Genomic DNA, 55,673 nt, shown 5'->3' with positions numbered 1-55,673 from the left:
GGGACGTCGAGGACGACGGCTTCCTGGACGAGCTGGCGAAGGTCGCGGGCGGTGCCGAGGCCCGCGACGCCATCGAGGCCTATCTCGACCGGTACGGAATGCGCTGCGTCGGCGAGATCGACATCACCCGGCCCCGGTGGCGCGAGCGCCCCGCCACGCTGGTGCCCGTGATCCTCGACAACGTCAGGAACTTCGAACCGGGCGCCGCCCGGCGGCGCTTCGAGCAGGGGCGGCGGAAGGCGGCGGAGAAGGAACGGGAGGTGCTGGCACGCCTGCGGCAACTGCCGGACGGTGACCGCAGGGCGGACGCGACGAAGCGGATGATCGACCAGGTCAGGGCCTTCGCCGGGTACCGGGAGTATCCAAAGTACGGCATCGTCAGCCGCTCCTTCGTCTACAAACGCGCCCTGCTGGAGGAGGCCGACCGGCTCGTGCGGGCCGGGGTCCTCCGCGAGCGGGAGGACGTCTTCCATCTGACGTTCGAGGAGTTCCACGAGGTGGCCCGCACGCACCGGGTGGACGAACGGCTCGTGCGGCGGCGCAAGGAGGCGTTCCGGTCCTACGGGGCGCTCACCCCGCCCCGGGTGCTGACCTCGGACGGTGAGGCCGTCAGCGGGGCCTACCGTCGCGACGACGTTCCGGCCGGCGCCCTGGTCGGCCTGCCCGTCTCCGCGGGAACGGTCGAGGGAAGGGCCCGCGTGATCCTCGACATGGCGGACGCCGATCTGGAGGCGGGCGACATCCTGGTCACTCCGTTCACGGACCCGAGCTGGTCGCCGCTGTTCGTCGCCGTCGCGGGCCTGGTGACGGAGGTGGGCGGCCTGATGACCCATGGCGCGGTGATCGCGAGGGAGTACGGTCTGCCGGCCGTCGTGGGTGTGGACCGGGCGACCCGGCGGATCCGGGACGGGCAGCGGATCAGGGTGCACGGCACCGACGGCTACGTCGAGATCCTGTCCTGACCGACATCCTGTCCTGACCGACGCGGTCAGGGCACGGCCGGGTCGCCGCGGTCGTCGAGAAGCGGGCTGTGGCGTTCGGTGAGGGGGCCGACGCCCAGGTCCTCGCGCATGAGCCTGCGCATCCTGGCGGCCGCCACGCCACGGGCCTCCCAGCGCGCGCGGTCCTCCGGGCTGCTGACCACGGTGCCGTCGGCGTATCCCTCACAGATGCGGCGCAGGCAGTGGAACACGCCGTCGCAGGCCTTCACGACGGGTTGGGGCGCGATGAGCCACATGCGTTCCGAGGCGACACCGATGCCGGAATCCCGGAAGGCCTCACGCAGCGCGAGCCCCCGCTCCTCGTCGGAGGGGTGCCCGCGCTCGGCCAGGGCCCGCAGGGTCTCACCGAGGACCTTTACGGTGGTCGTGTACTGCGTGTAGACGTCGAGCCTCAGCCGGCGCCCGTCCTTGGCGTCCTCACGCTTCCACCGGTTCCGGTCGGCGACGACGGTGGAGCCGACGCCGATGGCGGCCCCGGCCAGCGTGGAGAGCAGTGGCAACCAATCCATGGGGGCCAGCTTGGGCCATCCCGTACCGGCGGCACCAGATCCTGGCGGTGGCAGGGGTGTTCGGCCTGGCGGAAGATCACCGGCCGCCGTCCGTTCCTCCAACTGGGCCGGTACGGTGCGCACATGTCCGCCTTTCTTCAGCAACTCCCGGCACTCGCAGGCGTCGTGATCGGCGCCCTGGGTTCGTATCTGGCCCTCGTCCGCAGCGATCGCCAGCGCTTCGAACGGGATCGCGCGGACCGCTGGGACGAGCGGCGCCTCGCCGTGTACTCCGAGTACGCCCGGTCGCTGAAGAAGTCGGTGACGCTCACCTACCGTGTCGCGGCCCACCTGGGCAACGACCCGCACCCGCACCCCTTGGCCCTGGACGAGGCCGAGCCGCTGCTGGCCCGGGCCACCGACGACCGCGATCCCGCGGGCGAGGCCCTGATCATGCTGGGCAGCCGCGAAGTGGTGGACCGGGCCCGGACATGGGTGACCGTGGTGATGGAGATGGAACGCTTCCAGCGCGCGGGCACCCGTGATCCCCAAGCCTGGCAGGCGCTTCTGGAACGCCAGCGCAGAGGCCGCGAGGGCTACTACTCCGCCGTGCGCGAGGATCTCCAGCTGCCGCCCGGCCACCCGGGCCGATGGCTGACGACACCGGAGACGTGACGCGCAGGACAGCCGTCGCCCGGACCTCGACGGCCCGGACGGCCTCTACTCTCCCTGCTGCTGCCCCACTTGCTCGATCACGCGGCGCAGCACATCCCGGGCGGCGGCGATCTCGGCGGGCTCGATCCCGGCCGCGAGCAGCCGGTGGGCCACCGCGGCGCGGTCCGTGATCCCTTCCAGCACACGAGCCCCCTGGGGAGTGAGACCGAGGAGCGGCGAACTCCGGTGATCGGGGTTGGGCCGGAAGTCGGCCAGTCCGTCGCGGGCCAGGTCGTTGGCGATGCGCTGGACCCCCTGCCGGGTGACGCCGAGGCGACGGGCGGCCCGGGCCACGGACAGCGGCTCGTCGGAAACGACGCTGAGGACCTGCCAGCGCGCCTGTGTCTGCCCCTCGGCCGCCGCGATCGTCTCCCCCGACCTGCGCAGCACACCGGCCGCCTCGTAGACGTCGGCGACCAGCAGGGCCATCTCGTCCGGCACTCGGGGCACGCCGGCCACCTCTCCGCTTTGACAGCATGTTGTCAGTCTGTAGATTTGTTGTCATCGTACTACGCGGTGTCCGCTCCGCGGCGCCTCCGCACCATGACCCTGGAGAGAGCCCCCATGACCCACGCGATCGACAATCTGCGGGCCGCACTGGCCCGCGCCGAGGCCGTCCGCCCCCAGGCCGGCGGTTTCCCCTACCTCGCCGAGGCACTGCGCCAGGCCGGCGTCACCCACTGCCTGATGGCCGTGCCGTCCAACGCGATGCTCTACCTCACCGCCGCCGGGCCGGTGGCCGTCCAGGGCGAGACGCTGATCAGCGGCATGACCGAGGTCCCGCGCTTCGACCCCGAGGCGCTGGTCGCGGCGCTGCGCGCGGACCAGGCGGGCCGGACGACGTTCCCCGAGTTCGTCCAGGGCTGCTGGGCGGCGGGAGTCGTCCGGTACGACGTCGACCTGACGGCCCGCACCTGCACCTATTTCGGCGCCGACGGCGACTCCTACGTCGAGTCGTACGAGGCGGTCCAGCTGTAGCGTCTGGTGAAACCACCCCGGTGTCCGCTCAAGAAGGAGAACCTTGGCCCCCACCGACGCCACCTACGCGATCACCGGAGCCACCGGCCGTCTGGGCGGGCGGGTCGCCCGCAGGCTGGCCGCGGCCGGCCTCGCCCAGACCCTCCTGGCCCGCACCCCGTCCCGTGCGCCCCGGCTGCCCGGCGCGATCGCCGTCCCCGGCGCCTACGACGACCGGGAAGCCCTCGTCCGCGCCCTGCGCGCCACCGACCGCGTGCTGATGGTCTCGGCCTCGGAGTCCCCCGACCGGCTCCGTGACCACCGCACCTTCGTCGACGCCGCCGCCCAGGCGGGTGTCGCGCACCTGGTCTACATCTCCTTCTACGGGGCCGCACCCGACGCGACCTTCACCCTGGCCCGGGACCACTGGCACACCGAGCAGCACATCCGCGCGAGCGGAATCCCCTGCACCTTCCTGCGCGACAACCTGTACGCCGACTTCATGCCCGCCCTCGTCGGCGCCGACGGTGTCATCCGCGGCCCGGCCGGTAGCGGCAGCGCGGCCGTCGTCGCCCAGGACGACATCGCCGACGCCACGGTGGCGGTGCTGCGCGATCCGGCTCCGCACACCGGCCGTACGTACGAGCTCACGGGACCGGAATCGCTCACGCTGACCGAAGTGGCCCGTACCCTCACCGCCGTCGGCGGCCGGCCGGTCTCCTACGTCCCGGAGACGACCGAGGAGGCCTATGCCTCGCGCGCGGAATACGGGGCGCCCGACTGGCAGCTCGACGCCTGGGTGTCCACCTACGCGGCGATCGCCGACGGATCGCTCGCCGCCGTGACCACCGCCGTCGAGGACCTCACGGGGCACCGGGCGACCTCGCTCGACCAGCTCCTGCGCGCCTCGGCCGACGGGCCCCCCGCGCCCTGACGTGCCGCGGAGGCGTGACTCAGCGCGGGATCACCCAGTCCGGGACCCAGGTCCCGGCCGTGTCGGGGCCGGCCGCCGCGGTGGCGAGGTGGGCGCGCAGGGTGGCCAGCGCCGGGTGGGGGTTGTCGCGGTGCCACAGCAGCGCATGCGGGTAGACGGGTGTCGGGCCGGTCACCGGGATCAGGCGCAGACCGAGGCCGGCCGGTCCGACGCCGGGGGCGCCGCCGTCCCTCGGCAGCCGGGGAAGGGTCCGCTCCCCCATGAAGGTGGCCAGCGCCGGTGTGTCGGCGACGGTGTCCAGCAGCGCGTCGGAGCCGAAGTTGGGGCCGGTCGCCTCGATGGTGAGACCGAACGCGGCGACGAGGTCGTCGTAGTAGGCGGCCCACTCGGTGCCGGGGACGATGCCCGGCATCCAGATCCGGTGGCCGACGAGCTCGGCGACCGTCACGGAGCGGGCTCCCGCCAGCGCGTGGGCCGGACCGGTGAGCAGGTGGAGCGGCTCGTCGAGCACCCGTACGGACTCGATGTCCTCGGGAAGCGGTCTGCCCGGTGCGGCGACCGCGCGGAAGGACGCGTCGATCTCGCCGGAGCGGACGGCGGCGACGGCCTTCTCGATGGCGAACAGCATCACCACGTCGAGGTCCACCTCGGGGTGCGTGCGGTGGAAGCCGCGCATGAGACCCGAGGCCGCGCCGCGCGAGGCGATGATGTCGACGCGCAGCGGCCGGCGGCCGGTGCGGACGGACGCGACGGCCCGCTCGGACACCCGCAGCAGCTCACGCGCGTGGGGCAGGAACGCCTGACCGTCGATGGTGAGCTCGGCGCCTCGCGGGGTGCGAGTGAACAGCCTTACCCCCAGGGCGCGTTCCAGCGCGGCGATGCGCTTGGAGACGGCCTGCTGGGTGACCGACAGCTCGGCGGCGGCCTCCTGGAACCGCCCGGTGTCGGCGACGGCGACGAAGGTCCTGACGGTGTCGAGGTCCACCCGCCCACCCTAGCTCCACAACCGATGGTTGTGCCCTGTGGTCCCGCGGTTGTTTGATCCCCGGTCACCGTGCTCGCTTTGATGTCCTCGGACACGGATCGGCGGTACGGGTGAGGGGTGCGCTACGGGTGAGGGGCGACGCGTGTCGGGCATGAGGAGCGGGCACCGGCTGGGGCGGCGGTTCGGGTGGCTCTGGGGCGCCTACGGTGCCAGCGCGCTCGGCACATGGCTCGCGTTCGGCTCGTTCGAGCTGATCGCGATTCGCGTCCTGCACGCCGGACCGGCCGAGGTCGCCGCGCTCGCCTCGGTGGCGGCCGCGGTGGGCGCGGCGGTGGCGGTGCCGCTCGGACCGTGGGTGGAGTTCCGCCGCAAGCGGCCGGTGCTGATCGCGATGGACCTGGTGCGGTTCGCGGCACTGTCCACGGTCCCCGTCGCCTTCGCGCTCGGCGTCCTCACCTTCGTCCAGCTCCTGCTGGTGTCCGTCGTCGTCGCGGCGGCCGACATCACCTTCCGTGCCGCTTCCGGCGCGTATCTGAAGACGCTGGTGCCGGCCGGGGACCTGCTCGTCGCCGGGGCCCGGTTCGAGTCGACGGCCTGGACGACCACGATCATCGGGCCGCCGCTGGGCGGCGCGGCGATCGGGCTCCTGGGTCCGGTGGTGACGGTGGTGGCCGACGGGGTCAGCTATCTGCTCTCCGCCCTGGGCGTCCGCGCGTCGGGCGGGCGCGAGCCGCGGCCCGAACGCCGGCCGGCCGGGCGCATGCGGGCCCCCGAACTGCTCGACGGCTGGCGGTACATCCTCGCCGACCCCACCCTGCGTCCGCTGTTCCTCAACACCGCCGTGTTCAACGCCCTGGTGATGGCCACCCAGCCGTTGCTGGCCGTCCTCATGCTCGGCGGGCTCGGTTTCTCACCGTGGCAGTACGGTCTCGCGTTCGCCGCGCCCTCGATCGGCGGTCTGCTCGGCTCCCGGCTGGCCCGGCCCCTGGTCACCCGGTTCGGACAGCACCGGGTCATGGTCGCCTCCGGGGCCCTGCGCGCACTGTGGCCGATCGGCCTGGCCTTCATCGGACCGGGCACCGGAGGGCTGCTGCTGGTCATGGGGGTCGAGCTCGGGCTCATCTTCTGCTGCGGGGTGTTCAACCCCGTCTCCTCCACCTGCCGTCTCGAACGCACCCGGAACGACCGGGTCACGCGCACGCTGACCGCCTGGGCGGTGACGACCAAGGCCTCGACCGCGCTGCTGACCGCGCTGTGGGGCGTGCTCGGCGCCCTGCTCGGACCGCGCACCGCGATCGCCCTGGCCGGTGTGATCCTGCTGGCGACACCGCTGCTCCTCCCCCGACGGGCCGCGGTGTCCGTCTCGGGGGCGGAGGCGGAGGCGGCGGCGGAGCGCGTCTGAGGACCTCCGGTCCACCTGAAGCGGGTCCCCTTGAAGGGGTGTTGCGTCAGCTTGCGGGGGGCGAAGGCGTCGCCCACAGGTCTGGGCAGAGCACCGCGACGATCCGTTCGAAGCGCGCGGCCATGTCGTCGGCCGTCTGCTCGGGGTGGTGCCGCCACCAGGCCACGGCGGCGCTCACGGTCCCGTACCAGAGATGGGTGACGAGGTCGGCGTCGAGAGGCTCGACGGCCGTGGAGGCGTTCAGGAACTCGGCCACGCCCACCGCGCCCATCCGGTTGAGTTCCCTCCGGTACCCGGCCGCGGCCGCGGGCAGCGGGCCCTCGGCGGGAAGCGTCCCGTCGTAGACGAGTTCCCAGTCGTGCCGGCGGGATTCGAGAGCGCGGAAGACCGCCTCCAGGGTGCGCACGGCGCGCGAGAGGTCCGAGGGGCCCTGCTGGGCGGACGCGACGGCCTCGACCAGGCGGGTGCCGGCCTGGTCGAGGCAGGTCAGATAGAGGCTGTCCTTGGACCCGAAGTACTCGTAGATCATGGGTTTGGTGATGCCGGCCCGTGCCGCCACCTGCGCGGTCGACCCGCGCGCGTAGCCCTTCGCGCCGAACTCCTCGGCGGCCGCCTCCAGGATCAGCCGCTCCCGGTCCCTGCGGGGCATCCCCTTGGTGCCCACGCCCTGCGTGGCCCTCGCCTGCTTGCTCATGTCCCCACCCTATGCCAAAGTGACCGACCGGTAAGTTACCCGATGTTCAGTTCAGTGGTTCAAGTCGGATGACCTGGGGAGAGCGATGAGCGACAGGACCCGTTCGTGGTGGGGCTGGGGCAACGTCGAGGACGCCGTGACCGGCGCGGAGCGCGCCGAACTCACCCGCCGCACCGCCGAGTTGCTTCCGGACGCCGACCTGACCGTCCACGAGGCCCCACCGGTGGAGTCGTTCGACGTGGCACCGAGCCGGGTCACGGCTCCCCCCGCGCTGGCCGCGCTGGCCTCGTACGACACCCGCGACCGGCTGGCGCACAGCCACGGCCAGGCGTTCCGCGACGTCGTCCGCGCGCTGCTCGGGCAGCTGCCCCATGTGCCGGACCTGGTCATGCGTCCCACGTCGGAGGCCGAGGTCGTACGGACGCTGGAGTGGTGCGACGGAGCCGGGATCGCCGTCGTCCCGTTCGGCGGCGGCACCTCGGTGGTGGGAGGCGTCGAAGCCCGTACGGGCGCGGAGTACGCCGGGGTGGTCAGCCTGGATCTCGGCCGCCTGGACCGGGTCCTGGAGGTGGACGGGACCAGTCGGGCGGCGCTCGTGCAGGCCGGCGTCCTCGGCCCCGATCTGGAGGAGCAGCTCAGGCCCCACGGGTACACGCTCCGGTTCTTCCCCCAGTCCTTCGAGTTCTCCACGCTCGGCGGCTGGCTGGCGACCCGGGCGGGCGGTCATTTCGCGACCCGTCTCACGCACATCGACGACCTCACCGAGTCGCTGCGGGTGGTCACCCCCGCCGGCGTGGTCGAGAGCCGCCGGCTGCCGGGCTCGGGTGCCGGACCCTCGCCCGACCGGATGTTCCTCGGTTCCGAGGGGTCGCTCGGTGTCATCACCCAGGCCTGGGTACGCCTCCAGGACCGTCCGCGCCGGCGGTCCGGAGCCTCGGTCGCGTTCAAGGACTACGAAGCGGGCGTCCGGGCCGTACGAGCCCTCGCGCAGTCCGGGCTCGATCCCGCCAACTGCCGCCTGCTGGACCCGGTGGAGGCCTTCATCAACGCGGGCAGCCCGACCGCGGTCCTGGTGCTCGGCTTCGAGTCCGCCGACCACCCGGTGACCGCCTGGATGGAACGCGCCCTGGAACTCTGCCGGGATCACGGGGGCACGCTGCCCGAGCCGCCGCGCCACACCGACACCGCGGACACGACCGCGCGGACCTCGGCCGCCGACACCTGGCGCTCCTCCTTCCTGCGGATGCCCTACCAACGGGACGCCCTCGCGGCTCAGGGCATGATCGTCGAGACGTTCGAGACGGCCTGCACCTGGGACCGGTTCGACGCGCTGCGCGCGGCCGTGGACAGCGCGGCCCGGGACGCGATGCGCCAGGTCGGCGCCACGGGCGTCGTGACCTGCCGGTTCACCCACGTCTATCCCGACGGACCCGCCCCGTACTTCGGGGTCTACGCCTCGGGCACGTGGGGCAGGACCGTGGAGCAGTGGGACGAGATCAAGCGGGCGGTGTCCGAGGCGCTGCTCGCGCACGGCGCCACCATCACCCACCATCACGCGGTGGGCCGGGACCACCGGCCGTGGTACGACCGGCAGCGCCCGGACCTGTTCGCCGCCGCCCTGCGGGCGGGCAAGGCCGTGCTGGACCCGTCCGGGATCCTCAATCCCGGCGTCGTGATCGACCCCCTTCGCTGAATCGGCTCCTTCGCCGCGGGCACGGGGCCGAGCCGCCCCGCGCCCGCGGCCCCGGCTACCAGCCGACGGCGACCAGCAGCCACTGCGGGCTGCCGTGGGAGATGAACGAGGACTGGCCCGCCACGTCGTCGTAGGGGAAGCCGTAGGCGAGGTTGTTGATGGCGTTGTCGTGCCAGAACTTGGCGTAGTAGTTGGCGGGTGCCGCCTTGTAGAACTGGGCGGGATCGCCCTGTTGGGAGGCGGGCAGGGTCGCCACGTGACGGTTGAGGGCGGCGCACATGTTCGGGTTGCCGGCGAGCGCCGCCGCGCAGCCGAAGATGTCGGAGGTGGCGGCGTTCACGCCCACGGACTGGGCATAGGCAGTGAAGTAGTTGGCGTTGGCTCCGCCGGCCCGGAAGCTCGGGTCGCTGCCGGGCGCGATGATCCGGTACGGGGACTGGGTCTGCGCCAGCACCTTGAACTGGTCGGGCACGGCGGCCGTGAACCGCTGGAAGGTGGTCGCGCGGTCCTCGGCGAAGGTCTGCCGGTTCTCACCGACCTCGGTGTCGTAACCGTCCTTGGAGTGCAGGCGCATGGCCAGTTTGAGGCCGAAGGCGTCGACCCTGGTGGTGTTGCCGTTGAAGACGTTGTTGCCGACGGTGAACTCGATGAAGTCGTAGTACGGGCCGTTGGGCGATCCGAGGTAGAAGTACATGCGGCCCGCGGAGTTGGCCGGCATGTCGAGGTAGGGCTGCTCGGCGATGGAGTGGACCTGGCCGTTGAAACTCCAGTACACCTGGCTGTCCGGGTACTTGCCGTTGGTGCGGTTGAGGATCTTCACCTCGACGGCGTTGTTGGCGGCGGGTATGTCACTGGTGCTGCCCCAGAAGCTGTCCGGCGGGGTGGTGCTTCCGGGCCCGTACACCTGGAACTCCCACAGGGAGTAGCCGTACGGGGTGGCACGCGTCGTTCCGAGGACGCGTACGTACCGGCCGCTGCCGGTGATGTTGACGTTCTGGGTGCCGCCGGTGCCGGTCGTCGTGGAGTACACGGTGGCCCAGGTGTTCGCGTCCGCGGAGGTCTGGATCTGGAAGGCGGTGGCGTAGGCGGCCTCCCAGTTCAGGGTGACGCGGGTGAGTTGCTGGACCGACCCGAGATCGACGCGCAGCCACTGCGGGTCGGAGAAGGCCGAGGACCAGCGGGTGCCGGTGTTCCCGTCGACCGCGGCCCCGGCCGGGAACGAGCCGTTCTCCACCGAGGAGGCCGCGGCGGGCCGCCCCTGGGACAGCAACTGGTCGGCGGCGTGCGCGGACGAGGGGCTCAGGAAGGCGACGCAGGCGGCGATCAGGACGACGACGAGACCGAGTGCCGTACGGGATCGGGCGGTTCCGCGCGAGGGGTGCCGGAGAGGTGCGCTGGCGCTGGCTAAGGACTGCATGCGGGATCTCCTCATGCCGGGTCGGCGTGCGTGGGGGCGGAGCAACAGCAGACGGAGAGCGCTCTCTCCGGGTTGTATCCCCGCACCCTCCAGACGTCAACAACTGAAGCCGAAATCAAAACAGTTGGCGTCTCGACCCCGGCGGATGCACACACGTCACCGGTTGGACCGCGTCCGGCGCCCGGGGACATTCGACCCCCGACACCTCGAAAGCCTCCGGGCGAGCGCCGCGTTCAAGAGTTGACTCATCACTCGGGGGTTCCCGGCCGAGCAGGGCCTTGTGTCCGGGCCGGCGGCCGCCGTTCGGATCACCCGAGGCGGCCGTTCAGGTGACTGCCGGACGCCTCATGAGCGGGGCGGCCGTCGCAGGGGTACGACGTCTCAGCAGTGATCGAACCCGGAACACCGTGAGGAGCTCGGCGATGTACGCAGCAGTCCGGCGGTACGAAGGCGTGACGGATGCGGCCGAGGCGGCACGTCTCGTGAACGAGGGGTTCGTGGCACTCATGCGCCAGGTCCCCGGCTTCGTCGCCTACTACTGGATCGATGCCGGAGACGGAGTGATGGTCTCGACCAGCGTCTTCCAGGACCGGGCCGGTGCCGAGGAATCGATCGCGCGGGCCGCGGACTTCGTGCGGGACAACCTCGCGTCCCTGCTCCCCAACCCTCCCCGGGTCATGGCCGGCGAGGTGGTGGCTTCCGCATGACAGCGCTCGGCCCGGCCGCCCGTGCCGACGCCATGTGACCCGTGGGTGATGCCGGCGCCCCACTCGTTCGCGTAGCGCGACGACGCCTCACCCGAGTGCCCCAGTTGCAGCGAGCGGTGCGGCAGGGATGCAGGTGCAGATCGCGTTCGAGATCCCATTGCACACGGTCCGGTGCGCGCTTGAGGTCACGCTGCCAGGCATTGCGGGCGGGTGGAGCCCACACACGTAGTGCGACAGGCAGGCATGACGCAGCGCCCGGTCGAAGCCGTCGCGGTTGATCTCGACGGCGAGGACGGTCTCCTGACCTTCCTTCGTGCCCCAGCTTCAGCGGTACATCATCCACAGGAAGCTGGGTTTGATCCATGTCACGAGGGGATCATTCCTGGGCTCAGCCTCAGCGTGGTCAGGACCGGTGACGGCCCGCGTACCAGGGCTCCGGCGTAACCCGGAGGCGCGACGGACGGAGGCTACGGAACACTGTGCCGGGTGATCGTGATGCAGCCCGTCTTGGAGATGACCACCACTGACGGCTTCGGCCTCTGGCCTGTCGCCGAGTTTGAGCCGTTCGCCTTCCTGCCGCTCAGCGGCGAGCTGTCACCTGCTGAGGTCGGGACAGCGGTGATGCGCATTGCAGAGTGCAACAACGTCGGCCCTGACGATGGTCGTCCGCCTCGGCCGGTCGCCGCTCTCGAATCATTTCTTCACGGACTGCTGACCTTCGACACTTTGTTTGCGGCCGGCGGGCTACGGGTCACCGACAACACCACGGGTGTCGCCTTCCTTCCTGGTTGCTGTGACGGGCTGGAGGACTGGCGCGACTGGCAGCGATTCGACGACGGCGGCCTGCTCGGGTTCGGCCATGCCCCCGTTTCACCGATTGCGGAGCGCTTCGGCAACACCATCCGGCTCACCGTCAATGCTGAGCGGAGTGACAGCCCGGTGATCGAACTGCCCACCAACGAACTCCGTCGCCTGCTTGCTGGTGCCGAACGCGACCTGGCCGACTTCCTCGCGCTGGCAGCCGATTGGGCCTCTGGGCAGTTGCCGGACCACTGCTCTGCTGTCACAGCCGCACTCGCCCGCGTTCTGGACTTTCCTACGCCGGTCGTACGGCCAGACCGCCAGCACGGGGCCCGGGATCGTCATCGTGCATGGCACTGTGGCCATGACCTGCCTATCTGACATTCGACATGTACGCCGACACTTGATCGGCGGAGGGGCGTGCGCGAACCCGTCGAGCGACGGACAGAGGTCCGTGAACGCTGCTTGATGATCCATGTCAAGGTGCGTTCACAGACCATTACGAAGGGCGGTCCAACCACCTTGTTCCCACGTGGAGCGGCTGGTTCCCACATCCCGAGTGCGATCGAACGGCAGTAGCGTCCTTTCGTGGAGCGGATCAGGGGAGGGACGGGGAAGACGTGGTGGCTCATGCGCGGAGACATTCGGGTCGGTGAGCTTCGCGAGTACGGGGTCGACCAGCCGGCTTTCTTGTGCCACTTCGTGCCCGGACCGGGTTGGGAGGGTGCCAGGGCACTGTTCGAGGCATGGGCAGCCGTGCAAGGGCCTGACCTCGACGGCAGCAGGAACGCTGAGGCCATCCGCCCGTTGATGGCTCTGGGACTGACCTTGCATCCTTCGGACGGGGGCACGCCTCTGATCTGCTTCAGGGACTGCATCCTGCGCATCTACGGGGACAGAGCGCGCCTCCGCCGCTGACCTGCACTGCTCAATCTGTCCAGCCGGGCGGTATTAGGTGGCGGTGCCGTGAGCACGGACATCCACGGCAGCATCGAGTTTCCCCATCCGGGCACTGGTACCGACTACGACGACGGCGAGCCGTGGGTGGCTGCCATAGATCTTCGGCCGCTGTATGACAAGACCGACTGTCACGGACGCGATGTTGCTGGCACGGGCGACTGTCTTCTGCCCGCGTCTGACCTGCTCCGTCAGATCGAGCAACGGGCCGAAAAAATCGATGGTCATGTGAGCTGACCTGGCCCACGCTGTAGGCCATGGAAGAACCGCTCCGCAGGATTCGTGCGCTCCACACGGCGTCCACGATCACTGTCTATCAGGCGTACCGCCCGGAGATCGGCGGACCCGCCGCCCGCGACGGTCGTTTTCCCGCCGCGTGGAAGCCTGACCGAATGACGTGGATTAAGCCCAGTTTCCTGTGGATGATGTACCGCTGCGGCTGGGGAACGAAGGAGGGTCAGGAGACCGTCCTCGCCGTCGAGATCACCCGCGACGGCTTCGACTGGGCTCTGAGCAACGCGTGTCTGTCGCACTACGTGCGCGGACTGCATCCCGACCGCAGCGCCTGGCAGCGCGACCTCAAGCGCGCACCGGCCCGCGTCCAGTGGGATCCCGAACGCGATCTGCACCTGCATGCCCTGCCCCACCGCTCGCTCCAACTGGGGCTCTCCGGTGAGGCATCGTCGCGTTACGCGAACGAGTGGACCGTGTCCATCAACGATGTGACCCCGCTCGCTCATGAGATCCACACACTCGTCAAGGACGGCCAACTGGACGCAGCTGCCCGACTGCTCCCCCAGGAGCAGGGATACCCCGCCGGCGAAGAGCTACTGGCCCATCTGTGTCCCTGACCGGCAGTCCGGGCACAACCGCATCACCCACGGTCACACGGCGACATAGGTCTGTGGACGCTGCGTGATGACCCATGTCAAGCCGCGTTCACAGACCTTTGGCTGGTCCAACCGCCGCATGCCCGCGCGCAGGGGCTGACTCTTACAGCCTGAGCATGACCGGCGTCCTGGCCGACGCGGAGCACGGTGGCCTACTGAGGCTCACAGCCTCGTGTTGCCCTCCGTCAAGCCTTGCTCATGCCGTAATAAATTTACTGGTCAGAGAGCTGGCTGACGCCATTCCGTAGACATGGACAGCGTCCGTGAGGTGCGTGGCGGAGTGAGGCCCAGCGGTACCGGGACCCCAACCTCAGGGTTCTCTCAACTTTGCACACAGCATACTCAGTGATCCGTAGGCTCCGTGATCGACGGCCTGACCAGCCGCTTATATTCACGGGAAGCAGGGGGAATAAGTGCGGCTACTCGCAGGCTCGATAGTTTTCGCAAGTGCCATGGTCTTGGGGGTATCAACCCCGGCGCTGGCTGCTGGCCCAACCGCGTCTCCCGCGACGACCACAGCGACACCTCAAGACGGCAATGACGACAGTGACGGTCTGCTCAACTCTGCGCCGCCGGCGACTCCAACTGAGTCCCTGAGTGACGCCCCGACCGATCCGGCACGGGATAATGAGCCCGACATCCCTGGCGGCGACGCATGCGCACCTGGGCAGAAGTGCCCCGCCGCTGGCGACTGCAACGAGATCCGGTGGTTCAAGCCCGCTTCTCTCGATGGCAAGTACCACCAAGCCGTAGGCCCAAGCCAATCAGACTATAACGGCAGCCACGAAAAAGAAGACATGGACTTCACGTCCGAGGTGTCTGGGACCGTCGGCGCCAGCTTCACAGGCCAAATCACGACCAAGGTCAGCGCTGTACTGGCCGAAGTCAGTACCCAATACAGCATCACGTTGCAGACTTCGATGACTGCCAAACTCGGCAACGTGGTTCACGTCAAGAACGTTCCTCCGCATAAGACTGTCTATGCTCAGTACGGCGTGTGGCGCCGCAAGTTCACCGGTACCGCCTACTACCAGCATCACACCTGCTACCTGACGAAAAACCACGTGACAGGTTATGGACCCATGCATGTCGGGTGGTACACATGGGACGAATAGGGATAGTCGTTCCGGTGGCTCTGCTCGCGTTGACCGGGTGCACCAGTGCGACGCCATCCGGGGATCGAGCCTCCGCGAGTGGGACGCCGGTCAAAACCGCTTCGCCCAGAATTTCTTCCACTGCTCCTTCTGCCACCGCAGACCCTCGCGCTGCGCCCCAACTTCCAGACGCACAGAAAAAGTTCATCGAAACGGGTGGAAAGGCCGGACCTTACTCGTTTCCGGAGATTTCTCAAATCAATCGGGGCACCCTGGAAGTCGCGGCGATCTGTTCGGGTTCAGGGACGATCGACGTCAATGTCGGCTCTCTCGTGAGCTATACCGTCGTCTGCGCAAACGGTGACCCTGGGCAGTACAACGAAGTAGGTCTCAGCCGCAGCCGCAAGAACGTCGCTGTGTCGGTTACCAGCAAGACAAAGGGATCCTGGGGCCTATCGGTGGGATGGACCAAAATCATAGATCCTCCCAGATAGCTTCGATCATTCGTAGCGGCCCGTCGGCATTTCCGGCGGGCCGTTTCGACTTGTTGGGCCGGTTGCGAGCGGGAAGAGAGCCCGGCTGTGGCGTCGGGTGGGCGCCGGGCTCCCGGCTTCAGCTAGAAAGGGAGCTCGGCCCTGGTAGCGCCGCGTTTGACGGCCATACCTGTTCGCGGAAGTCCCTTGTCGAGGCCTCACGAAGTTGGACACGTCCGGCTACGAGCCCGCGACGACCACGCGTCCCGAGGCCGACGTAATCGCGGACGAGAAGGATCGCGCGACGCTGGAGGAGCTGAAACACCTCTGGCTCACGGACGACGACTTCACGACCGCCGACTTCCACGCCATTCGCGCCGTCGTACTCAAGCGAGTGAAGGAACGCCAGCGGCCCGTCTAAAGTAGGGGTGCTACCACCCTGGCTCAAAACGGAAGATCTGGATTGGATGCGCCTCGCCTGATGGTCATGACGCGGTCATGGAAGTCGCGCGTTGATGCCTCGCGGGGATACCGGGCTCGAAGCTCTTTATCCAACTCATCAGCGACTAAAGGCAAGGACGGGAGCGACTTGCGGTCGGCGGTACCCGCCGATGGCCGAACGGATCGCCCTGATCGAGAAGCTGCCCACCGATGGCCGGCCCGGCGAGGCGGCCGACGAGCCGGCCGCGCTCACTCTGCTGCGCGACCTGGACCAGGTGTTCGTCGCATTGGAGGCGCGCACGCTGACGCGGGAGGCGGCGCCGCTGCGGCGCATGACTTGGGACGACCTCGTGATGGCCCGCGCCGTCGCGGACGCCGAGGACTGGTCCCGGCCGCTGCGAGTCGCCGTGGCCAGGGCAACTCGCTCGTCGGCACAGGACACGGGCGAGACGGCGAAGACCGTGGACCGAACCGCCACGACCGAAGCGGTGGCCGACAGCGCGTTGCCCGGCCTGGAGGAGATACTCGACGCGTTCGACCGCGGTCTGCTGTGGATGGCGGTCGCCGACCGCATGCCCAAACCGCATCAGGCGGCGCGACTGTCCGGGACGTCCGCCCGCAACTTCATTCGACCCACGGTCTTCGACGCTCTCGCGGGCATGATCCACCTGCGCCTCGTCGAGTCCGGACACGCGGAACCGGACATCGCCTGGTCGGGACAGCCCGGACTCGCTCTGCCCGAGTCCTGGGAGAAGGGCATGGACGACGCCATCGACGCCGCCGTCGCCGACACCCCCGACACGGCCCCGCTGCGCGCCCTTCTCGCCGGCTCCCACCGCGTTTTTGTCTAGTCGCCGTCCGGCTCGGCGACGGGCCCCGATCGCCGGCCATCGATGTCGGCGCGGCAGCCGGCGATGTGTCAGGACGTGATGTCCACCAGGACTTTGCCGACCGCTCCGCCTTCCACTGCCCGGTGTGCGTCGGCCGTGCGGTGGAGCGGGAGGCGGAGCAGTGGCAGGCCGTGTTCTTCGCCGACCGGCAGGGCGCCGTCGCGGACCGCTGCGGAGACGTCCTCGACGGCCGCGGCGCGTGCCTCCGGGCCGGCCGTGTAGAGCACCAGGAACTGAAGACGTGTGTTGAGCGCCATGTTCTGCATCACGTTCAGTTCGACCGGCTTGCCGCCGTCGTTGGCGTAGGTGGCGATCGTGCCGCGCGTCCGCAGCACGGCCAGGTCCAGGGCGAGGTTCGCGCCGAGCGCCACCTCGGCGACGATGTCGACGCCGTCCGGGGCGATCTTGCGGATCTCGGTGGCCGGGTCGCCTTCGCGATAGTTGATCACGTGGTGGGCACCGGCGGCGGTGGCCAGCCGGGCCTTCTCCGGTCCGCTGACCGTGCTGATCACGGTCGCGCCGGCCCAGCGGGCGAGCTGGATCACCGCGTGCCCGACCGCCCCGGCCCCGCCCGCGGCGAGCACGACCTGGCCGTCCAGCGCCCCGGGACGGAGACGGCGGGGTCCGTCCTCCGCGACGGTGAGCGCGCGATGAGCGGTCAGCGCGGGAACGCCGAGTGAGGCACCGAGGTCGAAGCCGGCATCGTCGGGCAGTGGCACGGCCAACTCGGCGGGTACGACGGTGTACTCGGCGGCGGTGCCGGTGGGCCGCCCGGCGGCGGCCAGGTACAGCCAGACCCGCTGGCCGACCCGGCTCTGCTCGACTCCCTCACCCACGGCGTCGACCACGCCGGCACCGTCGAGGTGCGGGGTGATTTCGGCGAACAGCTTGGCATGGGCGGCGCCTGAACGGGCGTGCCAGTCGGCCGGGTTGACCCCGGACACGGCGACCCGGACACGGACCTCGCCGGGGCCGGGCACAGGCAGGTCACGATCGACCAGCTGAAGAACCTCGGGGCCGCCGTTGTCGCGGTGGACGATGGCTTTCATCATGATCTGTCCTTAGAACCATGGAGGAAAGGGGCGGTGCGCAGCGGCCGGGCACCTGGGCCGCAGTCGCGAGCCGGGGCCGGTCGGTTCCGGTCAGTCGATTCCGGTCAGTCGATGGGGACTTCGTTGGAACGGGACTCGATGGCATCGAGGGTGGCGAGGGTCGCGGCGTCGAGGGTGATCTCGCCGGCCGCGATGTTGGCCTCCAGATGGGCGGTGTCGGCGGTGCCGGGGATGAGCAGCACGTGCGGGGCGTGGTGCAGCAGCCAGGCGAGGCCGACCTGGGCGGGCGTGACGCCCAGGGACTCGGCCACGGCGTGTACCGCCGGCTCGTCGGTTGCTTTGGGCATGCCCGGGAAGGCACCGCCCAGCGGGAAGAACGGCACCCAGGCGATGCCTTCGGCCGCGCAGAGCCGCAGCAGGTCCTCGTCGTCGCGGGAGACGAGGCTGTAGGCGTTCTGCACGCAGGCGATGTCCGCCGGAAGAGCGCGGCGCAGGCCGTCGAGGGTGACGCTGCTCAGGCCGATCGCGCCGATCTTCCCCTCGTCGCGCAGGGCGGTCATCACCGCGAGCTGGTCGTCGAGGTCGACGACTTGGTCGCCGTCGGGGCGCAGGCCGGGGCCGGAGTCGAGGCGGCGCAGGTTGACCACCGAGAGCTGGTCGGTGCCGAGGCTTCGCAGGTTGTCCTCGACGCTGGCGCGCAGCTGTTCGGGCCGCTGTGCCAGACGCAGCGGCAGCGGCCCGCCCGGGTCGGGATCGGCACCGACTTTCGTGACGACCAGGACGCCGTCCTCGGGGCGCAGCGCCTCGCGGATCACGTCGTTGGCGAATCCGTAGCCGTAGAACTCGGCGGTGTCCACGTGGTCGACGCCCAGCTCGACCGCGCGGCGCAGCAGCGCGACGGCGTCGCCGCGGCGGTCGTGCAGGCGCTCGAGCTGCAAGGCGCCGTAGCCGATCCGGGAGACGGTGCGGTTGGCCAACGAAGCGTTCGAGGTGGTCATGACGCTGTCTCCTCGGTCGGTGTTCGCAAGGCGGTGTGCAGCAGTTCGGCCAGGTAGAGCGCCATCACCCGGTCGGTGATCGGGACGACCTGCTCCTGGGCCTCGGCCGGGTCGAGGTGCTCGACCTTGACCAGGTGGGCCGCGACGCAGTCGTGCACCATGGCGCGCAGCCGGTCGATCGTGTCGACGACGATGCCGTGGACGGCCGGGTTGGTGGTCGCCTCGCCCCAGGTCTGCACGCCGACGCGGGCCTCGGCGGGGTCGATCGCGGCGATCAGGCGGGCGAGCAGTTCGTCGGGCCCGGGCGGGGTGTCGCTCGCGGCGTAGTCGCCGAGGGCTTCGGCGCGCTTGGTGAGCACCGTGTGGGCGGAGGCCTGGACCAGGTCGGCCTTGCTGCGGTAGTGGGCGTAGATCGAGCCGTTCGAGAGGCCGGACTCGGCCGTGATGTCGGCGATCGAGGTCCGCTCCAGGCCGTTGCGGCTGAAGCAGCGTACGGCGGCCTCGGTGATCTGGGCGCGCCGGAGTTCCTTGCGTGCGTCGGTGAGCCGCGGCACCGCACCTCCCACAAAAGGAATCACCGCTCTGCTTGTAACACTCACCATACAGAGTTGCTGCTCTGTTTGACTGGCAGCACGGGTTGACCGGGCGGCAACTGGCCGGATCGAGCACGAGGAATCCGCTTGGGCCCGCCCGCGGACGATGCGTAACCTGTCGGACCATGTGCTACCACGCGTCCAACGGCGCCTTTCGGCACTACGTGTGCGTCGCGTGCCGGCTCTCCTTCAAAGGCAGCTCGTGGCCGGTCCGCAAGCGCATCTGTCCTGGCTGTCGTGGACAACTCGCCTTCGCCGGCTACGACTTCGCCGCGCCCCGGCGACGCGACACGAAGGCATGGTCCGTCGTCGCGACCGTGCTCGCGGAGGGGCTGACCTACGATCACCGCCCTGGCTGCGGCTGCTCGCGGCTCCCCTCCTTCCGGCCCCGGACACGAGCGCAGGTGCGTGTCCGGCGCCGCGCGGCCGAGCGGCTGGGACTGCCTCTGTCGGTGACCCTCGCCCGCCGCGACGCCTTCTCCTCGGAGAGCCGCGACGAGCAACCGCCCTCTCCGCCGGCCGCAGAGCGCGACGCTATCTGAGGGGCGACGCGACATGACGTCCCACGACCGCATCGAAGACGTCCGTAGCGTCGTGGCTGCGCACATGCGCGGCTGTCGCATCGACTCCGTGGTGCCGCTTGGCGAGGGCCTGGACAACCTGGCCTACGAGGTCAACGGTGAGCTGATCGTGCGGTTCAGCAAGGAGCCCGACCCGGCACGGCGAGCCGCCCTGGTGGGACACGAGGCCCGCGTGCTCGCCGCCGTCGCCGGCATCTCGCCGCTGCCCGTCCCCGAACCGACGTTCACGGTCGCGGAGTTGGGATGTCTGGCCTACTACAAGCTCCCTGGCACGCCGCTGCTGGACATGCCGCAACACCAGCGATCGGTCCACGGCCCCTCGATCGCCGCCACGCTCGGCGAGCTGCTCACCGCGCTGCACGCTTTTCCGGTCGACAGGCTGGCCGGTCTGGTGGACGCGGACCACCAGCCCCTGGCCGAGTGGAGCCAAGAGGCCAGGGAGATCTACGCGGCGGTGGCCGGGCAGGTACCGGCGGCCCATCGCCCAGCCATCGAGGCGTTCTTGGATGCAGCACCACCGCACGATGGATATGCCCCGGCCTTCTCCCACAACGATCTGGGGATCGAACACGTTCTCATCGACCCGGTCACATGGACGGTGACGGGCATCATCGACTGGAGCGACGCGGCCGTGGTCGATCCGGCCTACGACTTCGGACTGCTCCACCGTGATCTCGGCCCCGCCGCCGCGCGCGCCGCCATCAGCGGCTATCGAACCGCCGTCAACGACCTCGCCGCTCTCGGCGAGCGTGCCGTGTTCTATGCCAGGTGCAGCGTCTTCGAGGACCTCGCACATGGCATCGAGACGGAACAAGGCACGTACGTCGACAAGAGCCTTGCCTCGATGGAGTGGCTGTTTCCGTCATAGCCATCCCGTCCCGACACCCGTGCCGGACGGGTGGGCGGGGGCGGCGCATCCCCCTTGCGAGCTACAGGTGTTGTCCATGTGCGGGTGACTCGCGGACATCGGCGCGTCCCTAGCGTGGTCGTCAGGTCGCCACCGACGCGACCACGACCGACAAGGGGAGGCCACTATGGGCACGAAGCCCACCACACCGCACGACACAGGCTCCGGCCTGGACGACGAGAACGACGGCCGGGGCGGCCGTTTCGGCCGGATCGTTCGATCTCCCCTCGGCTGGATGCTGACGGGCATGGTCGGTGTCGGTCTCGTCTCGGGCCTGACCGCGACGGGCCCCGGTCCGGTGCCTGCGCTGGGAGCGGCCGCCGCGGTGGCCGTGTACTGGGCGGTCATGCGCTTCGTCGCACGACGCTCCACGCCGGAGATCGCCCGCCGCGGGGCCGGCCGGGAGGCCCTGCTCGGCGGCGGGATCGGCCTGGGCTTCATCGTCGTGTCCACACTCCTGATCACGGCTCTCGGGGGCTACTCGTTCTCCTGGGCGGGCAACGGCTTCGTGTCGGTCGTGTGGTCCGCGGTCATGGTGCAGATCGGCGCCTCGGTCACCGAGGAACTGATGTTCCGCGGCCTCGCCCTCCAGGCTCTGGAGCAGTTGTGGGGCAGCCGGGCCGCCATCGCGATCACCGGGCTGTTCTTCGGCGTCGCGCACCTGGTGGCTCCGGGGGCCAACGGTTGGAGCGCGGTGGCGATCGCCGTCGAGGCAGGCGTCATGCTTGGTGCCGCGTTCCTGTGGCGGCGTAGCATCTGGTTCGTCGCGGGCCTGCACTTCGCCTGGAACACCGCTGAGCAACTGCTCGGCATCCCGGTCTCCGGACACACGCCCGAGGGTCTCTACACCGTCGACGTCCATGGTTCCGCCCTGTTGAACGGCGGCGGCTTCGGCTTGGAGACGTCGATCGTGCCCGTCGCCCTCAGCGTACTGATCACCGTCCGGCTGATCGCCCTCGCCCGCCGGAAGGGCGGCCTGCTGCCGCGACGCAAGGCCCGTCAGTGAGCAAGTCCGGTCGGAGAAAGAGAACATGATGTTCCGTCAGGAGTCCTGGAGTCCCACGCCGCTGCGGGCGCCCCTGCACTGGTGGAGCGAGCGGGACGCCTCCGTCAAGGACGGCGTCCTCGCTCTGACGCTCACTCTGCTGGCGTTCGTGCCGACCCTGTCGAACATCGGAGGGCAGATCGGCGATCTGCCCGAGCGGCCGGCGAACGCCCTGGGCATCGTGCTGGTCCTGGCCCAGACCCTGCCGCTCGCGGCCCGCCGCCGGTGGCCCGCGGTCTGTCTGGCCGTCGTCGCGGGCGCGTTCGCCGTGCACCAGGCGATGGGCTTCGCGACGACGTTCGGGAGCATGGGGCTGTATCTCGCCCTGTACTCCGCCGGGGCCCATCTGGCCGGTCTCCGCCGCGCGGTGACCGTCGCGGCCAGTGCGGCCTACGCGGTCCTGGCCGTCGTCCTGCACCACCTCGGCTCACCGCAGGAGATCCCGGACTTCCTGGCGTTCTATCTCACTCTGGCCGCGATCTGGCTGGTGGGAGGCGCCGTACGCACGCGGCGACGGGAAGAGGCGGAGCGGCGGCGGCTGGCCGCCGAGGTGGCCACGGCCGCCGAGCGGGCACGGATCGCCCGCGAACTGCACGACGTGGTCACCCACCATGTGACGGCCATGGTGGTCCAGTCCGACGCGGCGCAGTTCCTGCTCACGTCCGCGCCCGAACGGGCCGCCGAGGGACTGACGGCCGTCAGCGACACCGGTCGCCGGGCGCTCACGGAACTGCGGTACCTGCTCGGCGTGTTGGAGGCGACCGGCGAGTCCGCGGTCGCCGATCCGGCGCGCGCGGACCGGGCCCCGACCCTGGGACGGGTGGTGGACCTGGTCGAACAGGCCCGCAGATCGGGTCAGTTGGTCGAGCTCAGCGAGGAGGGCGAGCGGCGGGCGCGGTCCGTGGACGTGGAACTGGCCGCGTACCGCGTGGTGCAGGAGGCGCTCACCAACGCGATGAAGCACGCGTCCGGGCAGACCACACGCGTCCTGGTCCGGCATCGCGAGGAACACGTAGAGATCAAGGTGACGACCGACGCACCCGCCGCCTCCCCCGCGGCCGTACCGGCCGCACGGAAGCCCGGCCCGGGAGGCGGACGAGGTCTGGCCGGATTACGTGCACGGGTGCGGATGCTGGATGGTGAACTGGAGGCCGGAGCCCGGCCCGAGGGCGGGTTCGAGATCCGCGCGACGATTCCTTCCCGGCCCGTTCAGGAGTGACCCCGTGAGCCATGCGCCGCAGCCCATCCGTGTACTCGTCTGCGACGACCAGGCACTGGTGCGGACCGGCTACGTCACCATCTTCTCCGCGCAGCCCGACATCGAGGTCGTCGGGGAGGCCGAGAACGGGCACGCGGCGGTGGAAGCCGCACGGCGGCTGCGGCCCGACGTGGTCGTGATGGACATCCGGATGCCCCTGCTGGACGGCATCCAGGCGACCCGGCAGCTGGCCGGTCCCGATGCCGGGGTCCCTCCGAAGGTGCTGGTCGTCACCACGTTCAACGTCGACGCCTACGTCTACGACGCGTTGCGGGCCGGAGCCAGCGGCTTCCTGCTCAAGGACGCGCCTCCCGCGGAGCTGGTGAACGGGATCCGGACGGTCGCCCGGGGCGAGGCCCTGCTCGCACCCGCCGTCACCCGCCATCTCATCGGTCATTTCGCCGAACATCTGCGGCCGTCCGAGACCTCACGGCCGGCCGCCAGGGAAGAACTCGCACGGGCGCTGACCCCCCGCGAGCTGGACGTGCTCCGGCGGATCGCCGAGGGGCTGTCGAACAAGGAGATCGCCGCGGCGCTGTTCATCACGCCCGAGACGGTCAAGACCTACGTTTCCCGGATCCTGGCCAAGCTGGGCCTGCGCGACCGCGTCCAGGCAGTCGTCCTCGCGTACCGGGTCGGGCTGATCCCGGCGGCGGACTGACGGAGCGGGGAGACAGCGGCGCACTGACGGGGCCGGGAGGGAGCGGCGGACTGACGGGACCGGGAGAGAGCGGCGGACTGACGGGGCCGGGGGGAAGGGGAGAGTCGCGGACGGGCAGCGGGAGGAGGAACATCGGAGGCACGGAGACGAAGAGGTGGTTATGGGGACACCCTCGATGCATTTCAGCGAGAGTCCCGAGGATCCGTTCGCCCTCGGGCATGCCGCTTCGGCCGTGCTGGACGACCACGGCACCGTGGTCGGCTGGAGCGCGCGTGCCCAGGAGCTGCTGGGCTACCGGGCCAAGGAAGTGATCGGACGGGCGTGGCGGGATCTGCTGATCGACGCCCGTGACCTGCCGGTGGCGCGGTCCGTCGTCGTGGGAGCCATGAGGGCGGGGGGCTGGTTCGGGGTCCTGCCCGTCCGGCACCACGACGGACGGCGTGTGGAGATGGGCTTCCGGGCCCGTGCGATCGCCCGCGACGGAGATCGTCAGGAGTGGTTCCTGGTCGGTGCCCCTGCCTCGGAGGTCGTCGCCTGGCAACGGGACCGCGCGCTGCTCGACGGCCTCTACCACCGGTCCCCGATCGGTCTCGCCATTCACGGCCCGGACAGGAAAGTCATCCGGATCAACCGGGCGATCGAGAAGACGAGCGGCATCACGGCCGAGGCGCCGGTGGGCCGTAGTTCCGGTGAATTCCTCGTCGACGAGGACGCGGGTCCGGCCGAGGAGCGGGTACGCCACGTGCTGGAGACCGGCGAGCCGCTGATCTTCACCGAGCAGTCGGCCCGGACACGCCACGCTCCCGGCCGGGAGCGGATGGTGTCCGTCTCCGCGTTCCGGATGGAGGACTCCTCGGGCCGGGTCCTCGGCGTGGCGGAGACGATCGAGGACGTGACGCAGCGCTACCAGGCGCGACGCAGGCTCACCCTCCTGAACGAGGCCAGCGCCCGGATCGGAACCTCACTGGACGTGACGCAGACGGCCCGGGAACTGGCCGAGGTCGCCGCCCCCGGCCTGGCCGACTACTGCTCGGTGGACCTCCTGAAGCCGGTCGCTCTCGGTGACGAACTGCCCTCGCACATGGCGGGTGCGCTCCTGCGCGTGGCCTTGTCGCCCGCGGAACCACGGGTCCCGTATCAGGAAGGCGAAGTGGTGCCGCTGCTGCCCGATTCTCCGCAGGCGCGGTGCCTGGCCGAGCGTCGCCCGGTCCTCGAACGGCTGCTGTCGCTGCGCCCCGAGTGGTACGCCATGGACCGGCGGCGGATCGAGGTCGCCGTGGGTCTCGGTGTTCATTCCCTGATCGCGGTGCCCCTGCTGGCGCGCGGCCTCGTCCTGGGCGTGGTGAGCCTGTGGCGCGTACGCCAGTCGGAGCCGTTCGAGGACGACGATGCCGCGGTGGCGCACGAGTTCTCCTCGCGTGCGGCCGTGTGCATCGACAACGCGCGCCGCTTCACCCAGCAGCAGAGCGCCGCGCTGACCCTGCAACGCAGCCTGCTGCCGGGCGCGGTGTCCGACCTGCCGGCTGTCGAGGTGGCCTGCCGGTACCTCCCGGCGAGCGGGGAACCGGGCATCGGCGGTGACTGGTTCGACGTGATTCCCTTGTCGGGGGCCCGGGTCGCGCTGGTCGTGGGGGACGTGGTCGGCCACGGCATCCACGCCGCGGCCTCGATGGGGCGCCTGCGGGCCGCCGTACGCACCCTGGCCAGCCTCGATCTGGAACCGGACGAGGTGGTGGCCCGGCTGGACGACCTGGTCAGCCTGCTGGCCGCCGAGGTGGAGGCGAACGCCGAGGGCGACCAGCCGCCGGTCGAACAGACGCTCGGAGCCACCTGTGTGTACGCGGTCTACGACCCGGTCTCCCGGCGCTGCTCCCTGGCACGCGCCGGCCACCCGGCACCCCTGGTGTCCACGCCGGACGGCCGGGTGACCGTGCTCGACCTGCCCGCGGGTCCGCCGCTCGGCCTGGGCGGACTGCCGTTCGAGATGTACGACATCGACCTCCCGGAGGGCAGCCTGCTCACGCTCTACACCGACGGGCTCCTGGAGGCGCGCGACGGCGACATCGACGCCGCGCTGGAGAAGCTGCACGAATGTCTCGCCCTCACCGACGATCCGCTGGAGAGCACCTGCCACGGCGTGATCGAGGCGCTGCTGCCCACGAACCGCCGCCCGAACGACGACATCGCGCTGCTCATGGCCCGCACCCGGGTGCTGCCGCCGGAGAACGTCGCCACCTGGCAGCTGCCGTTGGAAGCGACCGCCGCCTCCCGCGCCAGGGAGCTGATCACGGCGAAGCTGGCCGAGTGGGGACTGTCGGACATGGTCTTCACCACCGAACTGATCACGAGCGAGCTCGTCACCAACGCCTACCGGTACGGGGACGGCCCCGTCACCCTGCGCCTGATCCGTACGCACTGCCTGATCTGCGAGGTGTCCGACACCAGCCACACGTCCCCTCACCTGCGAAGGGCTCTCAGCACGGACGAGGGCGGCCGCGGCCTCTTCCTGGTCGCCCAACTCACGGAACGCTGGGGCACGCGCTACGCCCACGACGGCAAAACGGTCTGGACGGAGCAGCCCTTGCCACAGCCGTGACCACCCGCGGCCGTCACGAGACCGCGACCCGCGCGACGGCCGACCAGGTCCGGATCAACGGCGGAGGCGGGCCCTGTCCCCGTAGATGCGCAGGATGCAGCCTCCGCTGAAGCACGTCAGAGGCGCACCTCCGTCCGAAGGATGCAGGGTCAGTCCCAGGGCCATCAACGGGGCCGCCCAGGTCCGCTGGTATTGAACGCGACTGCCGGCGACGTGCGCCATGCTTTAGGGCAGCAGCCTTGTCACTTGGACGGAGCACCTGGTCGGTTCAGGGCACGAGGTGCTTTCTCACCAGCTGCGCGATCTGATACGACGAGACGCGTTCGGTACGCCGGCAGCGGCTCGGACAGGCGAGGCCGGCGCATGTCCCACGCAGTGCGCGACCGCCGGTGACGGCCGCACGGAGGAGGATTCCGCGCCCCGCGCGGACCACCGGAACGGAGTCCATGACCAGCACCCCCAGTGCCCCCCAGCTGGCCCCTGCGTGGCAGATGTGGCCGTTGTACGCGGCCGGGTTCACCACCGCGTTCGGCGCGCACGGCATCGCCGCGAACCTCGGCGGCGGCACGGTCACCTCGCTGATGGCGCTCGGCGGTCTGCTCGCCCTGTACGACGGGGCCGAGGTGTTGCTCAAGCCGGTCTTCGGCACGCTGGCGGACCGCGTCGGGGCCCGTCCGGTCCTGCTCGGCGGGCTCGTCGCGTTCGCCGCCGCGTCCGCCGTGTACGCGGTGGCGGACAGCCCCGGCCTGCTGTGGGCGGCGCGTCTCGGGCAGGGCGCCGCCGCGTCCGCCTTCTCTCCCTCCGCCTCCGCGCTGGTCGCCCGGCTCAACCCGGCGGCGAAGCACGGCAGGGCCTACGGCAGTTACGGCTTCTACAAGTCCGTCGGCTACACGCTGGGCCCGTTGCTCGGCGGTGTCCTCGTGTGGACCGGCGGCCTGAGGCTGCTGTTCGTCGTCCTCGCGCTGCTCGGCGCGGCCGTCGCCGTCTGGGCGGCGCTCGCCGTTCCCGTGGTGCCGCCGCTGCCGAAGGCCCGGCAGACGGTGCTGGGTCTGGCCAGGCGGCTCGCTCATCCGGACTTCCTCCGCCCGACCGCGGCTCTGGCCGCCGCGACGGCCGCCCTGTCCGTCGGGGTCGGCTTCCTGCCCGTCTCGGGCCGGGCGGCGGGCCTGGACACGGTCGCCACGGGTGCGGCGGTGTCGGTGCTCGCGGCCTGCGCCGCCGTCGTCCAGCCCCGGGCCGGACGCGCCCTGGACGCCGGGCGTCTGACCGCGCGGGGCGGGATCATGGCGGGGCTGCTGCTCACCGCCGCCGGTCTGGGCTGCGCGACCCTGCCGGGGGTGGCGGGAGTGCTGTCCGGCGCGGCCCTGATCGGCGCCGGAACCGGCCTGATCACCCCGCTCGGCTTCGCGGCCCTGGCCGCCTCGACCCCCGTGGAACGGCTGGGCCAGACCATGGGTGCCGCCGAGCTCGGCCGCGAACTCGGCGACGCCGGAGGCCCGTTGCTCGTCGCCGGAGTCGCCACCCTCACGACCCTCGACCACGGTTACGCGACCCTGGCCGCGCTGTTGGCCATCGCTCCCGCGGTCGGTCTCGTACGACGGGCCGCCGGGGTGCGTGCCTCCCGCTGACCGGCTCAGCAGGGCACGTCGAGGGTGATCGTGGCTCCTGTGGTTCCTTCGGTTCCCGTGGTCGCTGGTGGGACGTTCTCGGCGTGGGCCGTCCCGCCGTGCGAGGCGGCGACCGCGGCCACGAGGGCCAGGCCCAGTCCCGCGCCGGGTGTGGTGCGGCTCGCCTCGGCGCGGCTGAACCGGTCGAAGGCGTGCGGCAGGAAGTCCGGCGGGAAGCCTGCGCCCTCGTCGGAGACCGACAGGAGCAGACGGCCGTCCCGTGCCCGGACGTTCACCGTGATGGCGCCGCGGCCGTGGCGCAGGGCGTTGTCCAGGAGGGTGCCCACGGCCGGTTCCAGCCAGCGGGGGTCGACCCGCACGGTGGCGTGGTCGTACAGGACGGTCAGGGTGCGGCCGTCGCGTTCGGCGGCGGTCCGGTACTGCGCGCAGGTGTCGTCGAGGAGGCGGTCGAGAGCGATCGGGACACGTTGGATGCGTTCGCCGCTGCCGAGTTGTTCGAGGTCGAGGAGTGCGTTGGCGAGGGTGACCAGACGGCGTGCCTCCGCGTCGACGGCTCGCAGCGTCTCGGTCAGTTCCTCGGCGGTACGGGGCCGGTGCAGGGCGACGTCGAGTTCGGCCCGCATGAGGGTGAGCGGGGTGCGCAGTTCATGGCTGGCGTCCGCGATGAACTGATGCTCGCGGGCGGCGGAGGCGGCCAGCCGGTCGAGCATGCGGTTCAGGGTGTGCCCGAGCCGGGTGATCTCGTCGTCGCGGTCGGTCGGCACCTCCAGCCGCAGACCGGGGGACGCGTCGGCGCCCGCGGCGAGGGCGGCGGCACCCAGGCGGTACCGCTCGACGGGGCGCAGAGCGGCGCGGGCGGTGCGGTAGCCGACGTACGAAGCGGCCAGCAGGGTGAGCCCGGAGGCGAAGGCGAGCTGGGCGAGGAGCTCTCGCAGCGCCTCGTCGCGGTGGCCGCGCTGGACGGCCGCGACGACGATGCGCGGCTGTCCGCCGACGGTGACGTGCTGTGCGCGCAGCCGCAGGGTGCCGGCGGTGATGGGCAGCAGCGCGCCGATGTCGCGCCGGACGACGGCTCCGTGTGCTGCGGCGGCGCTTTCGGCCGGGGTGAGCAGGGGCTGATCGCGGACGGCGGCGCCGGCACGCAGGATCCGGCCGTGCCTGTCGAGGACCTGGCCCAGGCTGCCGTTCGGGCCGGCCGGCAGATCCTGGCCGCTCCGCACGGCCCGGTCGAGGGTGTGCTGGTAGGCGGCGAGGTCCTCGTCCAGCTGGCCGTCCAGAGCCGTCTCGACACGCCAGTAGACCAGACCCGCGGCGCCGACGAGGACGAACGTCATGGCCAGGGCGACGGCGAGCACCAGGCGGCCCACGACGGGCAGCCGCTGGAACCGGGTGAGGAGCCGTCCGGGCGACCGTGTCACGGGGTGGTCTCCAGGCGGTAGCCACGGCCGCGCAGGGTGGTGATCGTGTCCCGGCCGAAGGCACGGTCGACCTTGGCCCGGACCTTGGAGACATGGACGTCGATGGCGTTGCTGCGCAAATCGGTCTCGCCGTCCCAGACCTCGTCGAGGAGCTGGAGGCGTGAGACGACCCGGCCGGCGTTCTCCATCAGCACCCGCAGGACAGCGAACTCCCGCCGCGACAGATCGAGTTCGCGGTCACCGCGCCAGGCCCGCTGCTGTTCGGGGTCCAGGACGAGATCGTCGGCGCGCAGGCGGCCCGCCGGGTCGGGGCGGCGCCGCGATATCGCGCGCAGCCGGGCCAGCAGTTCCTCCATCGCGAAGGGCTTGACCACGTAGTCGTCGGCGCCCGCGTCGAGGCCGGCGACCCGCTCGCTCACGTCACCACGGGCGGTCAGCAGGATCACGGGGACGTCGATGCCCTCGCTCCGCAGGGAACGGCACACCTCGACGCCGTCGAGGCCGGGGAGCATGACGTCCAGGACCACCGCGTCCAGGCGGGGGTCGCGCGCGGCGGAGAGCCCGGAGGGGCCGTCGTAGCGGCCCTCGGCGGTGTGGCCGGACTCGCTGAGGTAGCGGACGACCAGATCGGTCAGGCGGGTCTCGTCGTCGACGACCAGGCAGTGCATGACGGTCAGGCTAACCGGGCCCGCGACGCCTCCGAACCGGGCCCACGACCACCCGGTGCCGGGAACGAGATCATCCGGTGCCGGGACCGGGATCATCCGTGCCGGGACCGGGATCATCCGTGGCGGGCGCGGGGCGCCGGCCGCTCGGAAGCCTTCATGGTCTGTTCATGCGCCGTCTCTAGCGTTCCTCGCGTCGCGGTGCTCCGCGGACCTGGGCAGGTCCGCCGCTCGATGCGCCGCGCGGAAGGAACTGCCATGCACGCGCCGTACACGGTGGCATCGGTGCTCGCCGCCAAGGGGATCACGAACCACCTCTCCCCGATCGACCTGGTGACGCGAGGCGCCCTCGACGTCATAGCCCTGCTGATCCTGGTCGGCTGGCTCTACCGGCGCCGCCGCAGCGCCCAGGAGATGCCGCTCGTCCTGACCGCGCTGAACATCGGCCTGTTCGCCGCGATGAGCGCGATCAGCGCGGGCAAGTTCCCGACCGGGGTCGGCTTCGGTCTGTTCGGCATCCTCTCCCTCGTCCGGCTGCGCAGCGCGGCGTTCACTCTCCGGGACGTCGCCTACACCTTCGCCGCGCTGGTCATCGCGCTGTGCAACGGGCTTCCGCAGCGCGCCAGCTGGCTCGCCATCGGGCTCGACGTCCTCGTGCTGGTGGCGGTGCTTCTGGTCGACGACCCTCGGACGTACAACCCGACCCGCGTCGTCAAACTCACCCTCGACCGGACCTACGGCGACGAGTCCGACGTCCTGTGGGACGTCGCGGCCCGCTTCGGCCGGGTGCCCCTCACGGTGGAGGTCGACGAGGTCGACTACGTACGCGAGACGACCCGGGTCGCGGCCCGCTTCCCCCTCGAACCGGGGCAGCCCGCACAGACCACCGAGATCCCCGCGGTCGGCGAGCCCGAGGTGCCCACTGCCAGGGAAGCCGAGAGCGTCCAGTGACTCCCGCGAACACGTTCGCCCGGGCGCTCGGCCTCGCACTTCCGCACGGCGCGACACTCGCCGAGGTCGACGCGGCCGCGGCCCTCCAGCACCGCACCGACCGCAAGTACCTCGTGCCCCTCGGCCTCGCCCGCCGCCTGGTCGGGCAACTGGCCGACAGCCACCGGATCCTGGACCTCGAAGGCCGCCGTACCACCACCTACCACAGCACCTACTTCGACACCCCCCGGCTCGGCGCCTGGCGCGCCCATGCGCAGGGGCGCCGCCGCCGCTGGAAGGTGCGGACCCGCCTGTACGCGGAGGACGGGCTGTGCCGGGTGGAGGTCAAGACCAAGGACGGCCGTGGCGCGACGGTCAAGCACGCGCTGCGGGCCCCGGCGGAGCGGTACGGCCGGCTCGACGAGGAGGCGTCCGCCTTCGTGGACCGGGTGCTCGCCGGATCGGAGATCCCCGTCCGCGCCGAGGACCTCGTCGCCACCACGGAGATCCGCTACCTCCGCGCGGCCCTCGCCGACCTGCATCACGGCACCCGCGTCACCCTCGACGGCGTGCTCACCTGCCATCACGGTGACCGTTCGGCCGCCCTCGACCCGGACTTCGTCCTCGTCGAGACCAAGGGCGGCGCCCGTCCCGCCCCCGCCGACCGGATGCTGCTGAGCCTGGGTGTCCGGCCGGTCTCCCTCAGCAAGTACCTCGTGGGCCAGTCCCTGCTCACCCCCGGGCTCCCCGACAACGACATACGCCGTCTCGCCCGCACCCGTTTCGACGCCGGCCCGCACCGCACGCCGGCACCGCTCCTCGAAGGGACCCCCGTCGCATGAACGCCCTGCGCAAGATCAGGTGGCCGTACGCCGCGATCGCCGTCACCGCCGTCGCCGTGGCCTCCGTCGGCCTGATCCGCCCCGAACTCGCCGCCGTCGTCACCGGAAGCCCCGGAGCGACCGCCGTGATCGGCAAGAACCCGCCGCCCACGCTCTTCGCCGACGCGACGATCACGCCCCTCGGCCGGCAGGTCGCCGCCCAGCGCACGCGGGCGGACGCCCTCTTCACCCGGTGGACCGCCCAGCACGGGACGACGCGGGACGACAAGGCGTTCACCGCGTGGGTCGCCGCACAGATTCCAGCACCGCCCTCGGCCACCGCGCGCACCGCCGAACTCCACGACGTCCAGGACCTCGCCAAGATCCGCACCGCCCCGGGGAAGAAGGCGGCCACCTGGCTGGAGCTCTACGGCAAGAAGGACATCTGGAAGCTGTACCAGCACGACCAGCGTGAACTCGTCTCCACCGCCAAGGGCACGGACGAGAAGGCGCGGCTCAAGTCGGCCCTGGGCCTGGCCAAGACCATCAGCGACCAGCTCGCCGCACGCGACCAGCAGCCCGCCCCCTTCGTCCTCGACCCGAGCCTGCGCCCCGACAAGCACATCACCCCCGGCACCAAGGGCCCGTACTCCTACCCTTCCCGCCACGCCGCCCGCTCCGCCGCCGCGGTCACCCTGCTCGGCGCGTTCGCCCCGCACCGCGCCCAGGACTACCGCTGGATGCAGGACGAGGTCGTCTACTCCCGCGTCTACATGGCGGGTCACGTCCCGAGCGACATCCTCGCGGGCACCCTGCTCGGCGACCTCATCGGCGACTACGAACTGGCCGCCAAGCAGAGCTGACGGGTCCGGGTCCGGGCCGCTTCCCCGCGGCCGAGTTCAAGGTTGGTGCGTGCCCCGGCGCCGGCGATCGAGCACGAGAAAGATCACAAGGCCGGTGGCGAACAGGAGGCAACCGGCGATCAGGAACGGCATCGGCGCGTACTCCTCGGTGCACGTACTCCCCTCGGCCGTGGAGTGGCACACGTCGCCCGGACCGCCCCGATTCAGGTAGGCGAGGTAGAAGAGCGGCAATGCCAGGCCCGCGACGCCTCCGACCAGGGCATTTCTGTGCCCCTTCCGGAGCAGGAGGACCGCGGCCACGGCGGACAGGGCGATCAAGGCCAACCCCACCGACAGCAGCGCGGCGAGCCCGAGGGCCAGACACGCGCCGACCGCGAGCCAGGCCAGGAACCAACCCCACTCCGAAACGCGATCCCCCTGGACCGCGACAGTCTTGCGTTGCACCGTGCCTCCCATGGAAGCTGAGACCGCGACTCGAAGGTGGGACCGCGTCGAACCGGACCGTCGATCCTGACACCGGCGCGTTCTACCGCCCGCCACGATCATGACGCAACACCGGGCCCATGTCCTCCAGTTCGCGACCGAGCCGGTAGAAGCTCATGGCGAACATCAGGACACCCAAAGGGACGTGCAGGCTCACGGTGTGCGTGATGCCGAGTACCACCTGCACCGAGGCGAGGACCAGGAACGTGGTGCCGTAGAGGATCGGCCTGGGCGAGCCGCCACCCGGGCGCCAGGCCACGACGGCGGCCAGGACGTACAGCATGGCCGCGCCGTACATGACCCGGGCCCCGACCGCGTGCAGGACACCGAGGTGGTGCGAGAGCAGGAGGCCGGCCGTGGCCGCCTGGAAGAACAAGGTCAGTGTCTGCGCGGCGACCGCGACGCGGACGAACGCCGGGTAGAAGGTGCTGCTCGGCCTGGAGCTGGTCTGCGTGGCCACGGTGTCTTCCTCTGCTCGTCTGTGTTCCGTCGCGGATACGACGACACAGCTGCCGAGAATGTGAGGCGCCGCGATCCGTTGCCCTTTGCGCGGCCGGTAACGATCATGAGGGCCATCGGGTTCGAGTGAGGGAGACACCGTGACCGACGCCGTCGCACAGGAGCGCCCGTGGCTGACGAACGTCGCCTATCGGATGCTGGGCTCGCTGGCCGAGGCCGAGGACGCGGTACAGGAAGCGCTCGCCCGCTATTACGCGTCGACGCCGGGACAGCGCGCGAACGTCGCCTCGCCCAGGGCCTGGCTGACCACGGTGACGGGCCGCATCTGTCTGGACGTGCTGGGTTCGGCCCGTGCGCGACGCGAGAGGTACGTGGGCGAATGGGTTCCCGAACCGCTGCCCGATGCCTCGCAGTTGCCGGGCCGCAGAGCCGAAACGACCGACCCGGCGGACCGGATCGTGCTGGACGAATCGGTGGACATGGCCTTCCTGGTCGTGCTGGAGGCGTTGACTCCCGCCGAGCGCGTGGTCTTCGTGCTGCACGACGTCTTCCAGTACCCGTTCGACGACGTGGCCGCGATCGTGGAGCGCACACCGGCCGCCTGCCGACAGCTGGCCTCCTCGGGACGCCGCCGCGTCCGCGCCGTGCGGTCCGCGCCGGTACCCAGCGCCGAGCAGGCGGGAATCATCCGGGAATTCAAACAGGCTTGGGAGCAACAGGACATCCCGGCCCTGGTCGGCCTGCTGGACCCGCGTGCGGTGATGGTCACCGACGGCGGCGGCCTGGCCAGGGCGGCGCTACGACCGGTGGAGGGCGCCGCGCGGATCCCCGCTACATCACGGACATCGGCGTTCGCGCGCCCGGCATGGAACTACGGGTCCTGTCGGTCAACGGCCGGCCGGGCCTGGTGGCGCTGCGCGGGGACCTGACCGTGAACGTGGCCGCGTTCGAGATCGCGGACGGCCGGATCACCCGCATCTGGGGCGTGCGCAACCCGGAGAAGCTGCGGGCCTGGAACGAGCGGATCGCGACCACGCAGGGGGAATGACTCGACCACGGCATCATGGCGGACCTCGTCGGTGCGAGGGGACTCCCTCGTGGTCGGCAACCAAGGCGCCCAGGTTCCCGCCTGGTCGCCGACCAGCCCTTGGTTCGCGTCCGCTCCACTGCGGGCCCATGTTGACACTGGTCAGGCGCGGGGCGTCCAGTCGTTCGCGAGGAGACCGAGGATGGCCTCGTCCGCGTAGGCGCCGTACACCCAGGCGGAACTCCGCAGCGTTCCCTCGGAACCCCGCCCTGGTCGCGGCCGCGATCATCGGGGCGTTGTCCGCGAGGGTCTCGATCTGAAGGCGGTGCAGTCCACGTACGGCGAATCCGTATGCGCACAGCGCTTGCAGAACATCGACGCCGAGCCCCCTGCCGCGGAACGAGGGGCGCAGGGAGATCCCGATGTGAGCGGTCCTGCTGTGCAGGTCGATGCCCCACAGCAGAGCCTCACCGACCAGTTCCTGCGACGCCGGCTTCGCCATGAATCACAGAGCATTGCTATACGAGGGGAAGCAGCCACTCAACCCGATTGCTCGACCGGTTCCCGGCGCGGCCCGGTCAGCGGCACCGATAACGGAAGCGCGCCCGGGCGACGTTGGCCCTGTTCGCCGCTGATGATCAATGCCGCCGAGACCCTCGCGATGTCCCTTATGCTGCCGAGGCAACGGGTAAGAAGAGTCCATTCAGGGGGCAGCGAGCCGCATGGCCGACGAGATCACGTACGAATACAGGACCGTGCGGGCTGTTCGAGGCACCGACGGCCGGGTGATCTCGAAGATGCAGGAGGACGGCTGGGAGCTCGTGGACCGGGCCCAGGGCACGCTCCGCTCCACCCTCGAGTTCCGGCGGCCGAAGAAGCCGGTGCCGTGGCGCCTGATCGGCACGGCGGCCGGCGTGCTCGTAACCCTGGCCGTCGTCATCGGCGTCGCCGCCGCACTCACCGGCGGAGGCGAGAAGAAGGACGCGGCAGGCAAGTCGACGGCCACTGCGGACGAGAAGCCATCGGCGACTCCTTCAGCGACTCCGACTCCGACCAAGTCTGCTGCCACCGAAGCGATCACACCTCAGAACAACCCGAAGTTCGCGGCTCTGTTGAAGGCGGATTACTGCGACGACGCCAACCTGGACTTCGCGACCCGCCACAAGGGCCAGACGATCGCCTTCGACGGCTCAATCGTGAACATGGCGCCCCACGGTGACTACAACACCCGCTACGACATCCTCCTGGGCCCGGGCGACAAGGGACCGAGAACGGCGGTTGGGCCGGCCTTCAAGTACGAGAACGTCAACGTCCTTGATCTGAAACTGACTGGCAAGAAGATCCCCGCCACCGTCGGCGCAGGCGACACGTTTCACTTCGTCGCCGAGGTGGGCGAGTTCAACCCGGGCTCGTGTCTCTTCTTCCTCCACCCGGTCGCTACGGAAGTCCGGTAGTCGGATCGGCGATCTCGGCCGCCGGCACCGTCGGTCGGGATGTCTCGTCGCCTTCGAAGGCCGCGTCTCGGGTCCACCTCCACGGTGCGAGTTGGAGGACGCCGAATGTCAGCTCCACGGCGAAGAAGAGCCACACGAGCTGTGACACTCCGTGGGCGAGTGCGTAGAGCTGCCACGTCGCGAACAGGGCGCGCGCCACGCCGTCGAACAGGCCGTACTCCGGCAGCGGTCTGACGATGCGCAGAGCCGCCCATACCACCACCACCGAGCCCATGAGGTTGGCGAACAGGACCTGCCATGCGTCGAGTTCGGGCAGGGCGCCGAGGCCGAGCGCGGTGCCGGCCGACGACAGGGCGTCGTGGAGCAGGGCGTAGGTCCATGGCGTTGCGAATCCGGCCGTGACGGCCAGGTCGTACCAAGCGCTCGCCCGGACGACACGAAGGTAGGTGGGGCACTCGGGTGCTCGAAGGCGGCTCACGACAGGACTCCCGCTGGTCTCGTTGCAAGGACGCCTCACGCTAAACAGTGGACTACGCTCCAAGGTCAAGCCCGCTATCCGTTGGAGGGGCATGCGTATCGGTGAGCTTGCCGCGCAGACAGGTATGAGCAGGGACACGATCCGGTTCTACGAGAAGGTCGGCCTCGTCACGGGTCGGCGTCTAGCCAACGGGTATCGCGACTTCCCGCCCGAGACCGTCGCCTGGCTCGCCTACGTCCGTACCGCGCAGGCACTCGGATTCACCCTGGCGGAGATCGCGCGGACCGGCGAGACCTTGCGCGAGGCACCGGACAGTGCGGAGGCACTCTCCGCGCTCTTCGAGGAGAAGCTCCGGATCGTGGAGACCCGCATCGCCGAACTGGCCACTCTGCGAACGGATTTGGTCACGCGCATCGGCACCGGATGCCCGCTGCGGCCGATCGGGCAGGCGGCCGCAGGGGGCTGACAACGCCCTCCGCGCGAGGTCTACCGGATCCGTCGCGCCGCGCGGTACTGACGTGCCAGCACACCGAGCAGCGCCGGTACGGACGGGCGCGCGGCGCCGTCGACCAGACCGCCGCCCTTGCGTCCGATCGCGCGAAGCCGGAGCTCCTGCACCTCCAGCAGGGCGATGACGAAGGGGCGCGTCCCCGGAGCTGCCAGGTCCACGAGTCGCTCGCTCGCCGACAGCGGCGGGCGCGTCATTTCGACCTGTTCCGCGACCAGTTGACCCAGTCGCCCACGCACCGCGTCCGTGGGACTCCGCAGAGCCTCGACGGACAGGCCGTGGCGCTCCAGATCCTTGCCCGGGATGCCCACGCGCCCCTGCACCGCGTCCTCGGCGAGGTCGTCGAGGAAGTCGATCCGCTGCATCGCTTCGATGAGGTCACGGCAGCACCGCACGAACACCTCGTCGTCCGCGGACTCCTCTCGCTCCAGCAGACAGGTCAGGAGCATGAAGGCGGGCAGCGAGTATCCGTCGACGTAGGACTGAAGCCCCTCCTCGGTGTCGAAGCCCGTGTAGTCGACCTCGTGCCGCGCCCCGCGCAGGAACGCCTCGACGTACCCCGGCAGTTGGGGGTGTCGCTTGGCCGTGTCCGCGAGCGCCCTGAGCGTCGCGTCGGGGGCGGTCGCGCCGTCGAGCACCGCACGGGTGGCGGACGCCCACGACTCCAGGGCCGCCCCGCGCGCCTCGCGCGTGCCGGTGTCGACGCGCTCGTCCGTCTCGTGCATGAACGCGACCGCGGCGACGACCGACGGGTGCAGACGAGCCGGCAGCAGGAGCCGGACGGTCAGGTACTCCGCGGCCCTGAAGCGCCGTACGAACCTGCGCTGTTGGCCGTACGCGGCGCACAGGTCGGGCTCGGTGACGCCGGCCTCGCGCAGCGTGCGGGACCACGTGGGCATGTCGCGTTCCTTGGTCTGTCGATGGTCGAGATCGTGAACGTGCTCGTGCAGCGTACGAGTTCGCGACCGGAAGACGTCGAAGGTGGTCGGTCAGTCGGCGGGTTCGTGCGAAACGCTGTGCAGGTGAGCCGCCTTGGTCGTGAGATAGCGCTGCTCGGGTGTGCTGGCGGTGAGGGCGGCCGCCAGACGGTAGTGGCGCACGGCCCGGATCGGTTCACCGGCCATCTCCAGCAGATGGGCGCGCACCGCGTGCAGCCGGTGATGACCCGCGAGCGGGCCGCGGTCATCCGCGTCGAGCCGGTCGAGCAACTCCAGAGCGGGGGCGGGGCCGTCGGTCATCGCGAGCGCGACCGCGCGATTGAGGGTCGCCAGCGGGCTGCCCGAGACCCGTTCCAGCAGCTCGTACAGACCGTGGATCTGCGGCCAGTCGGTGTCCTCGGCGCGGGCGGCGGAGTCGTGAACGGCCGCGACGGCAGCCTGCAACCGATACGGTCCAGGGCGCTCGTTGCGGGCGAAGGTGCCGATGAGCAGCGCGGTGCCCTCCTGGATCAGCCGGCGGTCCCAGCGCGCACGGTCCTGCTCCGCCAGGGGGATCAGCTCGCCGTGCGGACCGGTACGCGCCGGCCGGCGAGCGTCGGTCAGCAGCATCAACGCCAGCAGCCCGGCCACCTCGCCATCGTCCGGCAGGGCCCGGTGCAGTTGCCGGGTCAGCCGGACGGCCTCGCCCGACAGGTCGGCACGATGCAGCACCGGCCCGGCGGTGACGGCGTAGCCCTCGTTGAACACCAGGTACAGCACATGCAGGACGGACCGAAGCCGCGCGGGCCAGTCCCGCGCACCCGGCGGCGGCACCTCGAACACCGCCGCCGACGCCTTCAGGCGCTGCTTGGCCCGGCTGATGCGCTGTGCCATCGTCGCCTCGGGCACGAGGTAGGCGGCCGCGATCTCGGCGGTCGTCAGACCACCGACGGCCCGCAGGGTCAGGGCGATCGCCGAGGCCGGCGTGAGCGCGGGATGGCAGCACATGAACAGCAGCGCCAGAGTGTCGTCGCCGACCGGGCCCGCGGCCGGAGCCGGCTCCCTCGCCACGCGTTCCTCCCGGAGCCGTCGCGCCGTCTCGCTGCGCACCTGGTCGGCGCGGCGACGCGTCGCGGTCCTCAGCAGCCAGCCGCGCGGATTCTCCGGGATCCCGTGGACGGGCCAGTGCCGGGCGGCGGCGATCAGGGCTTCCTGGACGGCGTCCTCGCACGCGTCGAAGTCTCCCTGCCGTCGTACGAGCACGCCGAGGACCCGCGGCGCCAGGGAGCGCAGCAGGTCCTCGACACCCGGGCCGTCGGTCACAGGTCGAACGCGACGGCGTCCATCACCCGGCGCACCTCGACCGGCTGCCGCGTCGGCACCCCGCCGGGTCCTGGCACGGCCGATATCCGGGCCGCGATCTCCAGGGCGCGGGCCTCGGACTCCACGTCGACGACGTTGAACCCGGCCAGCACCTCCTTGGACTCCGGGAACGGCCCGTCGGTGACCACCGGCGCCGAGGCTCCGTCCGAGCGCACGATCCTGGCGAGACGCGGGTCGGCCAGCCCCGTGAACTGCACCATCTCACCGCTCGCGACCAGTTCCTCGGTGAGCGCCGCGTAGTAGTCGAAGTGGGCCGTGATGTCCGCGGGGGCCCACTCGTCCATGGGCTGCTCGAACTCTCCGCCGTCATGGTTCACCATCAGCAGGAACTTCGGCACCTGAACTCCTTGATCGTCGGCGCGCCCAGTGTGGCGCACTCCCCCGGTGAACGGAGCCGTCGAGCCGCTCTCTACATCGCTCCGAAAGGAATCCGCGACGGAACCCTCCCGCGGAGACGATCGGTCGGCCCGGTCCGGCACGCGTCCCGTACAATTTGGGTCCGAACGATCAAGGGAGCGTGCCTGTGCCCGGCCAGCGGTCGATCACCGAAGCGGAGAAGCTGGCAGCTGCGAAGCTGGGCGGCATCCCGATACACCGCGAGCAGATGGCGGTGGTCGCGAACATCTACCGTGCCGCTTCCGCCGTGCGCCAGCACCTGGAGAACTCGGTGCTGCGCGACGCGGATCTGACCTGGACGTCCTTCGTCGTGCTCTGGGTGGTCTGGGTCTGGGGCGAGACCGAGACCCGGCACGTGGCGGAGGAGGCCGGGATCTCCAAGGGCACGCTCACCGGTGTGTCGCGGACCCTGGAGGGACGCGGGCTGATGACACGGGCCTGCCACCCGTCCGACGGCCGGCTGAAGCTGCTCAGCCTCACCGACGAGGGCGAGGCGTTGATGGAGCGCTTGTTCCCGCGGTTCAACGAGGAGGAGGCGTTCGTCGCCTCGCGGCTCAGCGACGAGGAGTGCCAAGGTGTCGCGGAGGGACTGCGGCAGGTCGTACGCCAGGTCGAGGAGGAGGGCGAGGAACGCCGGCTCACCCTCCTCGACGGCGCGGAGCCGGCCCGCCGCCGCAGCGGCCGACGGGCCAAGGGCTGAGACGGAGATGCCTCGGCCGCTGAGACGGAGAGGCCTCGGCCGAGGCGAGGCGTCAGCGGTCGCCGACGGCCCAAGACCGGCGGCCCAAGACCGGCGGCCCAAGACCGGTGACCCAAGAACTGACAGCCGTCAGCGCCCGCCCCGAGCCGCATCGACCAGCGCCTCGAACAGCGCCCGCTGAACCGGATCCTCGTGTGCCGTGTCCTCCGGGTGCCACTGCACCGCCGTGAACCACCCTTCCGCGGAACGGAGTTCGATACCCTCCACCGTTCCGTCAGCCGCGCGCGCGGTGACCCTCAGGCCCGTGCCGAGGCGCTCGACCCGCTGGTGGTGGTAGCAGGACGCCTCCACCTTCTGGGCGCCGGTGGCCTGTTCCAGCAGTGTTCCGGGTTCGACGGCCACCGGGTGCACGATGTGCCGGTGTTCGCGCTCGGGGCCGCCCATGTCCTGCTCCAGGGTGCCCCCGAGGGCGACGTTCACCACCTGGAGACCCCGGCACACGGCCAGCAGCGGGAGGCCCAAGTCCAGGCTCCGACGGGCGACTTCGAGGTCGAAGGCGTCCTGGAGGTCGTCGACGTCGTAGACGCTGTCGTGCGCGTCGGCGGCGCCGTAGCGGTGGGGGGCGAGGTCGCCGCCACCGGGAAGCAGGACGCCGTCGAAGCGGGCGAGGCGTCCGGCGACGTCCGTGACGGCGGGGTCGGCCGGGTGGATCGTCGCCGGTTCACCGCCCGCCCGCCACACCGCCTCGATCAGGGCACGGGCGTTGACCTCGGCGGCGTACCGCAGCGCGGAGGTGGTCGCGGAGAAGCGGGCCGGAACGGCGATCAAGGGGCGCATGAACGATGTCCTCCGAAGTTGCCCCGGCCGTCAGGCCGGGGTGGGCGTGCCTCCCGCTTGTGGGGAGAATCGGATCCCTGCGGGTCAGGTCCGAGTAAGTTGAGTCGTGAGCAAGACGATTCGGACCCCTCCGCGGTGATGCGATTTCCGCCCTCGACGTAGTGGAAGATCCCAGAGCCGAGCGACCGCCGGTTGGCTCTCGTCCCTGCCGGAAATCCGACGTGAGATCCGGTGGACGTGCGGAGACTGGTGCCAGCTTCTTCACGATTCGTGCCCCACCGTGTTGGTCTGGTGGCAGCATGACGCCATGGAGACTCCGGGTGGCGCGGAGAGAGCCGGGCCCGCCCGGTACACCTACCGCCTTCGCGTGTCGTCGGCTGCGCTGGCCCGCCTGGATGCGGAGTGGGCACGTTGCCGGTGGGTGTGGAACGAGTGCGTGGCCATGTCTCGCAAGGTTCATGGCATGAACAAGGACGCCCCAGAGAAGGTGACCTGCGGCCCGGCGCAGCTCGACAAGATGTTGACCGAGGCCCGGGGTGTGATGGCGTGGCTGCGCGAGGGCAGTTCGGTGCCGCAGCAGCAGATGATCCGGGACTTCGCCAAGTCCCGCGCGAAAGCCCTCAAGGACGTCAAGGCCGGGTTGCCGGTACGGCAGCGGGCCGGGATGCCCCGGATCAAGCGCAAGCGTGAGGCGCGTGTGTCGCTGAGTTACACGCGACGCGGCTTCCGGCTCAAAGAGGGCCGGTTGCATCTGGCCGGCGGCATCGCCCTGACCGTGGTCTGGTCCCGCGTTCTGCCCACCGACCCGACATCCGTACGCGTGTACCAGGACTGCCTCGGCCACTGGTACGCCTCGTTCGTCGTGGCGACGACGACCGAGCCCCTGCCGACCACCGGACGTGCGATCGGCATCGACTGGGGCGTGAAGGAGACCGCCACCACCAGCTCCGACGCCCACGACCTGCCCCATGCTCAGTATGGCAAAAGCGCCGCGCAGCGCTTGGCCCGCTACCAGCGCCAGATGGCCCGCCGCCGGACGCCAGTGAACAAGCCTGACACCGGCGGCTACCGCAAGGCCCGCACTGCGGCGGCGAAGATCTCCAAGAAGATCGCCCGGCAGCGTCAGGACACCGGCCGCAAGTGGGCCAAGGCAGTGGTCCGCGACCACGACGTGCTGGCCGTCGAGGACTTCAGCCCGAAGTTCCTCGCCCGATCCACCTTGGCCCGCAAGGCCGCCGACGCCGCCATCAGCGCGACCAAGAACGCGCTCCTTCATATGGCCCGGAAACACGGGCGCACCGTTCACCTGGTCAACCCCGCGCACACCACCATGGACTGCGCACAGTGCGGAGCGAGAGCCAAGCACGCGCTGCCCCTCTCCGAACGAACGTATACGTCCACCGCGTGCGGAGCCGTGTCCCCCAGGGACAAGAACTCCGCCCGTGTGATGCTCGTCCGGGCTGGTCTCAACCCGGCCGGCGCTGATCTTGTAAGCCCCGCCATCTGCTAGGTGTCGGGCGAAGTGAGCCGCGCATCCCCCTCCGCCAGGAAGGGGAGGAGTCAAAGCTGGATCCAAGTCGTCTTGAGTTCGGTGTACTTCTCCAGGGCGTGGGCCGACTTGTCGCGGCCGTTGCCCGACTGCTTCATGCCGCCGAAGGGGACGGTCAGGTCGCCCTCCTCGTAGCAGTTGACCCAGACCGTGCCGGCCTTCAGGGCGCGGGAGACGCGGTGCGCGGTGGAGAGGTCGGAGGTCCACAGCCCGGCGGCGAGGCCGTACTCGGTGTCGTTGGCCAGGCGTACGGCCTCGTCCAGGTCGTCGAAGGTGAGGACCGACAGGACCGGGCCGAAGATCTCCTCCCGGGCGAGCCGCATTCCGGGGTCGACCTGGTCGAAGACGGTCGGTTCCAGGTAGCTGCCGCCGGTGTCCGTGAGGGTGCGGTCGCCGCCGGCGCGCAGTCGGGCGCCCTCGGCGAGCCCGGTGGCGATGTGGTCCCGTACGCGGCCGAGGTGCGCTTCGCCGACCAGGGCGCCCATCTCGGTGGACGGGTCGAGGGGGTCGCCGATCCGCAGCTCGCGGGCCCGCCGTACGACGGACTCGGTGACCTGTTCCGCGACGGAGGTGTGGACGAGCAGCCGGGAGGGGGCGGTGCACATCTCGCCCTGGTTGAAGAAGATGCCCCAGGCCGCGGTGGCGGCGGCCTTCTCCAGGTCGGGGGCGTCGGGAAGGATGATGTTCGGTGATTTGCCGCCCAGTTCGAGCCATACGCGCTTGAGGTTGGAGTCGGCGGCGTAGCGCAGGAAGTGGCGTCCGACGGCGGTGGAGCCGGTGAAGGCGAGGACGTCGACGTCCGGGTGGAGGCCGATCGCCCGGCCCGCGACGGGTCCGGTGCCGCCCACGACGTTGAGGACGCCCGGCGGCAGTCCGGCCTCGGTGGCGATCCGGCCCAGGAGCAGCGCGGACAGCGGTGAGTTCTCGGAGGGCTTCAGGACGACCGTGCAGCCGGCGGCGAGGGCCGGGGCGACCTTCCAGCCGGCGAGGGTGAGGGGGAAGTTCCAGGGGACGACCGCGCCGACGACTCCGGCGGGCTCGCGGGTGACCAGGGCGAGCGCGTCGGCCGGGGTGTGCGGGGACTCGTCGGTGACCTTGTCGGCCAGCTGCCCGTACCAGCGGAAGGTGTTGATCAGGGCGCGCAGTTCGATGTCGTACGCGTCGGTGATGGGCTTTCCCATCTCCAGGCTGACGGTGAGCGCGAGGTCGGCCCGGCGTTCCTGGAGCAGGTCGGCGACGCGCAGCAGGGTCGCGCCGCGTTCGGCGGGTGCGAGGCGCGGCCAGGGGCCGGTGTCGAAGGCGCGGCGGGCGGCGGCGACGGCCGCGTCCACCTCGGCGGTGCCCGCGTCGGCAACCGGGGTGAGCACCTGGCCGTCGCGGGGCGAGACGGCGTCGAAGGCCGCTCCCGAGCCGTCCTCGTCGGCGCCGTCGATGTGGTGGGCGCCGGAGAGGTTCAGGGACTTGGCCCGGAGCAGCCACTCCTCGTGGGTGACGTTCGGCATGCGGGACCTCCAGAAATATTATTTGAACCCAAACGATAGGCTGGGCGCGGAGCGGGGGCAAGGGCCTCCGGCATCGATCCGACGGGTCCGCGGACCCCGCGGGGAAGGGAGTGCCACGTGCGCGCACTCGTCGTCCAGCACGACCATGTGACGGAGCCGGGGCTGGTCGGGGCCCGGCTGGAGGAGCGCGGTTACGACCTCACCGTGGTGACGGTCGTGCCCGAGCACCGCCATCACGCGCCGGACGTCGCCTTCGACTTCCCGCAGGCCGGCGACTGGGACCTGATCGTCTCGCTCGGGGCTCCGTGGTCGGTGTACGACCGGGCGGCCATCGGTTCCTGGATAGACGGCGAGCTGGGTCTCCTGCGCGAGGCCGACCGTCTCGGCGTCCCGGTGCTCGGGGTCTGTTTCGGCGCCCAGGCGCTGACCACCGCGCTCGGCGGCCGGGTGGAGGCCTCACCGCGACCGGAGATCGGCTGGGTCGAGGTCGCCACCGACGAGCCGTCGCTGGTGGGACCTGGTCCGTGGTTCCAGTGGCACTACGACCGTTGTGTCCTGCCACCCGGCGCCAAGGAGGTGGCCCGCAACGAGGTGTGCGTCCAGGCGTTCAGGACCGGGCACGGCCTGGGTGTGCAGTTCCATCCGGAGATCACCACGGCGATGGTGCGGGGCTGGATCGACGCCGGCGGGGCGGAGCAGTGCGTACGCCATGGCGTCGACCCCGGTGAGCTGCTGGCGCGGAGCCGGGCCATGGAGCCCATGGCCCGGACGAACGCCCGCCGCCTGGTCGACGGCTTCCTCGACCAGGTGGCGGACCGGGCCGGGTGAGCGGCCCGGTCTGCGTCAGCGGCCGGCCGCCCCGACTCTGTCGCGGGTGAGCCGTGCGGCCACGACGCCCAGGACGAGGACGACCGGGACGATCAGTTCGAGCACGAGGGCGGTGCCGCTCTCGCCCCCGATGAGCGTGGTGAAGTTCTGGACGATCAGCCAGATCGCCACGGCCACGCCGAGCGCTCCCAGGGAGGGGGCGATCAGGGTGTTCCAGGGCCGGGTGTCCAGGCGTTCCCTGCGGAAGAAGACCACCACGGAGACAGAGGTCAGCAGGTACAGGGCCATGATGCCGAGGACGGCCACGCCGCTGCCCCACGAGAACAGGGTCAGCACCGGGTCCTTGCCGGCCAGCGCGAACGGAACGACCAGCAGGACCGCGACGGCCGTCTGCACCCGGCCCGCCACGCTGGGCGAGTGACGGCTGTTGATCGACGACAGCGCCTTGGGCAGCAGTCCGTCGCGGCTGAGCGAGAACAGGTAGCGGTTGGCGGAGTTGTGGAAGGCGAGGATGCCGGCGAAGAGCGAGGTGGCCAGCAGGACGGGCAGGACGTCGTTGACCCAGCCGCCGAAGAGGTCGGCGATCGGTGCGAAGACGAAGCTCGTCGAGTCGCCGCTCTCCAGGGCCTTGCCCGCCGCCCCGGACACCTTCGAGGGGCCGTAGGCGGAGACGAGCATCCAGGAGGCGAAGCCGAAGAAGCCGGTGACGAAGGCGACGGCCGTGTACGTGGCCCGCGGGACCGTCCTGCGCGGTTCGCGCGCCTCCTCGCCGTAGATCGCGGTGGCCTCGAAGCCGATCATGGACGCCACGGCGAACATCAGGGCCACGCCGGGGGCGCCCTCGAAGGCCGCGCTCGGAGAGAAGGACTGCGTGAAGGCCAGCCCCTCGGGTCCGCCGCCCTTGAAGAAGGTGACGAGCGCGAAGACGCTGAGGATGCTGAACTCCGCCAGGACGAAGACGGCCAGCACCTTCGCGCCCATCTCGATGCCCGCGCTGCCGAGCACCTGGACGATCACCATGGTGACCAGGGCGCACGCCCACCAGGGCACGTCCATCCCGGTGTAGTGCGCGAGCAGACCGTTCACGGTCGCCCCGTACAGCCCGTACATGGCCGCCTGGATCGCGCAGTAGGCGAACAGCGCGACACCCGCGCTGCCGGTGCCGACCGTCCGGCCGAGCCCCTTGCCGATGTACGTGTAGAAGGCGCCGGCGTCCACGACATGCCGGCCCATCGCCACGAAGCCGACGGAGAAGAGCAGCGTGATCAGGCCCGCCACCACATAGGCGGCGGGCGCCCCCGCGCCGCTGCCCACGCCGACGGCGATGGGCACGGCACCCGCGACGCCGGTGAGCGGCGCCTGGGCGGAGAGGACGAAGAAGAGGATGCCCAGGACGCCGAGCGAGTTGGGCTTGAGCTTGCCTGCTGTGGGGGCGTCGGGCGCGGTCTGGTTCACGACCGCCGTCTGACTGTCCACTCGGATCACCTGCCAGGGAGGAAGAGGGATTCGTTTCAGGCCAAACGAGTTGCCTCATACTGGGCTGGAACTATCCGTTTGACAAGGGGCTGCGGCAGGTTTCCTGCGCCGAACGCGCAAGGCCCCGGACGACCGGCGTCCAGGGCCTTGGAACGGGCGGGTCAGCGCGTCAGTCGCGGCTCTCGTCGGGGGCGTCCTGCCGGTCCCGGAGCAGCCGGAGCAGCGAGCGCAGCTCCTCCACGGCGGCGTCGGTGATCTCGGGGCCGCCGAAGACGAGCTGGTGCAGCACCAGGCCGTCGAGGGCGGCGAAGACGAGCCGGGTGAGCGGCTGTCCGGCCCCGCCGGGCAGCATGCGGGACAGCTCGCGCCCGGTGGCGTCGAAGTACTCGTCGTACAACGCACGCAGGTGCGGCAGCAGTTCCGGGCGGCGTCTGGCCTCCAGAAGCAGTTCGTACTGGAAGGACTGTATGTCCGGATCAGCCGTGACCATCTCGGACACCCCCACCGAGAACTCCTCGATCCGGCCGGTGCCGGGTTCGAGCGCGCTGGTGTTCAGGGAGGTGCGGATGGCGTGGGCGACCGCCTCCTCGATGAGCGCGTCCCGCGAACCGAAGTGGTGTACGACCAGTCCGTGCGTGGTGCCCGCCTCCTCCGCCACGGCCCGGTAGGTGAGCTTGCGCAGCCCGCCCCGGGCCACGACCCGCACGGCGGCGTTGAGCAGGGCCTCGCGGCCCTCCCCGTAGTTCATGCGCCGGCGCGGCTTGGTGCCCTCGGGGGCCTCGGCGGGTTCGGTCATGGCTGCGACCCTACCCGCCTGCTCACGGGACCCGGCGTGATGCCGGCGCGGGTCGCGCGGGTGCGCGTGCCGTCGGTGGCGTGCACCCGCCGACGGCCGGAACACCGTACCGGGCGCCCTTCTCCGTGACGCCCGGTACGGCGCGCTCGTGCCGCCCGCATCAGCGCCGGGGCGGGCGGATGCCGCGGAACTCCCAGTCCCCGCCGAGCGCGGTGGACAGGACCTCTTCGGACTCGGTGGGCTGGGCGCCGACGTCGGTGCGGATCGCGGCCGGGCCGGTCACGATGTGGTTGGTGAGCCGTCCCAGGCCCTCGACCTCGACCTCGACGACGTCACCTGGCTGTACGGGGCGGGAGTTGGCCGGGGTGCCGGACAGCAGCACGTCACCGGGGTGGAGGGTGATGGTGCGGGCGATGTCGGCGACGAGGTAGTGCATGTCCCACTGCATCTCGTCGGTCGAACCGTCCTGGACCACCTCGCCGTTGACGTACGTACGCAGGCTCTTGCCGCGGAAGTCCCAGTCGGTGACCAGGCCCGGGCCGAGCGGGCACAGGGTGTCGGAGCCCTTGACGCGGAGCATGGAGCCGGCGTCGGTGTCCCGGAAGTCGTGCAGGCCGTAGTCGTTGGCGACGGTGTAGCCGGCGATGTACTCCCCCGCCTCGGCCGGTGAGATGTTCCGCGCGGTCTTCCCGATGACGATGGCGACCTCGCCCTCGTAGTTGAGCCACTTGCAGCCCTCGGGGCGGACGATCGCGCCCTTGTGGGAGTTGAGGGCCGAGGTCGGCTTGTGGAAGTAGGTGGGTGTGGGCGGGAGTTCGATGCCGAACTCGTCGACCCGGCTGCGGTGGTTGAGGTGGACGGCGATCACCTTGGAGGGCACGACCGGGGGCAGGTGGTGCGCCTCCTCGGTCTTGACACGGCGGCCGTCGCCGGCGACGAGTTCGTCCCCGTCGACGGTGACCTCGACGGCGGCGCCGTCGAGGAGGATGCGGCGGTACTCGGGCATGGCTGCCTTCCTAGGAGCGTCGGTGCGGGTTGTGGGGTGCGGCGGCCGGGACGGGGACTCCCGCGCCGGTCCAGCCGTCGGCCGGGCGGTCGAACCAGAGGTGGACCTGGCCGGTGCCGATCGAGTTCTCGTACGCGCCGTACTGGCGGGCGCGGGCGACGCAGTTCCGCTCGCCGAGGGCGCCGGCCATCATCAGATAGTGGAAGAACTTCGCCTCGGGCCTGAACTTCGAGAACGCGTCCATGGTGTCGAGGACCTTGTCGTGGTGGCCCTCCTTGAACCATTCGATGCGTTCGAGGTCGGCCTCACGGGCCTCGGGGGTGCGGATGTGCACCGGGTCGCTCGACTCGTGGTCGCGCAGTTCGCGCAGCGGCCAGAAGGTGTGCGACAGGGCGCCGGAGGCGATCAGCAGGACGCGGCGGCCGGGGGTGGCGGCGATGCCGTCGGCGAGGGCGCGGCCGAGCCGCAGGTGGTCCTCCGTGTCACCGGTCTGGCACACCCCGATGGTCACCCAGCGCTTGCCGGGCAGCCCCTCCCCCAGGAACTTCCAGAGGTTGATGGTGGCGTAGTAGACCGGCAGGTAGTCGTCGTCGATCGCGGTGATCCAGGTGCCGTGCCTGTCGGCGAACTTCGCGATGTTGTGCGCGAGTTCGGGGTCGCCGGGGTAGTCGTACGGCATCCGGCTCATGCCGCGCGGCAGTTCCTCGGAGGTGAACAGGCCTGCCCTGCGGTGCTGGGCGGTGGCGACGAACTCGACGGTGGTCGCCCAGTGCGAGTCGAGGACGACGACGGTGTCGTAGTCGTCGCGGTCGAAGACGTCCTCGCGGAGCTGTTGCAGGCCGGTGACGAGGGTGATCTCCTTGCCCTCGTTCAGCTCCAGCCGGGTCTCCTCGGGGAGCACGATGGTGGGGACGTGGGCGAGCAGCCCCGCCCCGACGATCTCACCCATGGTCCTTCCATCCCTTCGGCGCGGTCACGGTGTTCTTCAGGTCGCAGTAGAAGTCGAAGCTCCAGGTGCCGCCCTCGCGGCCGACACCGGAGTGCCGGGAGCCGCCGAAGGGTGCCTGGAGGTCGCGCACGAAGAAGCAGTTGACCCAGACCGTCCCGGCGACGAGCCGTCGGGTGACACGGTCGGCGCGGTCGCGGTCGCCGGTGGCGAGGGTGGCGGCGAGGCCGAAGCGGGTGTCGTTGGCGAGGTGGACGGCCTCGTCCTCGCTGGTGAAGGTCTGGAGGGTCAGGACGGGGCCGAAGACCTCCTCCTGGACGATCTCGGAGTCCTGGGCGACGTCGGTGACGAGGGTCGGCGCGTAGTACTGGCCCTCTCCCCGGTGGCCGCCGATGACCGCGCGGGCGCCCGCGTCGAGGGCGCGCCGCACGAAGCCGTCGATCTTCTCCAGCTGGCGTTCGTGGATGGTGGGCCCGATGTCGGTGGCCTCGTCGCGCGGGTCGCCCTGCACGACGGTGGCGGCCTTCGCCACGAACCGGCGGGTGAACTCCTCGGCGACGCTCTCCTCGACCAGGATGCGGGTGGCGGCGAGACAGACCTGACCCGCGTTGTCGTACTGCTCGACGGCGAGGTCGACGGCGAGGTCCAGGTCGGCGTCCGCGAACACCAACAGCGGTGACTTGCCGCCGAGTTCGAGGCTGAGCGGAGTGAGGTTCGCGGCGGCGGACGCCGTGATCCGCTGCGCGGTCGGCACGGAGCCGGTGAAGCTGATGCGGCGCACGTCGGGGTGCGAGGTGAGGGCGTCGCCGATCTCGGAGCCGTACCCCTGGACGATGTTGAGGACGCCGGCGGGCAGTCCGGCCTCGGCGGCGATGTCCGCGAGGAGGGAGGCGGTCAGCGGGGTCCACTCGGCGGGCTTGAGGACGACCGTGTTGCCGGCCGCGAGGGCCGGGGCGACCTTCCAGGTCGACAGCATCAGCGGGGCGTTCCAGGGGGTGATGAGCACCGAGGGCCCGGCCGGGTCCCAGCTGACGTGGTTGGTGTGACCGCGGGTCTCGAAGTCCCCGTGGTCCAGGGTCAGGAGCCAGTCGGCGAAGAAGCGGAAGTTGTGGGCGACGCGCGGCATGACACCACGGCGGTGCGAGCGCAGCAGGGCGCCGTTGTCGGTGGTCTCGACGACCGCCAGGTCCTCGATCCGCTTCTCCACGCCGTCGGCGACGGCGTGCAGGATGCGGGCGCGTTCGGCGCGCGGGGTGGCGGCCCAGGCGGGGAAGGCGGCCTTGGCGGCGGCCACCGCGGCGGCGGCCTCCGCCTCGGTGCCGCGGGAGATCTCGCCGATGACGCTGCCGTCGATCGGGGAGACGTCGGTGAACGTCTCGGCGGAGGCGACGCGTTCGCCGCCGATCCAGTGCCGGGTGTCGACGGCGACCCCGGCCACCGTGAGGGTGTGCTCGGTCATGTCCGGACTCCAAGTCCTGTGGTGGATACGGTGGTCGGGGTCACTCGGCGCCGGAGGTGCCGGACTCCAGGAGGCGTCCGCCGTCCCAGACGACGCCGACCTGCCGGTAGTAGGCGGCGATCGGCTCGTGGATCTCCAGGCGGGCCAGTTCCTCGGTGGGTGCCTCGAACAGCTTCAGGTCGGCTTCGCCGGTCCAGGCCTGTCCGGCCTCGAAGGAGGCCGCGCCCGTCTCGATCAGTTCGTCGAGCGCGAGGCCCTTGCCCTTCTCGACGGAGGGCAGCCAGCGGTGGTGGGCCATGGGGTGGCCGTTGACGAAGCCGTTGGTCTCGGACGGCTCCCGCAGGGTCACCACGGTCTCGGCGAGGCGCCGGTCGGCGGCGGCGAGGGTGGCGCCGAAGCGGGCGCCGGCCTCGATGCGCGGGGCCGGGCCGTAGGGGTGCGGGCGGGTCTGGTGGATCGATCCGAGCTTCTTCGGGTAGCCCTGGTGCAGTCCGCGGGCGATCGCGAAGTCCTTGTCGACCCAGATGTAGACGCAGCGGCTGTAGGTCTGCCCCCGGAACTGGCAGCGGACGACCGCGAAGGCCTCCTTGTACTGGGCGCGGACCGGGTCGAGGAGTTCTTCGGCGGAGGCGGAGCAGGACTGCCAGTCGGCCCAGATCAGGGCCACCGCGCCCGGGTCCTCGTCCGCCAACTCAAGCGGTTCGGGCAGGAGTTCACGGACCCGCGCGGGGTCCGTGCGGTATTCGACGGTGAGCAGGTCACCGGAGTAGCGCCACGGCGGCGAGGGGATGAGCGACGAGGTGCCGCGGGCCGTCTTGGGATGGAAGTAGCCACGGACAGGGGACATAGCGGGGTTCCTTACGCTTCGTTACGCGGTGAGGGCGGGCTGCTTGAGCAGCTGGGCGCGGTAGCGCGCGGCGCGCATCGCGGCGGACTGGCCGCCGAGGGCCACGACACCGACCAGCAGGTCGCCGCTGTGGTAGCCGACGACGACGTCACCGTCCGGGTCGCCTTCGAGGATCCGTACGTCGTCCTTGCCGAGCAGGGGCGAGCCGAAGGACTGGAGCCGGAATTCGTGCTGGTCGCTCCAGAAGGTGGGCAGCGGGGCGAAGGGCGCCAACTCGGCTTCCGTGCCAGCGAGATGGGCGGCGAGAGTCCTGGCGGCGTGCTTGGCGGTGTCGGTCGGGATGGACCAGTGCTCGACCCGGCGGGGTACGCCGTCGTAGCGGGCGTTGGGGAAGCGGGCGATGTCGCCGACCGCGACGACCTCGGGGCGGCCGCCGACCCGCAGGTGTCCGTCGGTCAGGACGCCGTCGGACAGGTCGAGGCCGTTGCCGTCCAGCCACTCGGTGTTGGCGACCGAGCCGACCGACTCCACGACCACGTCGGCCGCGAGGACGGTGCCGTCGCCGAGGACGACTCCGGTGACGCGCTCGCCGCCCTCGAATCCGGCGACTCCCGCGCCGAGCGCGAAGCGCACGCCGCGCTCCTCGTGCCGTCTGAGCAGCGCCCGGCCGAGCAGGTCGCCGAGCGGTCCTGCCATGGGCAGCGGCAGCGGGTCGACGACCGTGACCTCGGCCGCGCCGAGTCCTACGGCGGTGGCGGCGACCTCGCAGCCGATGAATCCGGCGCCGACGACGACCACGCGTGCCCCGGGCCTGATCAGCGCGTCGCGCAGGATCTGGGCGTCGGTGAGGGTGCGGACGGTGTGGCGTCCCACGAGCGGGCCGCGGCAGCGCAGCCGGCGCGGGCGCATTCCGGTGGCGACGACCAGTCCGTCGTACGAGAGCGTTTCGCCGTCGGCGAGTTCGAGGACCCGCTCGTCGAGGCGGGCGGTGGCGATGCCGGTCCCGAGCCGCCATTCGACGTCGGCTGCGGCCGCCTTCGGGGTGAAGGCGAGGGACTCGAACGACGCCTTGCCCGCGAGGACTTCCTTGGACAGCGGAGGCCGGTTGTAGGGCATGTGCGGCTCGTCGCCGACGACGGTGACGGCGCCGGTCCAGCCCGCCGCGCGCAGCTGCTCGGCGGCGCGGAGGCCGCCCATCGAGGCGCCCGCGACGACTACGCGTGCGGTCATGACCCTCAGCCCTCGATCCGGATGGCCTGGAGCGGACACACGTCGGCGGCTTCCTCGACCTCGTCGCGCAGCGCCTCGTCCACGTCGGAGACGTAGGCGAGGTGCCCGGCGTCGTCCATGGAGAAGACGTCGGGGGCGGCGAAGACGCACTGGCCGTGGTCCTGGCACTTGATCATGTCGACGACGACCTTCATGGCCGGTCCTCCTGGGGATGCGGGCGTCTGAGCAGGGTGAGAAGGGGGAAGAGAGGGGCCCGGCCGATGCCGGTCCGGGCCCCTCGGCCAAAGGGATGCGAAGCGCGTCCCTGACTCGTTTGGCTTCAAACAACATAGGAAGCCGTTGGACCCTGGTCAATACCTGTCCAGGTGGATAAATTCTTTCCGCGACCCCCTTGCGGGACCTGAACCCGGCTCATACCGTTCGGACTCAAACGACTGCCTCGGGGTCGGCAGCATCCGCCCCGCACCCCGGCTCCCGTTCTCTGCACACCACGCGTCCCCCGCTCTCAGGCCCGGGGACATCCCACTCTTCCCGCCAAGGAGACAACGGTGAGCGCATCCGACACCTCAGACATCCGCCGGCACATGGAGCGGCTCGCCGCGGAGGGCGTCGACGTGGTCCGGGTCGTCTATCCCGACCTGATCGGCACCGACCGCGCCCGTGACGTCCTGCTCGACCACCTGCCCTCGGCCTGCGAACACGGGCTGGCCTTCTGCCGGGCCGTCTACCACACGACTCCGCAGGGCGACGTCGTCCCCGTCACGGGCGGCCTGGACGCCGGCCTGCCCGACGTGACCGTACGCCCGGATCTGTCCACGGCGGCCGTACTGCCCTGGGAGCCCGGCGTCGCGACCTGCCTCGGCGAGGTCAGCGACCCGGCGACCTCGGCCCCCGCACCCGAGTCACCGCGCGACCTGCTGCGGACCGTCCTCGCCCGGTGCGCCGAGCAGGGGCTGCGCCCCGTCGTCGGCCCCGAGCTGGAGTACTTCCTGCTGGAGCCCGCCCCCGGCACCCCCACCGGCTGGCGCCGCTCCCCGGAGACCACCGGCGCCGTCTACACCGCCGGACTCCGCTCCGACCCGGACAACCACCTGCTGCGCACCCTGCGCCGGCTGCGCGACCTGGGCCTCGGTGTCGTCACCGGCAACCACGAGTTCGACGGCGGCCAGTACGAGATCAACCTGACCCACTCCTCGGCCCTGGACGCGGCCGACCGCGCCTTCCGCTTCAAGGCCGCCGTCAAGGAGCTCGCCCGCCGGGAGGGCAACCTCGCCACCTTCATGGCCAAGCCCTTCGGCAACGCCGGCGGCTCCGGTTTCCACCTCCACCTGTCCTGCGAGGACACCGGGGGCCAGAACGTCTTCGACGACCCGTCGGGCGCGCACGGCCTCTCGGCCACCGCCCGCCACGCCATCGCCGGCATCCTCGCCCACGCCCCCGCGCTCGCCGCGCTCGCCAACCCCACCGTCAACTCGTACAAGCGCTTCGGACCCGACACCCTCGCGCCCTGGCTGATCGACTGGGGTCTCGACAACCGCAGCGCCATGGTCCGCATCCCGCCGGAGCGCGGCTCGGGGGCCCGGCTGGAACTGCGGCTCGGAGACGCCAGCGCCAACCCCTACCTGCTGATCGCCGGCACCATCGCCGCGGCCCTGCTCGGCGTCCAGGCCGGCGAGGAGCCCGAGGCCCCGCTTGAGGGCTACGGCTACGACACCGCGCGCTCCGCCCTGCTGCCCACGAGCCTGGCCGCCGCGCTGGACGCGCTGGAGGCGGACACCGCCCTGACCGACATCCTCGGCAAGGACTTCACCACGTCCTTCCTGACCTACAAGCGGGACGAGGTCGAGCGCTTCGGACGGCACGTCACCGACTGGGAGTTCACCGAGTACGCCTACCACCTCTGACCCTTCGAAGCCCGGCCCAGGAGAACCACCATGACCAGCCCCACCGTTCCCGCCACCCCCACCACCCAGGCCGAACTGCGCGCCGCCCTCGCCGAGCCGCTGCCGCTCGAAGAGGTCGACCTCGCGAACCTCGACAACTTCGCCGACGGCATCAAGCCGTGGCGCATGTTCCACACCCTGCGCCACGAGGACCCGGTGCACTGGCAGCCCGAGGAGGCCCCCAACTCCGGCTTCTGGGCGGTCACCCGGCACGCGGACATCGCCACCGTGGACCGTGACGCGGAGACCTTCACGTCCTCGAAGTTCGTCAACCTCGAAGAGCTGGACGACGACCAGATCAAGAAGCGGGCGTCCATCCTGGAGCTCGACGGCGTCCGCCACCGCGCGATGCGCAGCGTCATCCAGCGCCAGTTCGGCGCGAGCGTCATCAACAGCTACGGCGACTTCCTGCGCGGCCTGACGGCGCAGACCCTGGACGCGGCCCTGGCCAAGGGCACCTTCGACTTCGTCGCCGACGTCTCGGCCGACTTCCCCATCAACGTCCTCGCCCGCCTCCTCGACGTGCCGCCGGAGGACAACCAGCAACTCATCGACTGGGGCAACCGGATCATCGGCAACACCGACCCGGACTACGCGGACGTGCTGCTGCACAGCGCGGAGAGCGACAAGTACCGCGATCTGCCGTTCCGTTCGCCCGCCTCGCTCGAAGTCTTCGAGTACGGCCGGGAATTGGCCCGCCAGCGTCGCGGCGGCAACGGTACGGACCTGGTCTCCAAGCTGGTCAACACCGTTCCGCGCGACGGGATCCCGCTGTCCGAGCAGGACTTCGACAACTACTTCCTGCTGCTGGTCGTCGCCGGCAACGAGACCACCCGCCACACCATCTCGCACTCGATGCTGGCCCTCCTCCAGCACCCCGAGCAGCTCGCCCGCC

The 55,673-nt window shown here is 70.7% G+C and carries 56 protein-coding genes and 3 pseudogenes (2 of these 59 running past the window's edge); 31 read left to right on the top strand and 28 right to left on the bottom strand.

The genetic code is table 11. The features are described from left to right. Positions 1-962: the 3' portion of a rifamycin-inactivating phosphotransferase gene (gene rph, locus WJM95_RS32055; RefSeq protein ID WP_339134094.1), read on the top strand. Its footprint begins 1,639 nt before the window's first position; 962 of the gene's 2,601 nt are visible here — the last part of the coding sequence; the start codon falls outside the window, past its left edge; its stop codon occupies positions 960-962. Between the two features lie 26 nt (positions 963-988). On the opposite strand, the gene WJM95_RS32050 is transcribed toward rph, so the two are convergent. Beyond that, the gene (locus WJM95_RS32050; RefSeq protein WP_339134093.1) at positions 989-1,510 is read right to left on the bottom strand and encodes a hypothetical protein; all 522 of its coding nucleotides are present in this window, start codon (positions 1,508-1,510) and stop codon (positions 989-991) included. A 123-nt stretch (positions 1,511-1,633) separates the two neighbouring features. Between WJM95_RS32050 and WJM95_RS32045 the strand changes: the two genes are divergently transcribed. Continuing rightward, on the top strand, positions 1,634-2,164 hold the full coding sequence (locus WJM95_RS32045) for a hypothetical protein (protein ID WP_339134092.1): 531 nt from the start codon (positions 1,634-1,636) through the stop codon (positions 2,162-2,164). A gap of 45 nt (positions 2,165-2,209) precedes the next feature. Here WJM95_RS32045 and WJM95_RS32040 read toward each other — a convergent pair whose 3' ends face one another. Continuing rightward, positions 2,210-2,653 carry a MarR family transcriptional regulator gene (locus WJM95_RS32040; protein WP_339134091.1) on the bottom strand — a complete coding sequence of 148 codons (444 nt, stop codon included), beginning with the start codon at positions 2,651-2,653 and terminating at the stop codon, positions 2,210-2,212. 114 nt (positions 2,654-2,767) lie between these two features. On the opposite strand from WJM95_RS32040, the gene WJM95_RS32035 reads away from it, so the two are divergent. Continuing rightward, on the top strand, positions 2,768-3,181 hold the full coding sequence (locus tag WJM95_RS32035) for a DUF1398 family protein (RefSeq protein ID WP_339134090.1): 414 nt from the start codon (positions 2,768-2,770) through the stop codon (positions 3,179-3,181). Between the two features lie 43 nt (positions 3,182-3,224). After that, positions 3,225-4,094 carry an SDR family oxidoreductase gene (locus WJM95_RS32030; RefSeq protein WP_339134088.1) on the top strand — a complete coding sequence of 290 codons (870 nt, stop codon included), beginning with the start codon at positions 3,225-3,227 and terminating at the stop codon, positions 4,092-4,094. Between the two features lie 19 nt (positions 4,095-4,113). Here WJM95_RS32030 and WJM95_RS32025 read toward each other — a convergent pair whose 3' ends face one another. Further along, positions 4,114-5,079 carry a LysR family transcriptional regulator gene (locus WJM95_RS32025; RefSeq protein ID WP_339134086.1) on the bottom strand — a complete coding sequence of 322 codons (966 nt, stop codon included), beginning with the start codon at positions 5,077-5,079 and terminating at the stop codon, positions 4,114-4,116. Between the two features lie 151 nt (positions 5,080-5,230). Between WJM95_RS32025 and WJM95_RS32020 the strand changes: the two genes are divergently transcribed. Then, on the top strand, positions 5,231-6,481 hold the full coding sequence (locus tag WJM95_RS32020) for an MFS transporter (RefSeq protein WP_339135988.1): 1,251 nt from the start codon (positions 5,231-5,233) through the stop codon (positions 6,479-6,481). A gap of 46 nt (positions 6,482-6,527) precedes the next feature. Here WJM95_RS32020 and WJM95_RS32015 read toward each other — a convergent pair whose 3' ends face one another. Continuing rightward, on the bottom strand, positions 6,528-7,175 hold the full coding sequence (locus tag WJM95_RS32015) for a TetR/AcrR family transcriptional regulator (RefSeq protein WP_339134084.1): 648 nt from the start codon (positions 7,173-7,175) through the stop codon (positions 6,528-6,530). Between the two features lie 85 nt (positions 7,176-7,260). Between WJM95_RS32015 and WJM95_RS32010 the strand changes: the two genes are divergently transcribed. Next, positions 7,261-8,868, top strand: coding sequence for an FAD-binding oxidoreductase (locus WJM95_RS32010; RefSeq protein ID WP_339134082.1), 1,608 nt, complete (start codon positions 7,261-7,263; stop codon positions 8,866-8,868). Between the two features lie 55 nt (positions 8,869-8,923). Here WJM95_RS32010 and WJM95_RS32005 read toward each other — a convergent pair whose 3' ends face one another. After that, the gene (locus WJM95_RS32005; RefSeq protein WP_339134080.1) at positions 8,924-10,285 is read right to left on the bottom strand and encodes a beta-1,3-glucanase family protein; all 1,362 of its coding nucleotides are present in this window, start codon (positions 10,283-10,285) and stop codon (positions 8,924-8,926) included. A 422-nt stretch (positions 10,286-10,707) separates the two neighbouring features. Between WJM95_RS32005 and WJM95_RS32000 the strand changes: the two genes are divergently transcribed. Next, positions 10,708-10,992, top strand: a complete 285-nt coding sequence (locus WJM95_RS32000) for a hypothetical protein (RefSeq protein WP_339134078.1) — start codon at positions 10,708-10,710, stop codon at positions 10,990-10,992. A gap of 59 nt (positions 10,993-11,051) precedes the next feature. Here the strand turns inward: WJM95_RS32000 and WJM95_RS31995 are convergent. After that, positions 11,052-11,361: pseudogene (locus WJM95_RS31995) on the bottom strand (DUF4291 family protein); the annotation flags it as partial. A gap of 126 nt (positions 11,362-11,487) precedes the next feature. On the opposite strand from WJM95_RS31995, the gene WJM95_RS31990 reads away from it, so the two are divergent. From WJM95_RS31990 to WJM95_RS31965, 6 genes are all read left to right on the top strand, one after another. Next, positions 11,488-12,174, top strand: a complete 687-nt coding sequence (locus WJM95_RS31990) for a hypothetical protein (protein WP_339135986.1) — start codon at positions 11,488-11,490, stop codon at positions 12,172-12,174. A 585-nt stretch (positions 12,175-12,759) separates the two neighbouring features. Then, a complete protein-coding gene (locus WJM95_RS31985; protein ID WP_339134076.1) occupies positions 12,760-12,987 on the top strand; it encodes a hypothetical protein in 228 nt (75 codons plus the stop codon). Between the two features lie 20 nt (positions 12,988-13,007). Then, on the top strand, positions 13,008-13,601 hold the full coding sequence (locus tag WJM95_RS31980) for a DUF4291 domain-containing protein (RefSeq protein WP_339134075.1): 594 nt from the start codon (positions 13,008-13,010) through the stop codon (positions 13,599-13,601). 836 nt (positions 13,602-14,437) lie between these two features. Further along, positions 14,438-14,755: a hypothetical protein gene (locus tag WJM95_RS31975; protein ID WP_339134073.1), complete on the top strand. Its 318-nt coding sequence runs from the start codon at positions 14,438-14,440 to the stop codon at positions 14,753-14,755. Between the two features lie 678 nt (positions 14,756-15,433). Beyond that, positions 15,434-15,628, top strand: a complete 195-nt coding sequence (locus WJM95_RS31970) for a hypothetical protein (protein WP_339134071.1) — start codon at positions 15,434-15,436, stop codon at positions 15,626-15,628. 190 nt (positions 15,629-15,818) lie between these two features. Further along, positions 15,819-16,499, top strand: a complete 681-nt coding sequence (locus WJM95_RS31965) for a hypothetical protein (RefSeq protein ID WP_339134069.1) — start codon at positions 15,819-15,821, stop codon at positions 16,497-16,499. A gap of 68 nt (positions 16,500-16,567) precedes the next feature. Here WJM95_RS31965 and WJM95_RS31960 read toward each other — a convergent pair whose 3' ends face one another. From WJM95_RS31960 to WJM95_RS31950, 3 genes are all read right to left on the bottom strand, one after another. After that, entirely contained in the window at positions 16,568-17,590 is a 1,023-nt protein-coding gene (locus WJM95_RS31960; RefSeq protein WP_339134067.1) for an NADPH:quinone reductase, read from the bottom strand. 104 nt (positions 17,591-17,694) lie between these two features. Beyond that, positions 17,695-18,588, bottom strand: coding sequence for an aldo/keto reductase (locus WJM95_RS31955; protein ID WP_339134065.1), 894 nt, complete (start codon positions 18,586-18,588; stop codon positions 17,695-17,697). After that, positions 18,585-19,142, bottom strand: coding sequence for a TetR family transcriptional regulator (locus WJM95_RS31950; RefSeq protein WP_339134063.1), 558 nt, complete (start codon positions 19,140-19,142; stop codon positions 18,585-18,587). The genes WJM95_RS31955 and WJM95_RS31950 overlap by 4 nt, the downstream gene beginning before the upstream one ends. A 164-nt stretch (positions 19,143-19,306) precedes the next feature. Between WJM95_RS31950 and WJM95_RS31945 the strand changes: the two genes are divergently transcribed. From WJM95_RS31945 to WJM95_RS31915, 7 genes are all read left to right on the top strand, one after another. Further along, positions 19,307-19,723: a hypothetical protein gene (locus WJM95_RS31945; RefSeq protein WP_339134061.1), complete on the top strand. Its 417-nt coding sequence runs from the start codon at positions 19,307-19,309 to the stop codon at positions 19,721-19,723. 13 nt (positions 19,724-19,736) lie between these two features. Then, positions 19,737-20,630 carry a phosphotransferase gene (locus WJM95_RS31940; RefSeq protein ID WP_339134059.1) on the top strand — a complete coding sequence of 298 codons (894 nt, stop codon included), beginning with the start codon at positions 19,737-19,739 and terminating at the stop codon, positions 20,628-20,630. Positions 20,631-20,796: 166 nt separating this feature from the next. Further along, positions 20,797-21,675 (top strand): CPBP family intramembrane glutamic endopeptidase, encoded by an 879-nt coding sequence (locus WJM95_RS31935; protein WP_339134057.1) that lies wholly within the window; start codon positions 20,797-20,799, stop codon positions 21,673-21,675. A gap of 28 nt (positions 21,676-21,703) precedes the next feature. Then, positions 21,704-22,933 (top strand): histidine kinase, encoded by a 1,230-nt coding sequence (locus WJM95_RS31930; RefSeq protein ID WP_339135984.1) that lies wholly within the window; start codon positions 21,704-21,706, stop codon positions 22,931-22,933. 4 nt (positions 22,934-22,937) lie between these two features. Beyond that, positions 22,938-23,633: a response regulator transcription factor gene (locus tag WJM95_RS31925; RefSeq protein ID WP_339134055.1), complete on the top strand. Its 696-nt coding sequence runs from the start codon at positions 22,938-22,940 to the stop codon at positions 23,631-23,633. Positions 23,634-23,793: 160 nt separating this feature from the next. After that, on the top strand, positions 23,794-26,229 hold the full coding sequence (locus tag WJM95_RS31920; RefSeq protein ID WP_339134053.1) for a SpoIIE family protein phosphatase: 2,436 nt from the start codon (positions 23,794-23,796) through the stop codon (positions 26,227-26,229). Between the two features lie 446 nt (positions 26,230-26,675). Then, positions 26,676-27,857, top strand: a complete 1,182-nt coding sequence (locus WJM95_RS31915; RefSeq protein WP_339134051.1) for an MFS transporter — start codon at positions 26,676-26,678, stop codon at positions 27,855-27,857. A 5-nt stretch (positions 27,858-27,862) separates the two neighbouring features. Here WJM95_RS31915 and WJM95_RS31910 read toward each other — a convergent pair whose 3' ends face one another. Together WJM95_RS31910 and WJM95_RS31905 are read right to left on the bottom strand one after the other, a co-directional pair. Then, positions 27,863-29,275, bottom strand: a complete 1,413-nt coding sequence (locus tag WJM95_RS31910) for an ATP-binding protein (protein ID WP_339134049.1) — start codon at positions 29,273-29,275, stop codon at positions 27,863-27,865. Beyond that, entirely contained in the window at positions 29,272-29,943 is a 672-nt protein-coding gene (locus WJM95_RS31905) for a response regulator transcription factor (protein WP_339134047.1), read from the bottom strand. The genes WJM95_RS31910 and WJM95_RS31905 overlap by 4 nt, the downstream gene beginning before the upstream one ends. Before the next feature lie 255 nt (positions 29,944-30,198). Here WJM95_RS31905 and WJM95_RS31900 point away from each other — a divergent pair, with 255 nt between their 5' ends. From WJM95_RS31900 to WJM95_RS31890, 3 genes are read left to right on the top strand one after another with little or no spacing between them, the layout of a single operon-like run. Further along, positions 30,199-30,891 (top strand): DUF4956 domain-containing protein, encoded by a 693-nt coding sequence (locus tag WJM95_RS31900; RefSeq protein ID WP_339134045.1) that lies wholly within the window; start codon positions 30,199-30,201, stop codon positions 30,889-30,891. Further along, positions 30,888-31,712, top strand: coding sequence for a polyphosphate polymerase domain-containing protein (locus tag WJM95_RS31895; protein WP_339134044.1), 825 nt, complete (start codon positions 30,888-30,890; stop codon positions 31,710-31,712). The genes WJM95_RS31900 and WJM95_RS31895 overlap by 4 nt, the downstream gene beginning before the upstream one ends. Then, complete coding sequence (locus tag WJM95_RS31890) at positions 31,709-32,554, top strand: phosphatase PAP2 family protein (protein ID WP_339134043.1); 846 nt, start codon at positions 31,709-31,711, stop codon at positions 32,552-32,554. The genes WJM95_RS31895 and WJM95_RS31890 overlap by 4 nt, the downstream gene beginning before the upstream one ends. Positions 32,555-32,590: 36 nt before the next feature. Here WJM95_RS31890 and WJM95_RS31885 read toward each other — a convergent pair whose 3' ends face one another. Beyond that, complete coding sequence (locus WJM95_RS31885) at positions 32,591-32,998, bottom strand: hypothetical protein (protein WP_339134042.1); 408 nt, start codon at positions 32,996-32,998, stop codon at positions 32,591-32,593. 82 nt (positions 32,999-33,080) lie between these two features. After that, positions 33,081-33,497, bottom strand: a complete 417-nt coding sequence (locus WJM95_RS31880) for a hypothetical protein (RefSeq protein ID WP_339134041.1) — start codon at positions 33,495-33,497, stop codon at positions 33,081-33,083. Between the two features lie 193 nt (positions 33,498-33,690). On the opposite strand from WJM95_RS31880, the pseudogene sigJ reads away from it, so the two are divergent. After that, positions 33,691-34,544 (top strand): annotated as a pseudogene (gene sigJ / locus WJM95_RS31875) (RNA polymerase sigma factor SigJ). A gap of 141 nt (positions 34,545-34,685) precedes the next feature. Here sigJ and WJM95_RS31870 read toward each other — a convergent pair. Continuing rightward, positions 34,686-35,001, bottom strand: a pseudogene (locus WJM95_RS31870) (GNAT family protein); the annotation flags it as partial. 244 nt (positions 35,002-35,245) lie between these two features. Here WJM95_RS31870 and WJM95_RS31865 point away from each other — a divergent pair. Beyond that, complete coding sequence (locus WJM95_RS31865; RefSeq protein WP_339134040.1) at positions 35,246-35,977, top strand: DUF4839 domain-containing protein; 732 nt, start codon at positions 35,246-35,248, stop codon at positions 35,975-35,977. On the opposite strand, the gene WJM95_RS31860 is transcribed toward WJM95_RS31865, so the two are convergent. After that, positions 35,961-36,455 (bottom strand): hypothetical protein, encoded by a 495-nt coding sequence (locus tag WJM95_RS31860; RefSeq protein WP_339134039.1) that lies wholly within the window; start codon positions 36,453-36,455, stop codon positions 35,961-35,963. The genes WJM95_RS31865 and WJM95_RS31860 overlap by 17 nt on opposite strands. 91 nt (positions 36,456-36,546) lie before the next feature. Here WJM95_RS31860 and WJM95_RS31855 point away from each other — a divergent pair, with 91 nt between their 5' ends. Further along, entirely contained in the window at positions 36,547-36,921 is a 375-nt protein-coding gene (locus WJM95_RS31855; protein ID WP_339134037.1) for a MerR family transcriptional regulator, read from the top strand. A 20-nt stretch (positions 36,922-36,941) separates the two neighbouring features. Here the strand turns inward: WJM95_RS31855 and WJM95_RS31850 are convergent, their stop codons facing one another. The 3 genes from WJM95_RS31850 to WJM95_RS31840 form a co-directional block, all read right to left on the bottom strand. Then, positions 36,942-37,862, bottom strand: a complete 921-nt coding sequence (locus WJM95_RS31850) for a squalene/phytoene synthase family protein (RefSeq protein ID WP_339134036.1) — start codon at positions 37,860-37,862, stop codon at positions 36,942-36,944. Between the two features lie 90 nt (positions 37,863-37,952). After that, on the bottom strand, positions 37,953-39,203 hold the full coding sequence (locus WJM95_RS31845; RefSeq protein WP_339134035.1) for a DUF6596 domain-containing protein: 1,251 nt from the start codon (positions 39,201-39,203) through the stop codon (positions 37,953-37,955). Continuing rightward, a complete protein-coding gene (locus tag WJM95_RS31840) occupies positions 39,200-39,601 on the bottom strand; it encodes a YciI family protein (protein WP_339134034.1) in 402 nt (133 codons plus the stop codon). Before WJM95_RS31840 ends, WJM95_RS31845 begins: the two co-directional genes overlap by 4 nt. A 185-nt stretch (positions 39,602-39,786) precedes the next feature. Here WJM95_RS31840 and WJM95_RS31835 point away from each other — a divergent pair, with 185 nt between their 5' ends. Next, a complete protein-coding gene (locus WJM95_RS31835; protein ID WP_339134032.1) occupies positions 39,787-40,359 on the top strand; it encodes a MarR family transcriptional regulator in 573 nt (190 codons plus the stop codon). 129 nt (positions 40,360-40,488) lie between these two features. Here the strand turns inward: WJM95_RS31835 and WJM95_RS31830 are convergent, their stop codons facing one another. After that, entirely contained in the window at positions 40,489-41,196 is a 708-nt protein-coding gene (locus WJM95_RS31830) for a gamma-glutamyl-gamma-aminobutyrate hydrolase family protein (RefSeq protein WP_339134030.1), read from the bottom strand. A gap of 307 nt (positions 41,197-41,503) precedes the next feature. Here WJM95_RS31830 and WJM95_RS31825 point away from each other — a divergent pair, with 307 nt between their 5' ends. Further along, complete coding sequence (locus WJM95_RS31825) at positions 41,504-42,706, top strand: transposase (RefSeq protein WP_339134028.1); 1,203 nt, start codon at positions 41,504-41,506, stop codon at positions 42,704-42,706. Between the two features lie 50 nt (positions 42,707-42,756). Here WJM95_RS31825 and WJM95_RS31820 read toward each other — a convergent pair whose 3' ends face one another. Continuing rightward, positions 42,757-44,247 carry an aldehyde dehydrogenase gene (locus WJM95_RS31820; protein WP_339134026.1) on the bottom strand — a complete coding sequence of 497 codons (1,491 nt, stop codon included), beginning with the start codon at positions 44,245-44,247 and terminating at the stop codon, positions 42,757-42,759. A gap of 117 nt (positions 44,248-44,364) precedes the next feature. On the opposite strand from WJM95_RS31820, the gene WJM95_RS31815 reads away from it, so the two are divergent. Beyond that, positions 44,365-45,075 (top strand): type 1 glutamine amidotransferase, encoded by a 711-nt coding sequence (locus WJM95_RS31815; RefSeq protein ID WP_339134024.1) that lies wholly within the window; start codon positions 44,365-44,367, stop codon positions 45,073-45,075. Between the two features lie 15 nt (positions 45,076-45,090). On the opposite strand, the gene WJM95_RS31810 is transcribed toward WJM95_RS31815, so the two are convergent. The 8 genes from WJM95_RS31810 to WJM95_RS31775 form a co-directional block, all read right to left on the bottom strand. Then, positions 45,091-46,551, bottom strand: a complete 1,461-nt coding sequence (locus WJM95_RS31810; RefSeq protein ID WP_339134022.1) for an APC family permease — start codon at positions 46,549-46,551, stop codon at positions 45,091-45,093. A 169-nt stretch (positions 46,552-46,720) separates the two neighbouring features. Further along, positions 46,721-47,347 (bottom strand): TetR family transcriptional regulator, encoded by a 627-nt coding sequence (locus tag WJM95_RS31805; RefSeq protein ID WP_339134020.1) that lies wholly within the window; start codon positions 47,345-47,347, stop codon positions 46,721-46,723. A gap of 160 nt (positions 47,348-47,507) precedes the next feature. Further along, a complete protein-coding gene (locus WJM95_RS31800) occupies positions 47,508-48,353 on the bottom strand; it encodes a fumarylacetoacetate hydrolase family protein (RefSeq protein WP_339134018.1) in 846 nt (281 codons plus the stop codon). 10 nt (positions 48,354-48,363) lie between these two features. After that, a complete protein-coding gene (locus tag WJM95_RS31795) occupies positions 48,364-49,302 on the bottom strand; it encodes a 3,4-dihydroxyphenylacetate 2,3-dioxygenase (RefSeq protein ID WP_339134016.1) in 939 nt (312 codons plus the stop codon). Continuing rightward, positions 49,295-50,758 (bottom strand): aldehyde dehydrogenase, encoded by a 1,464-nt coding sequence (locus WJM95_RS31790; RefSeq protein WP_339134014.1) that lies wholly within the window; start codon positions 50,756-50,758, stop codon positions 49,295-49,297. The genes WJM95_RS31795 and WJM95_RS31790 overlap by 8 nt, the downstream gene beginning before the upstream one ends. Before the next feature lie 40 nt (positions 50,759-50,798). After that, entirely contained in the window at positions 50,799-51,605 is an 807-nt protein-coding gene (locus WJM95_RS31785; RefSeq protein ID WP_339134012.1) for an acetoacetate decarboxylase family protein, read from the bottom strand. A 21-nt stretch (positions 51,606-51,626) separates the two neighbouring features. Then, positions 51,627-52,835 (bottom strand): FAD-dependent oxidoreductase, encoded by a 1,209-nt coding sequence (locus WJM95_RS31780; RefSeq protein WP_339134010.1) that lies wholly within the window; start codon positions 52,833-52,835, stop codon positions 51,627-51,629. Between the two features lie 5 nt (positions 52,836-52,840). Beyond that, complete coding sequence (locus WJM95_RS31775) at positions 52,841-53,029, bottom strand: ferredoxin (RefSeq protein ID WP_037622194.1); 189 nt, start codon at positions 53,027-53,029, stop codon at positions 52,841-52,843. Between the two features lie 354 nt (positions 53,030-53,383). Between WJM95_RS31775 and WJM95_RS31770 the strand changes: the two genes are divergently transcribed. Both WJM95_RS31770 and WJM95_RS31765 read left to right on the top strand, forming a co-directional pair. Next, positions 53,384-54,739, top strand: coding sequence for a glutamine synthetase family protein (locus WJM95_RS31770; protein ID WP_339134007.1), 1,356 nt, complete (start codon positions 53,384-53,386; stop codon positions 54,737-54,739). A gap of 30 nt (positions 54,740-54,769) precedes the next feature. Beyond that, positions 54,770-55,673: the 5' portion of a cytochrome P450 gene (locus WJM95_RS31765; protein WP_339134005.1), read on the top strand. The gene runs 413 nt beyond the window's last position; the window shows 904 of its 1,317 coding nt (coding positions 1-904); the start codon lies at positions 54,770-54,772; its stop codon lies beyond the right edge, outside the window.

Source organism: Streptomyces sp. f51 (assembly GCF_037940415.1).
GTDB lineage: Bacteria > Actinomycetota > Actinomycetes > Streptomycetales > Streptomycetaceae > Streptomyces.
This window is presented reverse-complemented; position numbering and strand designations above follow the sequence as displayed.

Bases quoted from the DNA above. Each gene is read 5' to 3' on its own strand.
- WJM95_RS31940 (WP_339134059.1), top strand. From the start codon at position 19,737: ATGACGTCCCACGACCGCATCGAAGACGTCCGTAGCGTCGTGGCTGCG.
- WJM95_RS31980 (WP_339134075.1), top strand. From the start codon at position 13,008: ATGGAAGAACCGCTCCGCAGGATTCGTGCGCTCCACACGGCGTCCACG.
- WJM95_RS31775 (WP_037622194.1), bottom strand. From the start codon at position 53,029: ATGAAGGTCGTCGTCGACATGATCAAGTGCCAGGACCACGGCCAGTGC.
- WJM95_RS31825 (WP_339134028.1), top strand. From the start codon at position 41,504: ATGGAGACTCCGGGTGGCGCGGAGAGAGCCGGGCCCGCCCGGTACACC.
- WJM95_RS31865 (WP_339134040.1), top strand. From the start codon at position 35,246: ATGGCCGACGAGATCACGTACGAATACAGGACCGTGCGGGCTGTTCGA.
- WJM95_RS31790 (WP_339134014.1), bottom strand. From the start codon at position 50,758: ATGACCGAGCACACCCTCACGGTGGCCGGGGTCGCCGTCGACACCCGG.
- WJM95_RS31900 (WP_339134045.1), top strand. From the start codon at position 30,199: ATGCACGCGCCGTACACGGTGGCATCGGTGCTCGCCGCCAAGGGGATC.
- WJM95_RS32000 (WP_339134078.1), top strand. From the start codon at position 10,708: ATGTACGCAGCAGTCCGGCGGTACGAAGGCGTGACGGATGCGGCCGAG.
- WJM95_RS31785 (WP_339134012.1), bottom strand. From the start codon at position 51,605: ATGTCCCCTGTCCGTGGCTACTTCCATCCCAAGACGGCCCGCGGCACC.
- WJM95_RS31830 (WP_339134030.1), bottom strand. From the start codon at position 41,196: ATGCGCCCCTTGATCGCCGTTCCGGCCCGCTTCTCCGCGACCACCTCC.
- WJM95_RS31820 (WP_339134026.1), bottom strand. From the start codon at position 44,247: ATGCCGAACGTCACCCACGAGGAGTGGCTGCTCCGGGCCAAGTCCCTG.
- WJM95_RS31975 (WP_339134073.1), top strand. From the start codon at position 14,438: ATGGACTTCACGTCCGAGGTGTCTGGGACCGTCGGCGCCAGCTTCACA.
- WJM95_RS31965 (WP_339134069.1), top strand. From the start codon at position 15,819: ATGGCCGAACGGATCGCCCTGATCGAGAAGCTGCCCACCGATGGCCGG.
- WJM95_RS32005 (WP_339134080.1), bottom strand. From the start codon at position 10,285: ATGCAGTCCTTAGCCAGCGCCAGCGCACCTCTCCGGCACCCCTCGCGC.
- WJM95_RS31935 (WP_339134057.1), top strand. From the start codon at position 20,797: ATGGGCACGAAGCCCACCACACCGCACGACACAGGCTCCGGCCTGGAC.
- WJM95_RS31780 (WP_339134010.1), bottom strand. From the start codon at position 52,835: ATGACCGCACGCGTAGTCGTCGCGGGCGCCTCGATGGGCGGCCTCCGC.
- WJM95_RS31945 (WP_339134061.1), top strand. From the start codon at position 19,307: ATGTGCTACCACGCGTCCAACGGCGCCTTTCGGCACTACGTGTGCGTC.
- WJM95_RS32050 (WP_339134093.1), bottom strand. From the start codon at position 1,510: ATGGATTGGTTGCCACTGCTCTCCACGCTGGCCGGGGCCGCCATCGGC.
- WJM95_RS31990 (WP_339135986.1), top strand. From the start codon at position 11,488: ATGCAGCCCGTCTTGGAGATGACCACCACTGACGGCTTCGGCCTCTGG.
- WJM95_RS32020 (WP_339135988.1), top strand. From the start codon at position 5,231: ATGAGGAGCGGGCACCGGCTGGGGCGGCGGTTCGGGTGGCTCTGGGGC.
- WJM95_RS31905 (WP_339134047.1), bottom strand. From the start codon at position 29,943: ATGCACTGCCTGGTCGTCGACGACGAGACCCGCCTGACCGATCTGGTC.
- WJM95_RS31920 (WP_339134053.1), top strand. From the start codon at position 23,794: ATGGGGACACCCTCGATGCATTTCAGCGAGAGTCCCGAGGATCCGTTC.
- WJM95_RS32015 (WP_339134084.1), bottom strand. From the start codon at position 7,175: ATGAGCAAGCAGGCGAGGGCCACGCAGGGCGTGGGCACCAAGGGGATG.
- WJM95_RS32035 (WP_339134090.1), top strand. From the start codon at position 2,768: ATGACCCACGCGATCGACAATCTGCGGGCCGCACTGGCCCGCGCCGAG.
- WJM95_RS31800 (WP_339134018.1), bottom strand. From the start codon at position 48,353: ATGCCCGAGTACCGCCGCATCCTCCTCGACGGCGCCGCCGTCGAGGTC.
- WJM95_RS31930 (WP_339135984.1), top strand. From the start codon at position 21,704: ATGTTCCGTCAGGAGTCCTGGAGTCCCACGCCGCTGCGGGCGCCCCTG.
- WJM95_RS31795 (WP_339134016.1), bottom strand. From the start codon at position 49,302: ATGGGTGAGATCGTCGGGGCGGGGCTGCTCGCCCACGTCCCCACCATC.
- WJM95_RS31855 (WP_339134037.1), top strand. From the start codon at position 36,547: ATGCGTATCGGTGAGCTTGCCGCGCAGACAGGTATGAGCAGGGACACG.
- WJM95_RS31955 (WP_339134065.1), bottom strand. From the start codon at position 18,588: ATGACCACCTCGAACGCTTCGTTGGCCAACCGCACCGTCTCCCGGATC.
- WJM95_RS32010 (WP_339134082.1), top strand. From the start codon at position 7,261: ATGAGCGACAGGACCCGTTCGTGGTGGGGCTGGGGCAACGTCGAGGAC.
- WJM95_RS31915 (WP_339134051.1), top strand. From the start codon at position 26,676: ATGACCAGCACCCCCAGTGCCCCCCAGCTGGCCCCTGCGTGGCAGATG.
- WJM95_RS31805 (WP_339134020.1), bottom strand. From the start codon at position 47,347: ATGACCGAACCCGCCGAGGCCCCCGAGGGCACCAAGCCGCGCCGGCGC.
- WJM95_RS31890 (WP_339134043.1), top strand. From the start codon at position 31,709: ATGAACGCCCTGCGCAAGATCAGGTGGCCGTACGCCGCGATCGCCGTC.
- WJM95_RS31850 (WP_339134036.1), bottom strand. From the start codon at position 37,862: ATGCCCACGTGGTCCCGCACGCTGCGCGAGGCCGGCGTCACCGAGCCC.
- WJM95_RS32045 (WP_339134092.1), top strand. From the start codon at position 1,634: ATGTCCGCCTTTCTTCAGCAACTCCCGGCACTCGCAGGCGTCGTGATC.
- WJM95_RS31960 (WP_339134067.1), bottom strand. From the start codon at position 17,590: ATGATGAAAGCCATCGTCCACCGCGACAACGGCGGCCCCGAGGTTCTT.